We start from the raw sequence: 55744 nt of genomic DNA, 5'->3' as shown, positions 1-55744 counted from the left end.
CGACCCGGGGCACGCTGCTGAACTCACTCGCGTCGGTGTCCTCGGGTTCGAGCGTGTCGGTCGACGTCACCCAGGGCACGCCGCTCAACGGCGAGGCCGACTTCCGGGTGGCCACCACCAGCACCGACGGGGTCAACTACTACTCGCGGGAGGCCACCACCAGCAGCAGGCGGCCCATGCTGACCATCGTGTGCACCCAGGTGCAGGTACCCGACAGCACGCCGCCCTCGGCACCGGCCAACCTGCGCTCGACGAGCACCGCCAGCGGCGAGGTGGACCTCGCCTGGGACGCCAGCACCGACAACGTCGCGGTCAGCGAGTACCACCTTTACCGCGACGGTGCCCAGATCGGCATCGTGCCGGCCGGCTCGCTGACCTACCAGGACACCACGGTGGCTGCCAGCACCAGCTACAGCTACACGGTCCGGGCCTTCGACACGGCCGGGAACCCTTCTGCCGCCAGCACTCCGCTGACGGTGACGACGCCTGCGGTGGGCACGCCGCCGGCACCGCCGGCGAACCTGGCCGCCACGCCGAGCGGCTCGTCGGTGGCGTTGAGCTGGACGGCCAGTCCCGACCCGAGCGTGACCGGCTACAACGTCTACCGGGCGCCGCACGGCCAGCCGCTGGCACTGCTCGGGTCCTCGGGTAGCGCCAGCTACCTCGACAGCGGCGTGCCGGCTGGCAGCTACGACTACGCCGTCACCGCGGTCGCCACCGGCAGCCCGGAGTCGGCCCGGTCCAACGTCGTGACCGTCACCGTCCAGGGGTCGGGGGTGGCCGCGCCGACCGGCCTGACCGCCACTGCCACCGGCACCACCTCGGTGCATCTGAGCTGGACGGCCAGCACCAGTTCGGGCGTCACCGGCTACAACATCTACCGCGGTCCGCACGCCGGCACCCTGAGCATGATCGGTTCGTCTCCCGGCACCGCGGCGGACGACCTGACCGCGAGCCCCAGCACCGGCTACGACTACGCGGTCACGGCGGTCACCGCATCGGCCGAGTCGCCCCGGTCGGGCATCGCGACCGTCACCACCCCGGGCATCACCGCCGGCCCGGCCAGGCTCACCCAGGTGACCACCGCGGCGACGACCTGGACGGTGGGCATGCCGGCGTTCGCCGCCGGGGACTTCGTGGTGATCTGGGTGGGCAACAACCTCGGCTCGACGGCCGGCACGCCCGCCTCGTCCGGCTGGACCAGCCAGCTGATGGTGAACGAGTCCTCCGGGCTGAAGGGATCCTTCCTGACCCGGCGGATGGCTGCCGGTGACCCCGCCTCGATTCCGGTCACCTTCGCCAACCCCACCCTCGGCGTCGCGGCCGCGGCCGCGTTCAGCGGGGTGAACGTGGCTACTCCCGTCGATGCCAAGGGTGGCCAGGCCGAGGCCTCGACCACCGCGGTGACCTCGCACTCGACTCCCTCGGTGACGACCACTACCGCCAATGACGTGCTGGTGGCCGGGTTCACCACCGACAACGCCGCCACCTGGACCTCGGCGGGCACCGAGCTGGCCGACGCGGTCGCGGGCAGCCTCAGTGCCGCGCTGTACTACTCCGGCCCGGTCGCTGCCGGCGCCCAGGGCGCGACCGGCACCGCGACCCTGGCCAGCGTCAAGGCGGTGTCTGGCCTGCTCGCCCTGCGGCCCTGAGGCCGGCACGGCTACGCCGCTGGCCTGAGCGGCGTGCAGAATGAGCCGGTGTCCGAGCCTGCCGTGCACCCGAGCGGCGCTGCCGTCCGCGCCGGGGTCGAAGCCGACCTGCCGCTGCTGGCCGGCATCGAGGTGGCAGCCGACGCGCAGTACGCCGACGCGGGCCACCCGGAACTCGCCGATGGCTCGAGCATTCCGGAGCCGGTGGCCCGCAAGGCCGTCGAGCAGGGCCGACTGGCGGTCGCGACGGTGGCGGGCCGGCCGGTGGGGTGGGTGTACTGGGGCCGGGTAGGCGGCGAGCTGTCGATCGGGCAGATCTGCGTCAGCCCGGCACACGGCCGGCGGGGGATCGGTACGGCGCTGCTGCGGTACGTGCTGGACCGGGCAGCCGAGGCGGGCGAGCCGGCGGTGGTGCTCAACACCCAGTCCGACGTGGCCTGGAACCGGCCGTGGTACGAGAAGCACGGCTTCGCCGTGGTGCCGGAACCGGACTGGACCGAGGGCATGCGGGTGGTGACGGAGCAGCAGGCCGCCGACGGGCTGGACTGGTCCAGCCGGGTGCACATGCGGCGCCGGCTCGCCGGATGAGCCGGCCGACGGACGGCTGCCCGGACGCCGGCCAGCTGGTGGCCTCCGGCGTGCATCCGGGGCCGGCGGACTACCTGGCCCGGTGTGCCGACTGGCGCGCCCGGGCCCCGCTGGCCGCGATCGAGCACCGGCAGTTCGGGTCCTTCGCCGCGGTGCTCAGCCACTCGCTGGTGGACCAGGTCGCCCGCGATGACCGGCGGTTCAGCCATGGACCGCGCAGCATGCTGCAGGAGCCGGCCGGCCCGCTGCCGGCCGGGGCGCCGCGGTCCCTTATCGACGTGGACGGGGCCGAGCACCGGATGTTGCGGGCGTTGGTCGCCGAGCCGTTCTCGCCGGCCGCGGTCCGCGGGCTGCGTGGACCGGTCGCCGAGCTCGCCCGCTACGCAGTGGCCCGTGCGGTGCGCGCCGGCCGCCCGGTGGACCTGGTCGCCGAGCTCGCCATGCCGTACGCGCTGCGGGGCCTGATGCTCGCGCTGGGCCTGCCGGCCGCCGAGACGGGCTGGATCAACCGGCTCACCACCGAGCCGTTCAGCCGGGACGGCCGGGCCAAGCTCGGCTACCTGGACCGGTTGCTGCAGCAGCTGGCAGGCGCACCGGGTCGGGCGCCGCTGTCCGCGCTGCTGGCCGCCGAGCGCACCGTCGGCCGGGCCCAGCAGGTGATGCTGCTGCTGACACTGCTCACCGCCGGCCACGAGACCACCGGTGCCGCGGCGGCCAGTGGCCTGCGCTGCCTGATGGACCGGCCGGAGCTGCTGACCCGGCTGGCCACGGCGGCCCCGGACGAGGCGGACGGCCTGCTCGCCCGGATCACGGAGGAGATCCTGCGGACCGCCACCCCGATCACCGGCTTCGTGCGGACCGCAGCCGTCGACGCGGAGCTGGCAGGCCTGCCGGTGCCGGCTGGCCAGCGGCTGTGGCTGTGCTTCCCGGCGGCCAACGCCGACGGGGGCGCCTTCCCCGACCCGGACGCCTTCGACCCGGACCGGCCCGCCGTCCGGCACCTCGGCTTCGGTGCCGGCAGCCACCACTGCCTGGGCGCCGGGCTCGCCCGGATGCAGCTCAGCGAACTGGTGCGCGCGGTGGCCGGCGCCGCCGTCCGGCTGGTCCCAGCCGGGCCGCCGCGCTACTACCAGCACCATTTCCTGCGCCGCTACACCGAGCTGCCCGCGCTACTGCGGGCCGGGTAGCGCGGGGATCAGCCGGCCAGTACCCGGATCCGGCCGGAACCGTCCCGGTAGGCGGTCACCGTTCCCGGACCGCCCAGCGGCACCACCTCGCGCAGCAGGGCTGAGGTGGCCGACCGGGCCAGCAGGAAGTCCACCGCGCGGATGGCGCGGGGCAGGTCGAACGGCGCGGCCAGCACCCAGGCCGGTGCAGCCGGCGGCACTGGCAGCAGCGCGCGTTCCTCGGCGCTGGCTGGGCGGGCGATGCCGTCCCGGCCCCGGCTTAGCTGCTCGAAAGCGAACACCCATTGCAGCAAGGGCAGTTCCCGGCCGGCGAGCCAGCCGGTCAGGCCCGTCTCGATCGCGTCGCTGATGGAGCCCGCATGCTCGGCCAGTAGCGGTATCCCGCACGCAACGGCATGCACCAGCTGGTCGCCGGCATGCGCCTGGGCCAGCGCCGTGGTGCGCGGCCAGCCGGTGTGCAGCAGCCGGGCGATGTCGAGGATCCGGCGGCTGCGTTCGGCCAGGAACCGGGCCCGGTTCGCCGGCGGCACCGGTGGCTCGGCGTCGACGTCGTAGAAGGCGGTGAAGAGCTGCCGGTAGCGCTCGACCAGGGTGTCGGTCACGCTTTTGCCTGCTCTTCGCGCGAGCGCTCATCGCTTCGATTCGCTCCGGTCCGCCGGCGCTCGCTGCGATCCTCGCTCATGCCGTCACCGGCGCCGGCTCGGCGACGGCGAGCAGCTCGGCCACCCGGGTCACGCTGGCGGCCACCACCGCCTCGGACGCGCCGTCCTGTTCCAGGCAGGCCGCGACCCCGGGCGGGGCGTACCGCAGCGCCTGCTCCACCCAGTCCAGCTGGCCGGCCGGCAGTGCCGCCGGGTGCTGGTCGATCCAGGTCGGCCGGTCGCCCAGGTCTACCAGCTGGAAGCCGGAGATGTGCAGCTCGCGCACCCGCGGCCAGCCCGGCCAGCCGGCCCGCAGCTCGATCGGGGTGTCGGTATTGAGGTGGTAGCCGATCAGGTGCCCGCTGTCCAGGATGATGCCGCAGTCGGCCGCCTCGGCCACCGCCGCCAGGTACTGCCACATGTCCAGCTCACCCTCGGCGTAGTGCACCGGAGGGTTCTCCACGTGGAACGGCCGGCCGAGCAGTTCGCGGCACCGGACCACGTTGGCGGCCGACCGCTCGGCGCTCTCGGCGGTCAGCAGCGGCGGCAGGTGGTGCAGGCCCAGCGACATCCGCTGCCACACCCAGACGCCGAGATCCTCCTCGTACCAGCGGGCGTCCAGGGCGTCGCCGAGCCGCTTGAGCCCGGCCAGCTGCTCCGGGTCGAGGTCGGTGGACAGATTGATGTCGATGGCGTGCACCACCACCGGCCAGCCGCACTCGGCCAGCAGGCCGGGCAGCTCCTCCGGCACGATGTCGTCATGGCGGATGCCGAGGTTGACGTAGCCGACCCGGGCCAGCACCTCGTCGCCGGCCAGCCGCCCCCGGCACACCCCGGCCACGTTGTCCAGAGTCAGCCCGACCCCAAGGCCGAGACCTCCCGCCGCTGCCGAGGTCATCTCAGGCCACCGGCTCGGGCAACGGGTCGAGCCGCAGCGGCGTGGAATCGGCAAGCGCCAGCACCGCGTCCGCGGCGAAGCTCCGCTCGGCCAGCCACGGCAGTGCCTGCGCGGCCGTGGTCGCTGAGGAGTCCTCGCACAATTGCCGGAGCACCTTGAAGGGCACGTGCCGGAGCAGGAAGATCTGCAGCCGGGCCAGCTGCCGGTCGAGCGGGCCGGTGTCCGGGCCGGCCGCGAACCGGCGCAGCTCGTTGATCCGGCTGCGGATGGCCGGCAGGTGGTTCGCCACGAAATCCCCCACGAACGCCTGGTAGATCCGCTGGATCTGCGGATCGGCGAACAGGCTGCCTGGATCGGGCAGCTCGTCCGGGTCGAATGGCCGGCCGGCCCGGCGCTCGAACTCCGCCCGCACCGGCGTGCCGGGGTAGAGCTCCAACGCGTTGGTGTAGTGGTCGAAGTACTCCTCGTCCAGCAATCGGGCGTCGGCCAGGAAGGCCAGGTTCTCCATCAGCTGCGGCACCGTCTGGTCCGGGTAGAACATGATGTAGTCCAAGCCGAGTTCCAGCCGGTTGCGCTGGACCAGCTCGACCGCCTGCCGGTTGCGCTGGACGGACACCCGTTTGTTCAGGAACCGCAACTGCTCGGGCGAGCCCGACTCGATGCCCATCTCGATCGCCCGCAGGCCGCGTTCCACCAGCCACGGCAGGTCCTCGCCCATGGCGAGCAGGAAGCCCACGGTCGAGGAGGTGCTCCAGGTGACGCCGGGCAGCCGGTCGGCCAGCGCGCCGATCAGCTCACGCACCCGATCGGCCGAGACGAAGAAGTTGGCGTCCATGAAGTACACGTGCTCGAACCCGCTGCGCCGGTGCTCGGCGGCCAACCATTCCACCAGGGTGGCGGTGGGAGCCGCCCGCCAGCCGCCGGGCATCGCGATGATCGCGCAGAAACTGCACTTCTGCGGGCAACTGCGGCTGCTCACCAGCGCCACCGCCCGACGTACCCGGCCCTCCCTGCGGTCGGTGAACACCAGCGGCTGCCCGTCGTGCAGCACCGGGCACCGGAACGGGTCGGTCCAGTCCTGCACCGGCAGCGGCGGGGCGGCCGGGTTGGTCCGGACGCCGCCGCCGGAAAGCCACCCGACTCCCGGATGCTCGCGCGCCGCGGTGAGGTCGCCGGCCAGCACGCCCCGCACGATTGCGAGCATCGGTGTCTCGCCGTCGCCGGATACCGAGAAGTCGAACACCGACCCCCAGCGCTGGACGAAGCCGGGCCAGCTCAAGGTGACGTGCGGGCCGCCGGCCACGAAGACCGCCCCGGGCAGCAGCCGGCGCAGCTCGCGGGCCCAGCCGACCACCTCGTGCACGTGGCTGCTGTAGATCGGGAAGCCGACCACGGCCGGCGCCAACTCGGCCAGGCACGCCCGGGCCCGGGCCCGGCTGGCCGGGCTGGAGCCGAAGTTGAGCACGCTGGCCTCGACCTGCTCGCCGAGCTGGGTCTGCAGGTAACTGGCCACCGTCATGGCCCCGATCGGATGCACCTGCGACGGCGGCCCGCCGAGCGGGCTGGCCACCAGGGCCACTCGCAGCGGGGTGGCGTGCCGGCCTACCGGGTCGGCGGATCCGGGATCGGGCAGCCCGGTACCGGGCACGGCTGGCTCAGCCAACGCGGGCTCGACGGAAGCTTTCGCGGGCGGCGTCGGGGCTGTCCACCGGTACGAACAGGGTCGGGTAACGGGCCAGCACCTCAGCGGCGCGCTCGGTCAGGCAGGTGGCCAGCAGCTGGTTCAGCATGTCGATCTCCAGCCGGTGGGTGCGGACTCCGTCGTCGAGATAGCCGAAACCGAGGTCGGTGACGAACCGGACCTGCGCGCCGAACGCGGCACACTGCGGCACCGCGGCCGGCCGCGGGTCAGCCCGCCGGCCAGCTGTGCTGGCTGCGGAAGACGAGGGAGTAGGGCTTGCCGTCGATGTCGACGTCCTCCAGCCGCCAGATCCCGGCGTCGAAGCGCGCCTTCGGGTCGGCAAGCTCGGCGGGGACGTCGGCCCGGGGTAGCAACCGGACGGAGAACATCGCCCGCAGGTCGATGGGCATCTCCAGCTCGCGGTTGGCGGTGGCCGCCGCCCCCGGACTCGGTGGCTCAGCCTTCAAGGTGCTCCCTCTCGGCGCGTTCCGGCTGGGTGTCCAGCACGCCGATGAAGCGGTCGTCGTTGACACCTTCCCAGGTGCGGCCGAACGCGACCACGAAGTCGTCGTCGCCGACGCTCAGTTCCTGCATGCCCCAGATGCCCTCTTCGAAGCGGCCTCGCTCGGTGGCGAGCTTCTCCGGCAGGTCACCCTTGCGGAACAGGTTGGCACGGAAGTTGATGCTCAGCTCGACCAGCGACTTGTCGTCTTCGTTTGCCTTTGCCATGTGCTCGCCCTTCGCTCGGGGAGGTGTCAGAACCCACTATGGGGTAGGTCACAGAATCTAGTGAGATGATCATGACCGATCAAGCGCATTCGCGCATCCGGGGGTCAGCCGTTCGCGATCGCGCCGCCCCCGACCGGATAGCGCACCCCCTTGCGCACGAAGGCCGATCGGATCGCCTGGCGGGTGGCGTCCGGCACGCCGGACGGAAAGCCGGAGTCGAAGGCGAGTCTCGGCACCAGGACGACGATCGCCCCGGGACGGGGCCAGTGCCGGGAATGCCGGTCGGGGTAGCTGTCGGCGTGCACCGTGGCGAACCACTCGGTGCCGCCGGCGGGAACCCACCAGCCGGCCCGGTCGAGGAACGGGCCGCCGGGCGGCATGCCGGTGCCGAATGCCGCCACCAGTTCGGTCAGCGCGTTCCGCAGCTCGACGGGTCTGGCGCCGGTCAGCTGCGGAAGCTCCACCGCGAGGGCGAGGTCCGCACCGACCGGGCCGGCCACCAGTTGCCGTGGATCCTCTCCGGTGGTCGCGGACCGGTCGGCTTGCCGGATCGCGAACCGCAACGGCCCCACGAACGGGCACGGCACCTGCCGCAGCGCCGCTTCGATGGCGGCCGCCTCCTCGGCCGGTGGCCGGTGCAGTCGCAGCGGGCTGCCGGGCGCCTCAGCCACCGAGCGGGCCGCCGGCAAGGAATTCCTCGATCCAGGCGCTGCGCCGGCCGTCGGCCGACCAGACAAGCGGGAAGAACGACTCGTGCAGCTCGGTGCTGCCGGCCAGCTTGTAGCGCCCGAACAGGTAGCCGGCGCTGCGGTCGGTGCGCAGCCGGGCGCCGGCGCGCACCCAGTGGATGCCGTAGGCCCGGCGCGGCGCGGGCGAGGAGTTGGGTTGCGACCCGTGCCAGATCCGGCCGTCGAAGAACGCGCCGCCACCGGCCGGCACCTCGACCGTCTCGATCCGCAGCGGGTTGCCGTGCTGCCGCGCGATAGCCTGCACGCCGTCCCGGCCGCGGTGCCGGGAGAACAGCGTCGACTGCTCGCCGTGATCCAGCTCGGGCCAGCGGTGCGAGCCGGCCGCGAACTCCAGGCTGCCGTTGCCGGGCTGCATGTCGTCCAGCGCGATCCAGCAGCTTGCCACGTCCGGGTGATCGAGGGAGGTGAAATACTCGAACTCGCGGTGGTACTCCACCGCCTGCGAGCCCGCCGGCTTGAACCACACGGTGTCCACCGCGAGCCGGACGCCGTCCCAGCCGAACACCGCCGCGGCGAGCTCGCCGAGCGCTGCCGACAACGACACCGCCGCGACCAGCCGGTCGCACTTCCAGGCGTTGACCACGTGGCGCGGCGCCCGGGGATCGGTGGTGCCCGGCCGGTAGTACGCCTCGTCCGGGAACACCCCGGTCTCGTACCGGCGATCCAGCACCTCGTCGAGCCGGGTGCGCAGCAGCGCGGCGGTCGCCGCCGGGACGATCCGGTCTGCGACCGCGAAACCGTCCGCCGCCAGCTGGGACCGCAGGTCGCGGGTCACGTCCAGGCCGCCCAGCGAGGGTGCCTGGCTCATGACCGGACCTCGGCCGGACCGGCGGCCGGGACCGGTGTGCGGACCAGGTCGCGGAAGTTGTCGCAGAAGAAGCGCCGCCGGTCGCCGGCCGGGGTGCCCGCCGCTTCGAAGGAGGCGGCAAACCGCCCGACCGGATCGGCGCCGCCCTCGAAGTGCGGGTAGTCGGTGGAGAACATCAACAGCTCCGGGCCGCACTCGCGCGTCAGCTGCCCGACGTCCTCGAAGTAGAACGGGGTGAAGCGGACCGCCCGGCGCACGTACTCGGTCGGCGTCAGCTGCAGTGTCTGCACCACCGGATCGCGGCGGAACAGGTAGGCGGCCTGGTCGAGCTTGCGCAGGAACGCCGGCACCCAGCCGGCGCCCTGCTCCAGCACCCCGCACCGCAACCGCGGGTGCCGTTCGAAGACGCCGTCCAGGATCAGGCAGGCCAGGAACCGCTCGGCGGTCTGGTGGCTGACCGCGAAGTCCTTCACCGGCAGCGACCCGCCATCCTCGCCGGGCGGTCCGTCCCGCCGCCCGTCGCGGTGGAAGCCGGCCGGCAGCAGCGACCCGCCGCCGATGTGCACGATGACCGGCACGCCGGCCGCCGCGAGCGCGGCCCAGACCGGGTCGAAGTCCGGATGGCTGGGGGAGCGGCCGGTGTAGACGTCGCTGGGCAGGTGCACCGCGGCGATGCCGTCCGCCAGGCAACGCTCTAGCTCGGCCAGCATGTCGGTGGCGGTGCTGAAGGTCAGCGCGCCGACCGGCAGCAACCGGTCGTCGGCGGCGGCGAAGCCAGCCATCGCCCGGTTGTGCCCGGTGACGATCGCTCGGGACTGGTCGGAGTCCAGGCCACCGGCCAGCAACCGCGGCATCACGAACGTCGAGAGCACCAGCTGGGCGGCGATGCCCAGCTCGTCGAGCACCTCGCTGCGCTCGCCGGCATCCAGCGCTCCGGGCGCCAGGCCCGACTTCGGCCCGGCCAGCGCGTTGCGCATGATCGCCGCCCGGCTGCCGGCCTCGGCGAACTGCCGGTGCGCGCCGGCGACGTAGGGCGCCAGCGCGGGAACCCAGTCCGGGATCACCGCCTCAACCGCTGAGTGGTGCGCCGGGTCGACGTAGCCGGCCAGCCATTGCCGGGTCGGCATCAGGTGGCTGTCGGCATCGCAGACCGGCCCGATGCCCAGCTGCGCTGCGTGCATGGCACCCCTCGGGTCGGCGTTGATCAGCCATCCTGGCCGCAGGCCCCATCCCGGTCAAGCCGACCAGCCCGAGTTCCGGCTCCGCCGGGGCCTCGTCCTTGCAGCGGCCCGCCGACCAGGGCGCGCGGAGCGAGTCGAGCGAAAACATCGGCGAGGAGAGCGGGCACGCGGTGATGTACCGCAAGGCCGGTGGGATGCTCTGCCCGGCGAGGTGATGCGCAGGTCACCGAAGCGGGCCGCCCGCTGACCCATCAGTCTCGCGGTCGTGTCGATGGCTCGGCCGATACCTGGATTGACCAGCGTATGGCGATCCGATCCGATGCGCGGCAGGGCAGACGCGACAACGCCCCTCGCCACCGTTGTGACGAGGGGCGCCGCCGCGGACGGCGAGACTCAGGCGAGCGGGGCGCCCTGCTCGCTGCCGCCGAGCGGACCGCCGAAGGTGTGCTCCGGCCCGGCCGGCTCCGGGATGGTGAAGTTGCCGGGCACCTTGACACCCGCAACGCCGTTCACCGTCTGGGTGGAGTGCGCGAAGGTGAAGACCGCGAACGCCACCGCGTCGGTGTTGACCTCGAGAGCGTGGTCGTTGTTGTTGGCGTAGGTGTCACACGGCGAGTGGTAGCACGGGTCGAACTGGGCGTCGGCCACGCCGCCCCAGATGGCCGCCTGCTCGGCGGTCTTGTGTACCTCGGCACCGGTGAACAGCCCGCTGGACGGAATCCCGTTGCTGATGAAGGCCAGGTAGTCGCTGCGGCCGCTGAACAGGGTGTCGTCGTAGGGCTCGCCGCGCAGCGTGTAGAACGACTCGAACAGCCGCTCGATAGCTGCCGACCCGGTCGGGATCGGGATGCCGGCCGGCGCCGGGAAGCTCGACTCGTTGGCGTCGTAGACCATGAAGATGTAGTTCGGCGAGCCGATCATGTCGAAGTTGAGGTACAGCGCGATCCGGTCCAGCTCGGCCTGCGACTGGCTGGCGACCCACTGCGTCGAGCCGATCAGGCCGCCTTCCTCGTTGCCCCACCAGGCGAACCGCACGGTGTTCTCGGGGCGGAGCTTGGACATCGCCTGGGCCACCTCGAGCAGCGCCGCCGAGCCACTGCCGTTGTCGTTGATGCCCGGCCCGGCTGGAACCGAGTCCAGGTGGGCGCCGGCCATCACGACGTTGTCGTTGTTGCGGCCGGGCAGCTCGGCGATGACGTTGAAGGAGTTGCGGGTCACGAAGTCGACCACCACCTGGGCCGTGGAGCCCGCCGCGGCCAGTGCCTGGCCCTGCGCGAAGCTGGCGCCGACCACCGGGATGCCGACCACGTTGGTGCCGCCGAGGGTGCCCAGCACCAGGCCGAGGCGGTCGCCGGCACCCACCGTGTCACCCTGGTTGAAGACGATCACGGCCTCCGCGCCGGCAGCCTCGGCATTGAGCGCCTTGACCGAGAAGTTGCAGCCGCCGCGCTGGATCAGCGCGATGTCGTTCGTCCCGGAGAAGTCCAGGCCGGCGAAGTCGGCCGCCTCGCAGGCACTGGTGTTGAGCCGGTCGCCGGTGAGGTTCACGTCCACCGGGATGACGTTGCCGGTGACGTCGCCCTCGCCGGTTCCGGTGAAGCCGCCGGTCTCGTAGGTCGCCTGCACCGGGGTGAGCTGGCGCAGCAGGGTCTCGGTGGCCTGGTAGGAGAACGGCACCTTCGAGGCGTTCCAGCCGGCCGCGTTCAGCACACCGAGGACGTAGTCCAGGCTTGCCGCGTACCCGGGCGTGCCCTCGGCCCGGGTACCGCCGTGGGCGTCGGCGATGGCCTGCAGCGCCGCCTGGTGCTCGCGCACGCCGTCGAGCCGGACGCATTCCAGGATCTTGTCGTAGGTGTTGTTGGTGCGGCTGTCGCATCCCGACTGTGCGGGTGCCGCACCTGCCGGCCCGGTCGCCAGGCCGGCCATGAGGAGCGCGCCGCCGGACAGCAGCGCGAGTGCGCTCCTGCGGACGGATGGACGGTTGAGAACCACATCTTCTCCTTTGCCTGAAGCCAAAGCTTCGAAGGTCTCGAATGGTTGAGGTGGGTTCGACGCTGGAGAAATGACACCAGGGTCACATCAAGTGCACATGAACATACCCGGCTGCGGGTGAGGCGTACAGGGAGAAGAAGAACGCCCGTGAGCGCCTTGATCCACAATGCGTCGGCAGTTGCGACGCGGGGTGGGGATTAATGATCGCGTCGGGTTTCTCCGGCCCCCCGGTCACCTCGTCACGGTTGGGCCTGAACGGGGTCGAAACGGGTGGCGGCGAGCTGCCCGGGGCGATAATGCACCACCCGCTGAGATATCGGCAGGTCTGACGGACGGGGGTGCACGTCGTGGTGCCAGTCCGGCTCAGCCGTGCCCGCCATCGCCGTCCGGTCGTCGGGGCGGCGGTGCTGGCCACGGCGCTGTGCTGCGCCGGCTGCTTCCTGGGCACCGATCGGGTCTTCGGGTCGCAGCGGATCGGCGTGGAGCTTCTCGGTGGGCGGCCGGCGGTGCTGGTCTACTCCTGTCCCGGTCATCCGGTCACCGCGGTGAGCCTCAAGAAGCACAACATCCACGACATGAACGACGTGGTGTTGTGGCAGATCGAACGGACATCCGCCGCCGGTGACGTGGAGTCGGTGGAGGAGATCCTGATCGGCCAGGCGCCGGCCGGGTACCGGACGGTGGTGCCGCTGAGCTCGCCGCTGCCGGCCACGTCGCTGGACGTCGATGTCGACCGGCGCCGGCCGGACGGCGGGGTGACGTTCAAGGCCGCCAACCTGAGGGAGGGCTCGCTGCGGGTCGACGCGTCCTGGTTCTCCCAGCACTCCTCGGTCGGCCGGGATCGATTTCTCAGTGTCAACCGGAAGAACTGCTGACCCGGCGTGCGCGCCGCCTGGTGGTCCGCCGCCGGCCCGCCGCGGCGCCCGGCGTCCGCCGTCGCCGGGCAAACCGGATAGGCCGGCCGCGCCCGCCTCAGGTGGCGAGCAGCGCGCGCCGCTCGGTGAGGAAGTCCTCGACGGCCGCGCGGAACATCCGGTACTCGGCGTCGCCGATCTCCAGGCTGAGCGCGACCATGCCGCGCCGGGCGAGGTAGCAGCCGCGGTCGAGCATGTCGAGGTGGAACAGCTCGCGCAGCTCGTCGGCCGGCCGGATGTCCCGGGCGGCCGAGATCGGTTCGGCCTGGAAGTGCGCGGTGAGCAGGCTGCCCATCCCGGTCCACTGCAGCCGGGTGCCGGCTCTGGCGCTCAAGGCGTTGAGCTCGTGGCGCAGCCGCTCGCCGCGCCGGAACAGGGCCTCGCTGGCCTCGGCGGGAAACAGCCGGCTCAGCCCGGCGTACCCGGCCGTCATGCTGAACACGTTGTTGTTGAAGGTTCCAGGGTGCTGCACGGCGCCCGGGCTGCTCGGGTCGTAGACCGACATCAGCTCCCGACGGCCACCGAACGCGCCGAAGGTCATGCCGCCGCCGAGGTACTTGCCGAGCGTGGTGAGGTCCGGGGTGATGCCCAGCCGGTGCTGCATGCCACCCACCGACATGCGCGAGGTCATCACCTCGTCGAAGATCAGCACGGCGCCGCTGTCGTCCGCGCCGCGGCGGAGCATGCGCAGGAACGCCGGGTCGGCCGGCACGCAGCCGCCGCTGCCCAGCATCGGCTCGACCAGGATCGCGGCCAGGCCGGCGGCGTACTCCTCGATCCACCGTTCGGTGCCGGCCAGGTCGTTGTAGGTGCCGACCACCCAGCGGTGCGGAACGTTGACCGGCTGGCCGCCACCGCCGAAGGACAGCACCGAGCCGTGGTAGGCGCCGTCGAACACCAGCACCGAGCGGCGGTCGGTGTGCAGAAGCGCGGTGGCCAGTGCCATCAGGTTGGCCTCGGTGCCGGAGTTGGTGAACCGGACCAGCTCTACCGACGGGAAGCGGGCGCACAGCAGCTCGGCCAGCGCGGTCTCGTCCAGGCCGCGGGCGCCGAGGTTCCAGCCGCCGTCCAGGGCTGCCTCGACGGCCTGCCGGATCACCGGGTGGTTGTGGCCGTACAGGCCCGCGGTGTACTCGCCGAGCAGGTCGAGGTAGCGATGCCCGTCGAGGTCGGTCATCCAGCAGCCGGCGCCGCCGGTCATGGTGAGCGGGAACGGGGAGAAGTACAGCGTGCTGCGGGTGTTGCCGCCGGGCATGGCGGCGGTGGCCTCGTCGTGCGCCCGGTGGCTGGCCGGGTTGGCCTCGTGGTAGCGCTGCCGCGCCTGCGCCAGCGCCTCAGCGAGGGTGAGGGTTCCGACGTCCATCTGATTCCTTCCCCGGCCGGCCGGGAAGCCGACTCGCGCGACCTTAGCGGAGGGCTCGCCCATGGGGGTCGTACATTGCGCGCCCGCTCCGGGGGTGATCAGACAGCTACTCCTCGTAGTCAAAGGACCCGTAATCGAGCCGATTTCGGTGGGGAATGGTTACGCAAAGCAACTTGTTGGTAATCGCTTGTAAACAAAGGCTTTACCTGCATATGCTTTGTGTTAAGCAAGCTTCCAACCCTTGTCACGGGAGTCACGGATGAACCCGCATCACAGCTCGGCCGTCAGCCCCCGATGGGATGTGCTGAGCGCCGTCGGAGCAACGGTCGCCGCACTCTGCCTGGCCGCCGGAGGCCCCGCGCCGATCGCATCGGGCACTGCCCCCGCCGCTCACTCCTGGCACCTCGCGTCGCTCGATTTCTCGGGCGGCAAGTGGGGCGACCCGACCGCGGACAGCGTCTCGAAGGACAGCTACGGAAAGAACGCCGCCGAGAAGGACCCCGGCTCGCTCTTCACCATCACCAAGGCGACCCAGGCCCGGGCACTGTGGGGGAAGAAGGACAAGCTGGGCCGGCCGGTGACCGGTCAGGGGGTCGGCGTCGCGGTCATCGACTCGGGCATCAGCCAGGTCGCCGGCCTGGACGCGCCGGGCAAGGTGACCTACGGCCCGGACCTGTCCATCGAGGACAACGGCAGCCTGGCCAACCAGGACACCTTCGGGCACGGCACCTTCATGGCCGGCATCATCGCCGGACGCGGCGCCGGCAACCCGTCGAGTGACCTGGCGAGCGCGCCGGCCAACATCCAGCTCGGCGTGGCGCCGGACGCCAAGCTGCTGGCCATGAAGGTCGCGACCACCGACGGCAGCGCCGACGTCAGCCAGGTCATCGCCGCGCTGGACTGGGTCACCCAGCACCCGGTGCTGCCGGACGGCACGCGGGTCCGGGTGATCAACCTCTCCTACGGCACGGACTCGACGCAGGACTACCGCAACGACCCGCTGGCAGCCGCTGCCGAGAACGCCTGGCAGCACGGCATCGTCGTGGTCACCTCCGTCGGCAACGACGGGGCCGTGGGACGGGTTACTACTCCGGCCAGTGACCCGTACCTGCTGGCCGTGGGCGCGGCCGACAGCGGTGACCGTCTGGACGGCTGGGCCCACGACCACACCAAGCCCGCGTCATACTCCAACGTCGGCAGTGCGAGCCGGCACGCGGACGTGCTGGTACCGGGTACCTCACTCGTCTCGTTGCGGAGTGCCGGAAGCTACATCGACGTCACTCACCCCGAGGGCCTGGTCAGCGGTGACGTCAGCGGCCGGCTCTTCCGCGGCAGCGGCACCAGCCAGGCCGCGGCGGTGCTGTCCGGAGCGGTCGCCGACCTCCTGCAGGCGTACCCGAACCTGACGCCGGACCAGGTGAAGTACGTGCTCACCTCGACCGCCGAGACGGTGAAGGACGCGTCGGTGAACGCGGCCGGCGAGGGCACCATCCGCCTCGGTGCGGCGTTCGACGCGGCGAACAAGCTGCTCGGCACGGACGGCACCGCGGCCACCATGCGGGCTGCGGCCGTGCAGGCCTTCCCTCGGTCCACCGGGCAGGGCTCGCTCGACGCGGCTCGTGGCGGGTCGGTGCTGGTGGACGCGGACGGCAACGACCTGACCGGTGAGATCGACGTGCAGGGCAACGCCTGGGACGCGGCCGCCTGGTGGAACGCGGCGTCGACGCTGACCTCGTGGTCCGGTGGCCAGTGGCTGGGCACCACTTGGACCGGCGACGACTGGTCCACCGACACCGGCTTGAGCTCGGCTCGCTGGTCCTCGGCCCGCTGGTCCTCGGCGCGCTGGTCGTCCGCGGACTGGTCCTCGGCGCGGTGGTCGTCCGCGCGGTGGTCGTCAGCCCGGTGGTCGTCGGCGCGTTGGTCGTCGGCCCGCTGGTCGTCGAACGACTGGTAAGTCACCTCAGGGCCGCGTGGAGGCCGGCATGCCGACGTGCCGGCCTCCACGCTTGTCCGGCGTACAAAGCCCTGCTCAATCAAGGTGTTTCTCGCCGCGCTCGTCGATCTCTTTCCATCTCCATGGGAGATCGAACGAGCTCGACCTCGCTTGGCGCAGTCGAGGCATTTAGAGCAGGTGGCTCTTGGCGCGCTCACCGTTCCGGACAGGCCCCATTCAGGTCCAGCGTGGCGCCAAGCAGCCTCGTCCTTCGTTCGGATCAGAATGGGGCGATGGCTGACACGATCACGTTCCGTCTCGATGAGGACACCGCTCGGGCGCTAGAGGTCTTGACCCAGGACGGCATTTCGATCTCCATGGCGGTGCGCTCCGCGTTGATCGACGCCGCCCGGCGCCAGGCCAAGACCTCGTTGCGCGCAGAAGCTGAAGCGCTCGCTGCGGATGAGCAGGACCGAGCTGAGGCGATGCAGGTGCTGCGTGATATGGAGACGCTGCGTGCGTAGCGAGTAGACCGACTATGAGCAGGCTCAGTGAGGTGCTCGCCGCTTTGCGGCTACGACCGCCTCGGGAGATCGAGCAAGCTCGTCTCCGCTCGGCTCAGTCGAGGTAGTCGCGCAGGACCTGGGAGCGGGATGGGTGGCGGAGCTTCGACATGGTCTTGGACTCGATCTGGCGGATCCGCTCGCGGGTGACGCCGTAGACCTGACCGATCTCGTCCAGGGTGCGCGGCTGGCCGTCGGTCAGCCCGAAGCGCAGCTTCACCACGCCGGCCTCCCGCTCGGACAGCGTGTGCAGCACCGACTGCAGCTGGTCCTGCAGCAGCGTGAACGACACCGCGTCGACGGCCACCACGGCCTCGGAGTCCTCGATGAAGTCGCCGAGCTGGCTGTCGCCCTCGTCGCCGATGGTCTGATCGAGCGAAATGGGCTCCCGGGCGTACTGCTGGATCTCCAGCACCTTGTCCGGGGTGATGTCCATCTCCTTGGCGAGCTCCTCCGGGGTGGGCTCGCGGCCCAGGTCCTGCAGCAGCTCGCGCTGGATCCGGCCCAGCTTGTTGATCACCTCGACCATGTGCACCGGGATGCGGATGGTGCGGGCCTGGTCGGCCATCGCCCGGGTGATCGCCTGCCGGATCCACCAGGTGGCGTAGGTGGAGAACTTGTAGCCCTTGGTGTAGTCGAACTTCTCCACCGCCCGGATCAGGCCCAGGTTGCCCTCCTGGATCAGATCCAGGAACGCCATGCCGCGTCCGGTGTAGCGCTTGGCCAGCGACACCACCAGCCGCAGGTTGGCCTCGAGCAGGTGGTTCTTGGCGCGCTCACCGTCCCGGACGATCCAGCTCAGGTCCCGGCGCTGCTGCAGCGGCAGCTTGTCGCCGGCGAGCTCGAGTTGGCGCAACCGCTCGGCGGCGTACAGGCCGGCCTCGATGCGCTTGGCGAGGTCGACCTCCTCCTCGGCGTTGAGCAGCGCGACCTTGCCGATCTGCTTGAGGTAGGCACGTACGGAGTCCGCCGAGGCGGTCATCTCGGCGTCCTTGCGGGCCTGCCGCAGCGCCTCGGACTCCTCCTCGTCCCAGGTGAACTCCGCGGCGTCGGCCTCGGGGGGCTCTGCCGCGTCCTCGGTCTCGGCGTCGGCCTCGACGTCGATCGGGATCTCTTCGAGCTCGAGGTCGGCCGGGATGTCGGCCGGCTCGGCGTCCAGACCCGCCTCGGCGTCGGCCTCGGCCAGCGCGGGGTCGGCCAGCTCCTCGGCGGACTTGCCCGCCGGGGCGGCCTTTGCGGCTGCCTTCTTCGCCGGTGCCTTCTTGGCCGGTGCTTTCTTCGCGGGTGCCTTCTTGGCCGGTGCGGCGACGGTCTTCGTCACTGCGCGGCTCGCCGTTGCAGCAGCGCTGACCTGCGACTGCTCGGAAGATTCGCTGGAAACCACGGACGCCCTTTCATACAGCGGTCACACGTATCTGAGGCGGACCCGTCGGGGACCGCGGTGCGGGAAAGTGGGGTCAGCCAGCCGCAGGGGTTCATCGACGTCAGCGCTGTGACGTCCGATGCCTTCATTGGTGCCATGCCCGCGCGCTCCATTGTAGCCAGAGCGGGCCGATTCAGCGCTCGGCAGCTGCCATCGCCGCGCCCACGATCCCGGCGTTGTTGAGCAGCTGGGCCGGCCGCACCGGCGTCTGCAGCTTCAGCAGCGGCACCCAGCGGTCGGCGTCCTTGCTCACCCCGCCGCCGACGATGAACAGGTCGGGGGAGAACAGCCGCTCGACGTGGGACATGTAGGCCTGCACCCGCTTGGCCCACTGCTTGTACGACATCTTCTGCTTGTCCTTGACCGAGGCGGCCGCCCGCGACTCGGCGTCGTGGCCCTCCAGCTCCAGGTGCCCGAGCTCGGAGTTGGGCACCAGCTTGCCGTTGAGGAAGATGCCGCTGCCGATCCCGGTGCCGAAGGTCAGCAGGATCACCACCCCGGACACCCCCCGGGCGGCGCCGAAGCGGACCTCGGCCAGGCCCGCCGCGTCGGCGTCGTTGAGCACCGTGACGTCCAGGCCGGTGGCCTTGGAGAACACCGCGTCGACGTCGGTGCCGATCCAGGACGGGTCGACGTTGGCCGCCGACCGGGCCACCCCGCTCTTGATCACCGCAGGGAAGGTGGCGCCCACCGGGCCGGTCCAGTTCGCCTTGGTGACCAGCTGCACCACCACCTCGGCCACGTTGTCCGGAGTGGACGGCTTCGGGGTCGGGATCCGCACCCGCTGGGTGCGCAACTGCCCGGTCAGGGTGTCGACGACGGCGCCCTTGATGCCGCTGCCGCCGATGTCGACCCCGAACGCCGCGTCGAGCGAGGCTGGGGGCAGGTCTGACACTGGCGCGGTCATGGTTCCTCCGCTGGCTAGGGTGACTACCTTGAACCATATCGGCAGTCCCGTCCACTGGCGGCAGTCGATATCGGGAGCTTGTGGAGGACGAATCCGGATGAGGCGCGGCACGGCAGGACCGCAGGCCGGATGACCGGCACGGGGACACCGGTCCCGGGGATTTCCGCCGATGCCGAGCCCGCCCAGGGGATTCCCGGCGATGCCGAGCCGGACCCGGGCCAGTTGGCCGACCTCGCGGTGGAGCTCGCCGTCCGGGCCGGGGAGCTCATGGTGCGGCACCGGGCCGCGGGGCTGTCGGTCAGCACCAAGAGCTCGGCCACCGACGTGGTCACTGACGCCGACCAGGCCGTGGAGCAGTTCCTGCGCACCGCGCTGGCCCAGCTGCGCCCGGGCGATTCGATCCTGGGCGAGGAGACCGGTGCCACCGACCCGGCCGGCTCACCGGTGCGCTGGGTGCTCGACCCCATCGACGGCACCGTCAACTACCTGCTCGGCCTGCCGCAGTTCGCGGTCTCGATCGCGGCCCAGGTGGGGGGGCAGACGGTGGCCGGCTGCGTGCACAACCCGGCGTCGGGAGACCTGTTCCGGGCGGCTGCCGGGTCCGGCGCCTTCCTCGGCGACCGGCGGCTGACCGGGCCGCGGTCGGTGCCGCTGGACCAGGCGGTGGTTGCGACCGGCTTCAGCTACGACCCGGAACGCCGGGCCCGCCAGGGCAGCGCCGCGGGCCGGTTGCTGGCCCGGATCGGCAACCTGCGCCGGCTGGGTTCGGCGGCGCTCGACCTGTGCGCGCTGGCCGCCGGCTGGGTGGACATGTACTACGAGGGGCCGCTAGGAGAGTGGGACTTCGCGGCCGGCCTGCTGATCGCCACCGAGGCCGGGGTGGCGACCTCCGGGCTGCGCGGCCGGCCGGCGGGGGTCCAGATGGTGGCCGGGGCACACCCCGAGCACGCCGGGGAGTTCTTCGACGCGCTCACCGAGATCGGGGTGGCCGACATCGGCTGATCGGAAGGATCGGCTGATCCGGTGGGGCAGGCCGCGCCGAGGTCACCGGCTCAGCAGGGGCTTGCCGGCTCAGCAGGGCTTGCTGGCCTTGGCCACGGCCTGCTTGACCGAGGCATCGCTGGCCAACGCCGTGAAGCCCGACCCCAGCACCAGTTCCAGCTTGGCGTCCCGGCGTCCGGCGGCGACCAGCTTGGCGCCCGGCAGGTAGTAGCTCAGCAGCGTCGCGCCGGGCCGGCCGGTGCTGCCGTACCGGATCTCGGCGACCCCGGACAGTGCCGAGGTGGTGCCCGGCGTGCCGACCTTGAACCCGCGGCTCTTGAGCTGGTTGCTGGTCCGGGTGGCCAGCTGGTCCCGGCCGGCGCCGTTGAGGACCGTCACCGTCACCGCGGCGGGCTTGGGCAGCTGGATGGCCTTGCTTCCCGGGCTGCACTGCGCCGACTGGGACGGCGCCGGGTTCTGCGCGTTGTCGGTCGGCTCGGCACGGTGCAACACGCGCCACCAGACGATGCCGGTGAGGATGCTCAGGGCGAGGAGAAAGGCGAGAGCGGGCAGCGGCCGGCGCCTGGTCGCGGTGGACATACTCCGCCATTCACCTCCCGCCGACGGGTCGCCTGTGCGCCGTCAGCCTAGCTGGATCGGTTTCGGGAATGGTGAAGCCTGCCCGGTCGTTGGAGCGCAGGCGGAACACGGTACGGTTCCGCGCCAGCGGTTAGGCGGGCAGCACAGCCCGGTGGTCCAGACAGCCGGATCGCGTGCGCTTGGGATTGGGATCAAGGAGTTGACAGGGTAGTGGCCACCGATTACGACGCCCCCCGTCGGGGGGATGTAGACGAACTGAATGAGGATTCCCTCGAAGAACTGAAGGCACGCCGGGCTGAGGCGCAGTCGGGCTCCATCGACGTCGACGAGGCCGAGCTGGCCGAGTCGCTCGAGCTGCCCGGTGCGGACTTGTCCAGCGTGTCCGGGGAGGAGCTCACCGTCCGGGTGCTCCCCAAGCAGGATGACGAGTTCACCTGTTCCAGCTGCTTCCTGGTGCACCACCGCAGCCGGTTGGCCCGTGAGAAGAACGGCCAGCCGATCTGCCGGGACTGCGCCTGATCGCAGGACGGTCCTCGAACAGCCGGTCGCTCATCCCGAGCGACCGGCTGTGCTTCCGGCTGCCTGCGAAGCGCACCCCCGCCGAGCGGTCCGCGCGCGCCTGGGGGAGGGTGAAGCATGGCCGATGACGAGTTGGCGGACCTGGTGGCCCGGGCCGCCGCGTCCGAGAACGGCGACGGGGACCGGTACAGCCGGCAGAAGGCGCTGGCGGCCCTGATCCCGGTGCTGGCCCGCAGCGCCAAGGCCTCCGGCGTCCGGGCGGTGGCCGCCGGACGGTGGCTGACCGACCTGATTGTGGAGCTGGCGCCGCGGATCGCGGTCCGCGACATCCAGACACTGCGCCGCCAGCACACCGGGCACACCGACATCGAGATCGCCGAGCGGCTGATCCGGCAGGCCACCCGGACGACCGCCGGGATCGGCGCCGCCGCCGGCGGGCTGGCCGCCGTGGAGTTCCTCAGCCCGCCGATGCTGCTGGCCACGCCGGTCCAGCTGGCGGCCGAGATGCTGGCCGTCACCGCCGTCGAGCTGAAGCTGGTCGCCGAGCTGCACGAGCTGCTGGGACGCCCGGCAGCGGGCACCACCTCGGAGCGGGCCAGCGCGTACCTGATGTCGTGGGTGCGCCGCCGGGCGATCTCGCCCGAGCTGACCGGGGCCGGGCTGAGCGCGGTCTTCGGCGCCGCCGCCAAGCGCGAGCTGCGCAGCCAGGTGCTGCGCCGGCTCGGGCGCAGCACCACCAGCCTGGCGCCGTTCCTGGCCGGCGCGGTCGCCGGCGCGGAGGTCAACCGCCGGGCCACCAAGGCCCTGGGCGAGACGCTGCTGGCCGAGCTGCGCGAACTCAGCAAGGACCGCTGGTTCCGCCAGCTCTGACCGGCCAGCTCTGACTGCGGGTAGTTCCGGCCGGGTAGTGCCGCGGCGGGCCTTTTAGAGGCTGCCCACCATCCCGCCGTCGACGACCAGGGTCTGCCCGGTCGTCCAGGCGGCGTCGGCCGAGGCCAGGTAGGCCACCACCGCGCCGATGTCGGCCGGCTCGCCGAGCCGGCCGAGCAGGTAGTTCGCGGCCGCAGCCTCCTCGTCGTCGGCGTAGAGGGCCTCGGCGAACCTGGTCTTCACCACCGCCGGCGCCACCGCGTTGACCCGCACCCGCGGTGCCAGCTCGACCGCCAGCTGCCTGGTCAGGTTGATCAGGGCCGCCTTGGTGACGCCGTAGAAGCCGATGCCGGGGGACGCGCCGAGCCCGGCCACCGAGGCGATGTTGACCACCGCCCCGCCGTGCTCGGCGAGCCAGGCCCGGCAGGCCAGCCTGGTCCAGCCGAGGGCGGCCAGCACGTTGACGTCGAACATCTTGCGGGCCAGGCCCTCCTCCAGCTCCAGCAGCGGGCCGTAGGTGGGGTTGATGCCGGTGTTGTTGACCAGCACGTCCAGCCGGCCGAACGCCGCCAGGGTGGCCTGCACCGCCGCCTCCCGGTGCTGCGGGTCGTCGCTGCCGCCGGCTGCGAAGATCGCCCGCTCCGGTCCGCCCAGTTCGGCCACTGCCTCCTCCAGCGCCGGCTGCTTGCGGGCGGTGATGCAGACCCGGGCGCCCTCGGCCACCAGCCGCCGCGCCACCGCCAGGCCGATGCCCCGGCTGGCGCCGGTGACCAGCGCCACCTGTCCCTCGAACCGACCCAGCGACACCGGCGACTCCTGTTCTGTCTGTCGGGAAGTACGGCTCAGCCGGCCGACGGCGCGGTCGCCGCGGCCAGGGCGGCCAGCAGCCGGTCCGGATGCCGGGTGGACAGCACCCAGTACGGCTCGGGGTAGCGCTCGTCCGACTCGGAGCCGGGGGGCGGCGCGGCCGGCGGGCGCAGCACCAGCTGGACGCCCGGCCCGATCCAGGACCGGATGTAGGTGTAGGCCAGCGGATCCCCGTGCCGGCCGACCAGCCGGCGCAGCTCCAGGGGGGTGAGGTCGATCGCCTGCTCGATGTCGGCCACCGCGACGCTGCGGGCACCGGCCCGCACGGTGCCGGCGGCCACCACGATGCGGCCGGCGGACAGCCGCCGGACGAACAGTAGGCCGCCCGGCAACAGCACCACGAACGGCGCCCAGGCCAGCCAGCCGGGCACGGCCACCGCGAACTCCAGGCTGAGCAGCAGCGCCACCCCCACCGCGCCCAGGTACCACCACCACGGCGTGCGCAGCTGCTCGACGTAACCCGGGGCAGGCTCGGCCGGCCGGGCCTGGGAAGTCGAGGGGGCCATCACCCGACGAGGGTAGCCTTTGGCGCTGTGACGAACGGAGCGCCGAGCCAGGCAGCCGGCGCGGGCCTGCCGGCCCCCGGACTGCTGTCGGCCGACCCGGTCCGGCCACCGGTGCCGGTGCAGGTGCAGCGGCTGCATCCCGACGCGCCGCTGCCGTGCTACGCCCTGGCCGGTGACGCCGGCGCCGATCTGTGCACCATGGTCGACGTCCGGTTGCGGCCGGGCGAGCGGGCGCTGCTGCCGACCGGCCTGGCGGTCGCGCTGCCCGCCGGGTACGCCGGTTTCATCCATCCCCGGTCGGGACTGGCCTGGCGGGTGGGGTTGGGCCTGGTGAACGCACCAGGCACCATCGATTCGGGTTACCGTGGCGAGATCAAGGTCATCGTCGTCAACCACGACCGGGACCGGGTCGTGGAGCTGCGCCGGGGCGACCGGATCGCCCAACTGGTCATCCAGCAGGTCGAGCAGGCCTGCTTCGAGCTGGTGGAACGACTGCCCGACTCGGCCCGCGGGGTGGCCGGGCACGGCTCGACCGGCGGTGCCGGCGCGCTGGAAGCCGGCCACCGGCCGGCCACGGACAACAGAGGAGACGATCAGTAATGGCGCTTCGGCGCAAGGAAAAGCGCACCGAGCAGTCCAAGCTCGACGCCACCCCGCCGTGGGAGACCAAGCGACGGCACGAGAGCGCGCCGACCACCGGTCCCTACGACCTCGCCGACAGCCCGGCCGCCGACCGCGAGCGGCTGGACCTGGGGGCGTTGCGGGTGCCGGTCGACATCGGCCTGGAGATCCGGGTCGAGGTCAGCGAGGACGGCCAGGTGGCCGGCGTGACCCTGCTCGGCCCGACCGGCCAGATGCAGCTCGGCGTGTTCGCCGCCCCGCGCAAGGACGGCATCTGGGACGAGATCCGCGCCGAGATCAAGGCCTCGATCTCCACCCAGGGCGGCACGGTGTCCGAGCAGGACGGCCCGTTCGGCACCGAGCTGGTCGGCCGGCTGCCAGCGCCCGGCGGCCTGACCCCGGTGCGCTTCCTCGGCGTGGACGGCCCGCGCTGGTTCCTGCGCGCCATGCTGGCCGGCGCGCCGGCGATGGAGGAGGAGCAGGCCCAGCCGTTCCTGGACGCCTTCCGCGGCGTGGTGGTGGTACGCGGCAACGACCCGCTGCCGGTGCGCGAGCCGGTTCCGTTGCAGCTGCCCCGGGAGGCTGCCGAACAGCTGGCGGCAGCCGCCGAGGCCGCCGGGCAGCCGGGTCAGCCTGGCCAGCCGCAGGACGGCTAGCTCTCGTGACCTCACCGTCGGAAGAGCTGCGCGACCGCACCCGCCAGCAGATCCTGGACTCGATGGGCGGCTGGTCCGGAACGATCGTGGCGGCCATCCCGCCGGTGGTCTTCGTGATCGTCAACGCCATAGCCGGACTGCGTCCCGCGATCGGGGCCGCGGTGGCCTCGGCGGTGCTGGTCGCCGGCTACCGGCTGGCCCGCCGCCAGCCGGTGCAGCAGGCGGTGACCGGGCTGTTCAGCGTGGCGATCGCCGCGGCCATCGCGGCCCGCACCGGCCAGGCCCGCGGCTACTTCCTGTTCGGCATCGCGGCGGCGTTCGGCTACGCGGCGGTGTTCGCCCTGTCCCTGCTGGTCCGGCGGCCGCTGGTCGGGGTGCTCTGGGAGTACCTGGACCCCTCGCCGCTGCCACCCGAGCAGCGCTGGTACCGGCTGCGTGAACTGCGCCGGGCCTACGACGTCGCGACCGCGGCGGTGCTGGCGATGTTCCTGGCCCGCGGGGTGGTGCAGCTCCGGCTGTTCTCGGAGAACCGCACCGGGCTGCTGGCGGCCGCCCGGATCGCGATGGGGCTGCCGCTCTATCTGGGCGTGGTGGCCGTGGTGTTCTGGGTGGTCCGGCGGGCCCGGCACCGGCTCGGGCTGCGCTCGACGCTGCCGGCCCCTACCGTGCTGGGCGCGCCGGCGGTACCCGAGCAGCCGGCGCCGGACGAGCCGCGGCTAGGCGGCGCAGACGGCTCGCCGGATGGCGGGCTCAGCCTCCGGAAGGGCGACGAATAGCAGCTCGTCGCCGGGCTCCAGCGGCTCGTCCGGAGTCGGCACGATGACCCGGGCGTTGCGGATGATCGCCACCATGGCCGCGTCCATCGGCAGCGGGACGTCGCGCACCGGCACCCCGGCGCACGGCGCGCCGGCCGGCAGGGTGACCTCGATCAGGTTGGCCTGGCCCTCCCGCAGGGTGAACAGCCGCACCACGTCGCCGACCGAGACGGCCTCCTCCACCAGGGCGGCCAGCACCCGGGGCGTGGACACCGCCACGTCCACCCCCCAGGACTCGTTGAACAGCCACTCGTTGGCCGGGTGGTTGATCCGGGCGACCACCCGGCGCACCGAGAACTCGGTCTTGGCCAGCAGCGAGACCACCAGGTTCACCTTGTCGTCGCCGGTGGCCGAGATCACCACCTCGCAGTCCTCCAGGTGGGCGTCCTCCATGCTGGCCAGCTCGCAGGCGTCGGCATGCACCCAGTCCGCGCCCTCGATCCGCTCCGGGCGGACCTTCTTGGCGTCCTTGTCGATCAGCATCACCCGGTGGCCGTTGGCCAGCAGCTCGCGGGCGATCGAACGGCCCACCGCGCCGGCTCCGGCAATGGCGATCTTCATCAGCGGTGCCCTCCTACCGGCCCGGCCGCCGCGGCCGCCCGGATGCCTTCGGTGAGATCGTCGGTGGCCGTCACGTGCAGCTCGTCGCCGGCCTGCACCACGGTGACCGCGGTGGGCAGCTCGCCCTTGCCGAACCGGCTGATCAGCGCCACCCGGCAGCCGGTGGCCTCCTCGAAGCTGGTCAGCTTCCGGCCCACCCAGGCCTCGGCCAGGATCACGTGCAGCATCACCACCTGGCCGGTGGGGTCGCGCCACTCCTCGTCGATGGTGCCGCCCAGCAGGGTCTTGAGCAGCCGGCTGGCCGTCCACGGCACAGTGGCGATGGTCGGGATGCCGAGCCGCTCGTAGACCTCGGCGCGCAGCGGGTCGTAGATCCGGGCCACCACGTGGCCGATGCCGAAGGTCTCCCGGGCCACCCGGGCGGCGATGATGTTGGAGTTGTCGCCGCTGGACACCGCCGCGAAGGCCTCGGCGTTCTCGATGCCGGCCTCGACCAGGGTGTCCCGGTCGAAGCCCACCCCGGCGATGGTCTTGCCCGTGAAGGTGTCGCCGAGCCGGCGGAACGCGGCCGGGTCCTGGTCGATGACGGCAACGCTGTGGTTCAGGCGCTGCAGATGGTGCGCGAGGGTGGAACCGACCCGACCGCACCCCATGACGACGATGTGCACCCCGGGGACGCTACACACTCTGCCGCTCCGACCGCTGCCTTCCGCACGTGGCGAGTGATCGACCGGGCCGGCGCGGTCGCTGCATAGGCTGTCCGGGTGGACCAGCGACGGCGCGAGCAACCGGACGAGCCGGCCGGGCCGGCCGGCGGACGGCCTGACCAGCCGGCTGACGGACGGCCGGACGAGCCGGCCGGCGAGAGCTGGCTGGGCCGCCGGTTCGAGCTGCTGGTGGGCCCCATCGCGCACGGCGGGCACTGCGTGGCGCGGCACGAGGGCCGGGTGGTGTTCCTGCGGCACGCGCTGCCCGGCGAGACGGTGCTGGCCGAGGTGACCGAGGACCGCGGTGGCTCGTTCTGCCGGGCCGACGCGATCGAGATCCGGCACGCCTCGCCGGACCGGGTGGCCAGGCCCTGCCCGTACGCCCACCCCGGCGGCTGCGGCGGCTGCGACTTCCAGCACGTCGCGCTGCCCGCCCAGCGGGCCCTGAAGGCTGCCGTGGTGGCCGAGCAGCTGAGCCGGCTGGCCGGGCTGGACCGGCCGGTGACGGTGCAGCCGCTGGACGAGGCCGACACCGGCCTCGGCTGGCGTCGCCGGGTGCGGTTCGCGGTCGGCCCGGCCGGCGAGCTGGGCCTGCACGCGCACCGTTCGCACACCCTGGTGCCGATCAGCCACTGCTCGATCGGCGCCCCCGGGGTGGGCGATGCCCGCGCACTGCACCGCGACTGGCCCGGCCTGGCCGAGCTCGAGGTGGCCGTCGACGACCGCGGCGAGGTGGTCGAGGTGGCCCATCGACCGGTTCGCCGGCCAGCCCGCCGGCCCAGGGCAGACCGTGGCCGGGGATTCCGTCCGGTGCTGACGGCCGAGCAGGTGTCCGGGCCGCTGCAGCTGCGCTACACCGTCGCCGGGCGGCAGTTCGGGATCCGTCCGGCCGGTTTCTGGCAGACCCACCCGCGGGCGGCCGAGGTGTTCACCGCGACGGTGCTGGCCGCGGCCGCCCCGCAACCGGGGGAGCGGGTGCTCGACCTGTACGCCGGGGCCGGGCTGTTCACCGCGGCGCTGGCCGAAGCGGTGACCGGCACCGGCCGGGTGCTCGGCCTGGAGTCCGACCCGGCCGCGGTCGCCGACGCCGCCGGCAATCTGGCCGGCCTGCCGTGGGCCACGGTGCGGCGCGCCACCGTCGATGAGCGGACGGTCGCCGCGGCCGCTCCGGAGCTGGGCGGCTCGCCCGACATCGTGGTGCTGGACCCGCCGCGCAGCGGCGCCGGCCGGGCGGTGCTGGCCGCGATCCTGGCCGGCGGCCCGCGGGTGGTGGTCTACGTGGCCTGCGATCCGGCGGCGCTGGCCCGCGACGTCCGGTTCGCCCGGGACGCCGGCTGGCGGCTGGCTGACCTGTCGGCCTACGACGCGTTCCCGATGACCCACCACGTGGAGTGCATCGCGGTGCTGCGTCCGGACCACGACCCGGACTACGACCGAGAGCAAGACTCAGAGCAGAACCCTGACCCGGACCACGACCCGGCCGGCGCCGCCGGAACCGGGGCACCCGGCGCACGATCCGGTGTAGACAGACCGGCCGATGGCGGCTCCGAAAACAGCACGGTGCAAGTAGGCTGACGGTTCGTGAGCCCCCTATTGAGCCGGATCTCCTGTCCCGCTGACCTGCGCACCCTCAGCGCGGAGGAGCTTGCCTCGCTGGCCACCGAGATCCGGGACTTCCTGGTCCGCAAGGTCTCCCAGACCGGCGGCCACCTCGGGCCCAACCTGGGCGCGGTGGAGCTCACCCTGGCCCTGCACCGGGTCTTCGACTCGCCGACCGAGCCGATCCTGTTCGACACCGGCCACCAGAGCTACGTGCACAAGATCGTCACCGGCCGGCACGGGCGGTTCGACACCCTGCGGCAGGGCCGGGGGCTGTCCGGCTACCCCAGCCGTACCGAGAGCGAGCACGACTGGATCGAGAACTCGCACGCCTCGACGGCGCTGTCCTACGCCGACGGGGTGGCCAAGGCGCTGGAGGTGCGCGGCGAGCGGCGTCCGGTGGTGGCGGTGGTCGGGGACGGCGCGCTGACCGGCGGGATGTGCTGGGAGGCGCTGAACAACATCGCCGCCGCCGACCGGCCGGTGGTGATCGTGGTCAATGACAACGGCCGGTCCTACTCGCCGACCATCGGCGGGCTGGCCGAGCACCTGGCCGGCCTGCGGCTGCGGCCCGGCTACGAGCGGATGCTCGGCAACGTCAAGGACACCCTGGGACGCACCCCGGTGGTCGGCCCGCCGCTGTACGGCGCGCTGCACGGGATCAAGCGCGGGATGAAGGACATGTTCGCCCCGCAGGGCATGTTCGAAGACCTCGGCCTGAAGTACCAGGGCCCGGTGGACGGCCATGACCTGGCCGCCCTGGAGCACGCCTTCACCCTGGCCCGGCAGTTCGACGGCCCGGTGCTGGTGCACTGCGTGACCCGCAAGGGCTACGGCTACGCTCCGGCCGAGAACCACCTGGCCGACCACATGCATGGCGGCGGCGCCTTCGACCCCGAGACCGGCGAGTTCCTCAGCAAGGGCGGCAAGACCTGGTCAGGGGTGTTCTCCGACGAGATGGTCAGGATCGGCGGCGTCCGCGACGACGTGGTGGCGATCACCGCCGCGATGCTCGACCCGGTCGGCCTCGGCGCGTTCGCGGCCGAGTACCCGGGCCGCTGCTTCGACGTCGGCATCGCCGAGCAGCACGCCCTCACCTCGGCCGCCGGGATGGCCGCGGCCGGCCTGCACCCGGTGATCGCGCTGTACGCCACCTTCCTCAACCGGGCCTTCGACCAGCTGCTGATGGACGTCGCGCTGCACCGGGCCGGCGTCACCCTGGTGCTGGACCGGGCCGGCATCACCGGCGAGGACGGCCCCAGCCACCACGGCATGTGGGACCTGGCGATGCTGGGCATCGTGCCCGGCATCCACCTGGCGGTGCCGCGCGACGAGCCCACGCTGCGCGCCGCGCTCGCCGAGTGCGTGGCCATCTCCGACGCGCCGTCGGTGCTGCGCTACCCCAAGACCCCGCTCGGCGCCGACATCCCGGCGCTGCGCTCGGTGGGCGGCATCGACGTGCTGGCCGAGACCGCCAGCGGCCCGGTGGACGTGCTGCTGGTCTCGGTCGGCGCGATGGCCCCGGACGTGCTGGACGCCGCCGAGCGGATCGGCGAGGCCGGCTACACCGTCCGGGTGATCGACCCGCGCTGGGTCACCCCGGTGCCCGCGGCGCTGGCCGACTTCGCCGCGCAGGCCGGCGTGCTGGTCACCGTCGAGGACGGCGTGGCGGTCAACGGCGCCGGTTCCCGGTTCGCCCAGTACCTCGGCGAGCAGGGCCTGGCGGTGGCCACCCGCGAGATCGGCATCCCGGTCGAGTTCCTCGAGCACGGCAAGGTGGCCGAGGTGCGCGCCGCGATCGGCCTGAGCCCGCAGGGCATTTCCCGGCGGGCCATCGAGTTCGCGGCAGCGGTGCTCGGCCGGGGCGACGACGGCTCCGTCGACGGCGGCGGCGAGGAGTTGTTCTCGGCGGGCCCGGCGCAGGGGAAGGACACCGACCGTCGGGAATGACCGCTACCGCCCAGGTGCGGGGAGTTCGTGAGATCGTTGTGCCAACATTGCGACCTCAACGCCGTCGAGGTCGCCGAGAAGCGGAGACAGCGTGCGCGTACTTGTGGTGGAAGACGAGACCCAGCTGGCCGACGCCGTGGTGCGTGGCCTGCGCCGGGAAGGCATGGCGGTCGACGTCGCCTACGACGGTGACGAAGGCTTCAGCAAGGCGACGACCACCCGCTACGACGTGGTGGTGCTCGACCGCGACCTGCCGGGCAAGAGCGGCGACGAGATCTGCCGCTCGCTGACCGACGAGGGGGTGCTGACCCGCGTCATCATGCTCACCGCCAGCGGCTCGATCGAGGACAAGGTCGAGGGCCTGGCGCTGGGCGCCGACGACTACCTGGCCAAGCCCTTCGCGTTCGCCGAGCTGGTGGCCCGGGTGCGCGCGCTCGGCCGCCGGGCGACCCCGGCCGCGCCGCCGGTGCTGCAGGCCGGCGACCTGGTGCTGGACCCGGCCAAGCGCACCGTGACCCGGTCCGGCCGCAACGTCGACCTGACCCGCAAGGAGTTCGGGGTGCTGGAGACGTTGCTGTCGGCCGCCGGGGTGGTGGTCTCCAGCGAGGAGCTGCTCGACCGGGTCTGGGACGAGCACGCCGACCCGTTCACCACCACCGTCCGGGTCACCATGATGACGCTGCGCCGCAAGCTCGGCGAGCCGCCCATCATCGAGACGGTGGTGGGCTCGGGCTACCGGGTCGACCCCACTCTGGTCACCGCGTCCGCCGACGATGAGAACGGAGGTTCGACCGACCAGTGAGACTGGTGCAGCCGTCGCTGCGAATCCGGATGGCGCTGCTGTACGGCGCTCTGGTGTTGCTCATCGGTGCCGCGCTGCTGGCCACTTCCTACATCCTGCTGGACCGGGCACTCAGCCAGATCGCGCTGCCGCCCAACCCCGGCGACGTGACCATCGTCGACAACGCCACCGGCGCCAAGACCACCTGGAACCCGTCCGACGCCCGCTCGGTGATGCGGACCGACGCCCTGCACTACTTGCTCAACAACGGGCTGCTGTACTTCGGGGTGATCGTGCTGATCGGCTCGATCGGCGGGTACCTGCTGGCCCGGCAGGCGCTGCGCCCGGTGGCCCGGATCACCGCCACCGCCAAGCAGCTGTCGACCAAGACGCTCAGCGAGCGGATCGGCCTGGGCGGCCCGGACGACGAGCTGCGCGAGCTGGCCGACACCTTCGACGACATGCTGGCCCGGCTGGACGCCGCCTTCGGCAGCCAGCGCCGGTTCGTCGCCAACGCCAGCCACGAGCTGCGCACCCCGCTGGCGGTGATCCAGACCGAGCTGGACGTCACTCTGTCCGACCCCAACGCCCCGCCGGACGAGCTGCGCCGGATGGGTGAGGTGGTGCGCGAGGCCACCAACCGGGCGCAGAAGCTGGTGGACGCGCTGCTGGCGCTGGCCCGGCTGCAGGGCCGCGAGGGCCAGAGCCTGGAGTCGAGCGAGGTGGTGACGCTGAACGAGCTGATTCCGACCGCGGTGGCGGCGGCCAAGGCCGAGGCGGTCACCCGCGACATCACTCTCACCGCCGAAGGCGAGCCGGTCCGCACCACCGGCGACCCCCGGCTGCTGGAACGGGTGATCGGCAACCTGGTGGAGAACGCGGTGCGCTACAACGTGCCGGGCGGCTGGGTGCAGATCCGCACCGAGCTGGCTGGCACCGCGCCCAACCGGATGGCCCGGCTGGTGGTGGTCAACAGTGGCGTGCCGGTCCAGCCGGACGAGGTCGAGGGCCTGTTCGACGCCTTCCGCCGGGGTGGCCGGGCCCGTACCGGCCAGCGCGGTGCGGGGCTGGGGCTGTCCATCGTCCGGGCCATCGTGGACGCCCACAATGGTTCGATCACGGCGACCGCCCAGCCGGCCGGCGGCCTGCGGGTGGAGATCTCGTTCCCCGCCTCGGAGGCCGGCGAAGCCTCGCTGGCCTCCTAGCCCGAGTCGGTCCAGCCCGTGTCGAAGGCCCGCCTGCTGCCCCGGTTGCCGCCGTGGACCAACTCGCCCGGCTTCGGGATCGCGGTGCTGCTGGCACTGGCGGTGATCCTGATCGCGCACGGCGAGCCGCAGCCGTCCTCCCGGCCCAGCGGCACCTCGGTCGGGGTGAGCGGCAGCCCGACGGTGCCGGCGGCGGTGCCGGGCCTGCTGGTGATCCGGACCGGGGGAGTGGAGTTCCGCCAGGGCCAGACCGTCCGGCGGGTGCCGCTGCCGCCCGGGGCCCGGCCGCTGTCGGTGGTGACCGGCCGCGGGCTGAGCGTGGTGCTGGCCGCCCTGGACGGCCGGCAGCACGCCTACGCGGTGCAGCGGGACCTGGCCGTGCACGACCTCGGACGGGCCGACGCGGTGATCCCGGCGGCGACCGGGCGGGCCGCGGTGGTGGTGGAGACCGGCCTGACCGAACCCGGCCGGCTGCTGCCGAACGGGCCGGCCGAGTCCGGCCCGACCGCGAGCCCGACCGCCACTGCCACCGGGCCGCCGGAGCTGCGCGATTTCGCCGTGCAGCGCTACGACTCGGCCGGCCAGCGGGTGGGGATCTCGCAGTTCCTGCCGGCCGGCACCCGGATGGCGACCGACACCGCCGTCGGCCTGGTGGTCTGGAAGCCGGTCAACCGGGTCTTCGACAACGGCGTGGCGCTGGAGCCGCTGTCGGCCGCCGCCACCCTGATCCGCCCGAACCGGTCGCTGCGCCAGCTGGGCCCGGTGCATCCGCTGGCCGCCGACGCCAGCCACCTGCTGGTCTGGGACGTCACCGCCCGGCGGTTCGGCCTGATGCCGTTGCGCTATGCCACCTCCACCGCCACCTCCACCGCGACCCCGTCGGCCAGCGTCTCCGACCGCACCGGCCCGGGCAGCCCGCCCTCGCAGACCGCCTCGCCGTCGGCGTCGCCGACCACGGTGGCCGGGGTGCAGTGGTTCTCCCCGACCCGCGGTATCACGGTGGTGACGGGCCCTGCCAGCTTCTCGCCGGACGGGTCGGCGTTCGCCGCATACGCCCAGGTGGGTTCCCGGCGCCGGCTGATGGTGGCGCAGCTGGCGAACGTGGGCACCGACCGGGTCGAGGTGGTGGCGCTGGTCGCCCCGCCGCCGGCCAGCAGTCCGCCGGCACCCAGCAGCACACCCGGCTCGCCGAGCCAGCCAGGACCCTCGGTGACGGTCAGCGGCTCCCGCACGGTGGCCACCGCCAGCCCGTCGGACTCGGCGAGCAGCTCGAGCAGCTCGACCAAGCCGGCACCGGCGCTGCAGCCGGACGGCTTCCCGATCCCGGCGCCGCTCAGCCCGCTGTGGTGGAACGGCCAGGTGGTGGGGCTCGGCCCGGACGCCACCGTGGTCGGCTACCAGCCGGGCAGCGGCAAGGCGTCGCTGCTGGACCTGGGGCCGGAGGACCTGCAGTCCATCGCCGAGCTGCCCTGACCCGGTGACGAGCCCAGCCGCCGGCCGGCGGACCCAGCCGGCCGCTGGCGAGCCCAGCCGCCGGCCGGGGTCCGCCGGGCTCAGCCGGTGGCGATGCTTGCCGTGCCGGGCGGCAGGAACCGCCGGCCCCGGACCCGCTCCGAGATGCCCTGCCGGTCCAGGTACGGGGTGATGCCGCCGAGGTGGAACGGCCAGCCGCTGCCCAGCAGCAGGCACAGGTCGATGTCCTGCGCCTCGGCCACCACGCCGTCGGCCAGCATCAGGTCGATCTCCTGGGCGAGCGCGGTCAGCGCCCGATCCCGGACCTGCTCCTCGGACGAGGGCCGGTCGCCGGGGACGAACAGCGCGGCCACCTCCGGGTCCACCTCGGGGTTGCCGGAGTCCCAGACATAGATGCCGGGCTTGCCGGCCTCGACCAGCCGGCGCAGGTTCTCCGACACCTGGTAGCGGTCCGGGAAGGCCGCGTGCATGGTCTCGGCGACGTGCAGCGCCACCGCGGGTCCCACCAGGGCCAGCAGCACGAACGGCGACATCGGCAGGCCTAGCGGGGCCAGCGCCCGGTCGGCCACCTCGATCGGGGTGCCCTCGTCCACCGCCGCGGTTACCTCGCCCAGGAACCGGGTGAGCAGCCGGTTCACCACGAACGCCGGGGCGTCGGAGACCAGCACCGCCGACTTCTTCAGCGTCTTGGCGACCGCGAACGCGGTGGCCAGCGCCGCGTCGTCGGTCTTGGCGCCGCGCACCACCTCCAGCAGCGGCAGGACCGCGACCGGGTTGAAGAAGTGGAAGCCGACCACCCGTTCCGGATGGGCGAGCTCGGCGGCCATCTCGGTGACCGACAGCGAGGAGGTGTTGGTGGCCAGGATCGCCTCGGGAGAGACGTGCCGCTCCAGTTCGGCGAACACTGCCTTCTTGACTGACAGCTCCTCGAAGACCGCCTCGATCACGAAGTCGGCGTCGGCGAAGGCGTCTTTGGTGAGCGACCCGGTCACCAGCCCCTTGAGCCGGTTGGCCTTGTCCTGGTTGATCCGGCCCTTGGCCAGCAGCGCGTCGATCTCGCCGTGCACGTAGCCCACCCCGCGGGTCAGCCGCTCGGAGTCGAGGTCGGTGAGCACCACCGGCACCTCCAGCCGGCGGGCGAACAGCAGCCCGAGCTGGCCGGCCATCAGCCCGGCGCCGACCACCCCGACCTTGGTCACCGGACGGGCCAGCGACTTGTCCGGGGCGCCGGCCGGCCGCTTGGCCCGCTTGTTGACCAGGTCGAAGGCGTACAGGCCGCTGCGCAGCTCGTCGCTCATGATCAGGTCGGCCAGCGCCTCGTCCTCGGCAGCGGTGCCGGTGGCGAAGTCCGCGGTCCGGGCCAGCTCCAGCAGCTCCAGGGCCCGGTAGGGCGCCGGCGCGCTGCCGTGCACCCGGGCGTCCGCGGCGGCGTGGCCCTTGGCCAGGGCTGCGTCCCAGCCGGCGCCCCGATCGATCTCGGGACGGGTCACGGTCGCCGTCCCGGCCAGCACCCGGCCGGCCCAGCGCAGCGACTCGGCCAGGAAGTCGGCGGAGTCCAGCAGCACGTCAGCGATGCCGTAGTCGGCGGCCTGCTTGGGGTTGAGCATCCGGTTCTGGTTCAGCGCGTTCTCGATGATCACCCGGACGGCCTTGTCGGGCCCGATCAGGTTGGGCAGCAGCCAGGTGCCACCCCAGCCCGGCACCAGTCCCAGGAAGCACTCGGGAAACGCGATGGCCGCGGCCGTGCTGGACAGGGTGCGGTAGTCGCAGTGCAGCGCCAGCTCCAGCCCGCCGCCCAGCACGGCCCCGTTCAGGAAGGCGAAGGTGGGCACGTCCAGGTCGCGCAACCGGGCGAAGACCCGGTGGCCCTCCCGGGCGATCGCCAGCGCCTGGCTGCGCTCGGTGACCAGCCCGATCCCGGAGATGTCGGCACCGACGGCGAACACGAACGGCTTGCCGGTCACCGCGACCGCGCTGACCTTCGGGGTGCGGGCGGTGATCTGGTCCAGCGCGGAGTCCAGCGAGCGCAGCCCGGCCGGGCCGAAGGTGGACGGCCGGGTGTGGTCGAGGCCGTTGTCCAGGGTGATCAGGGCGAACTCGCCCGCCACCCCGGGCACCTCGAGGTAGCGGACCAGAGCCCGGGTGACGACCTCGTTGCCGAATTCCGGCGCGGCTGGCAGCTCGGTGGGGGCGCTCACTGCTGTGCTCCGTTCGCTTCGCTGTGCTGCGGGTCGCCGGTGTAGTGCGGGTTCTCCCAGATCACCGAGGCACCCTGGCCGAACCCGACGCACATCGCGGTCAGGCCGTAGCGCACCTCGGGGTGCTCGGCGAACTGCCGGGCCAGCTGGGTCATCAGCCGGACGCCGGAGGAGGCCAGCGGGTGCCCGAGGGCGATCGCGCCGCCGTACGGATTGACCCGGGGATCGTCGTCGTCGATGCCGTAGTGGTCGAGGAAGGCCAGCACCTGCACGGCGAAGGCCTCGTTCAGCTCGAACAGGCCGATGTCGTCGATGGACAGGCCCGTGCTGGCCAGCGCCCGCTCGGTCGAGGGGATCGGCCCGACGCCCATCAGCTCCGGTTCCACGCCGGCGAAGCCGTACCCGACCAGGGTCATCCTGGTCGGCAGGCCGAGCTCGGCGGCGGTGTCGGCGCTGGCCAGGATGCAGGCGGTCGCCCCGTCGTTGAGGCCGGCGGCGTTGCCGGCGGTGACCCGGCCGTGCGGCCGGAACGGCGTCTTCAGCCCGGCCAGGTCGTCGAGGGTGGTGTTCGGCCGGGGTGGCTCGTCCTTGCTGGCCAGTCCCCAGCCCTGCTCGGCGGACCGGATCGCCACCGGCACCAGGTCCGGCTGAATCTTGCCCTCGGCGTAGGCCTTGGCGACCTTCTCCTGGCTGCGCAGCGCGTAGCGGTCGGCGCGCTCGCGGGTGATGTGCGGGAACCGGTCGTGCAGGTTCTCCGCGGTCGCGCCCATCGACAGCGCGTCCAGGGAGACCAGCTTGTCGGCCAGGAACCGCGGGTTGGGGTCGGCCCCCTCACCCATCGGGTGCCGGCCCATGTGCTCCACGCCGCCGGCGATCGCCACGTCGTAGGCGCCGAAGGCGATGGAGCCGGCGATGGTGGTGACCGCGGTCATCGCACCGGCGCACATCCGGTCGATGGCGTAGCCGGGCACCGACTTGGGCAGTTCGGCCAGCATGCCGGCGACCCGGCCGATGGTCAGGCCCTGGTCGCCGATCTGGGTGCTGGCCGCGATCGCCACCTCGTCGATCCGCTCCGGCGGCAGCTCGGGGTGCCGGCGCAGCAGCTCGCGGATCACCGCCACGATCAGGTCGTCGGCCCGGGTCTCGGCGTACATGCCCTTGCCGGCCTTGCTGAACGGGGTGCGGGCCCCGTCGACGAAGACCACGTCGCGCACCGGCCTCAGGGCGCGGCGCTGCGGAGCGGGAGCGGTGGAAGAGGTCGTCACAACGGGCTCCTGGAAAGACTGCGGAGGCGGGAAGCGGCCGGCCGGGCTGGCGTGCCGGACGGCGTGTTACCGGTCGGTAACTTACTCTACCTCTCGCCCGTCGAACCCGCGTCGGGAGCGTGCTGTGATCTGCCCGACCGTGCCCGGCGGTGACGTCAGTCGGGCGGGGGTGGCTCGGGTGCCTGGGTGCCCAACGCTTCGGTCAGCCGCTCGGCCAGCAGGTCGATCTGCCACGGCCGGGCACCCAGCTCGGCCAGCCGGGCCCGGACGGCAGCCTCGGTCAGCGGGGTCACCGAGCGCCAGGCCAGCCGGCGCAGCACGTCGCCGGCCAGCAGGTTCTGGCTGAGCAACCGGTGCTGGGCGCCGACCTCGGTGACCACCTGCTTGCAGGCCGCCAGCCGCACCGCTGCGGCCGGATCCCGGTCCCGCCAGCGGGCCGGCGACGGCATCGCGTCCGGGTCGGCGCTCAGCTGGGACAGCGGCGGCAACTGGTCCTCAGGGGTTTCCCGGCCCTCGGACAGCGCCTTGAACCAGTAGCCGGCCAGCCGGCGCTGCCGCGGCCCGTTGAAGACGGCGACGTTGCCCAGCTCGGCCTGGCTCTTCGGATTGGCCTTCACCGCGGCCAGGATCGCGGCGTCCGGCAGCGTCCGGCCGGGCGCGACGTCCCGCTCGGCCGCCAGCCGGTCCCGGGCCTGCCACAGCGAGCGGACCATGGCCAGCTGCCGGCGGTTGCGCAGGTTGTGAATGCCGGACGTGCGCCGCCACGGGTCGCCGCGGGGCGCCGGCGGGCCGGCTTGCAAGATCGCCTCGAACTCCTGCTCGGCCCAGGCCAGCTTGCCGGTCCGGGCCAGCTCGCCGACCAGCACCTCGCGCAGCTCGATCAGCAGCTCGACGTCGAGGGCGGCGTAGTTCAGCCAGTCGGCCGGCAGCGGCCGGGTGGACCAGTCCGCGGCGGAGTGGCCCTTCTCCAGCGAGATGCCGAGGTACTGCTCGACCATGGTGCCCAGCGCCACCCGCTCGGAGCCGAGCAGCCGGCCGGCCAGCTCGGTGTCGAACAGCCGGCGCGGCCGCATGCCGAGCTCGGCCAGGCAGGTCAGGTCCTGCGAGGCGGCGTGCAGGATCCACTCCGCACCGGCCAGCGCCTGGTCGACGGAGCTCAGGTCGGGCAGCGCGATCGGGTCGATCAGCACGGTGCCGTAGCCGGCCCGGCGCAGCTGCACCAGGTAGGCCCGCTGGCTGTAGCGGTAACCGGACGCCCGCTCGGCGTCCACCGCCACCGGACCGTGCCCGGCGGCCAGCCCGGCGGCGGCCGCGGCCAGCTCGGCAGGGGTGGTCAGCGGGTCCGGGGTGCCGTCGGCCGGGGCGCGCAGCAGCGGGGCGGCCGGCTGGTCGGGCTGTTCCTCCGACCCGGCGGCTTGTCCCGGCTCGGCGGGCCGGTTCCGGTCGGCGGCACTCACCTCCGGTTCGCCGGCCGGATCCCCGGACGCGGTGCGCTCTGAGGCCATTCAGCGGTCACCGAGAACGGCCACACCCTCCGGAGGCAGGCCGGCAGCGGCGCAGAGCAGATCGACGAAGGCCAGCAGGTGCGGCGCGAGGTCGGCAGAGGTGGCGGTCCAGGAACCGCGCAGTTCCAGCTGGGTGGTGCTGGTCGGGCCGTGCAGGTCGCCGAACCGGGTCGAGGTGGTCTGGGTGACCGTGCCGCCCACCGCGGTGTGCTCGGCGCCGCGGTGCACCAGCGCCTCGGTCAGCCAGCTCCAGCCGACCGCCGGCAGCAGCGGGTCACCGGCCATGTCCGGGGCCAGGTCGGCCTGGGCGTAGCCCACCAGCCGGATCTCGCCGTCCCACGCCTCGCTGCCGTCCGGGTCGTAGAGCACCACCAGCCGGCCGGTGGCCGAGTCGTGGTCGGGGGGCAGGATGTCCACCGCGACGGCGAACGTCCACGGCGCCAGCCGCTGCGGCGGCCGGATCCGTTCCACCCGGGCCTGCGGTCGCACGGTGGTGGCCAGCAGGCTGGTGATCGCGGTGCGAAACGGTTCCGGGGCACTGCTCGGCACCGCGTCGGCATCCACGCTGCTCTCGGCAGCGGGCGGGCCGTCCGCGGAAAAGCCGGAATCGGGCAACATGAGCGTGCGGGTCCCTTCCTGCTACCAGTGTGGCGCATTTGCCAGGTGCGCGGAAAAGAACTTCGCACGGGGGCCTACTGCACCGCGGAAGGCGCGCCGCGTCCAGGCCGCGTGCGACGATGGGCGCGATGACACCCACAGACCTGACGACCACCGGCGGGCCGGCCACCCGTTCCCTGCTGGCCCGGGCGGCGGCCGGTGAGCGGCTGGCCCGTCCGCCCGTCTGGTTCATGCGCCAGGCCGGCCGTTCGCTGCCCGAGTACCGCACGCTGCGGCTCGGCACCTCGATGCTGCAGGCCTGCCGCACCCCGGACCTGGTTACCGAGATCACCCTGCAGCCGGTGCGCCGGCACGGCGTGGACGCGGCGATCTTCTTCTCCGACATCGTGGTGCCGCTGGTCGCGGTGGGCCTGGAGATCGAGATCGTGCCCGGCACCGGACCGGTGGTGGCGCGTCCGGTCCGCACCGCCGCCGACGTGGCCGCGGTGCGCCGGCTGGAGGAGGCCGACGTCGCCGACATCGCGGTCTCGGTGCGCCAGCTGGTTGCCGAGCTGGGCGACATCCCGCTGATCGGGTTCGCCGGTGCCCCGTACACGCTGGCCAGCTACCTGATCGAGGGCGGCCCGTCCAAGGAGCACGCTCGGACGAAGGCCCTGATGTACTCCGAGCCCGCCGTCTGGCACGCGCTGCTGGCCCGGCTGGCCGAGATCTCGGCGGCCTTCCTGCGGGTGCAGCTGGACGCCGGCGCGTCCGCGGTGCAGCTGTTCGACTCCTGGGCCGGCGGGCTGTCGGCGGCCGACTATGCCGAGTACGTGCTGCCGCACTCGCAGGCGGTGTTCGCCGCGCTGGCCGGCTACTCCGTGCCCACCATCCACTTCGGGGTGGGCACCGGCGAGCTGCTCGACCTGATGCGGGGCGCGGGCGCGTCGGTGGTGGGCGTGGACTGGCGGGTGCCCCTCGACGAGGCGGCCCGCCGGATCGGCGGCGCCACCCCGGTGCAGGGCAACCTCGACCCGGCGGTGCTGCTGGCCGACTGGCCGGTGATCGAGCGGTCGGTGCGCCGGGTGGTCGAGGAGGGCCGCCGGGCGCCGGGCCACATCTTCAACCTCGGCCACGGGGTGCTGCCCGACACCGACCCGGACGTGCTGACCCGGGTCGTCGAGCTCGTCCACTCGCTGTAGAAGCGATGCCCAGGGTTGCCGTCGTCGGCGGCGGGATCGCGGGGCTGAGCGCGGCCGACGCCATCGCCCGGGCCCGTCCGGACGTCGAGGTGGTGCTGCTGGAGGGCGCCGGCCGGGTCGGCGGGAAGCTGCGCCGGGTGCAGGTGGCCGGCGCCTGGGTCGACGTGGGCGCCGAGGCGATGCTGGCCCGCCGGCCGGAGGGGGTGGCGGCCGCCACCGAGGCCGGGCTGGAAGTGATCGCGCCGCTGACCACCTCGGCGCTGCTGCACAGCCGGGGCACCAACCACGCCCTGCCGGCCCGGACGGTGGTCGGAGTGCCGTCGGACCTGGCCGCGGTGCGGGCCAGCGGGGTGCTCAGCGCCGCGGCGCTGGCCCGGATCGAGGCCGAGCCCGCCGGCGGGCCGTACCCGCCGGTCACCGAGGACGTCTCGGTCGGCGAGCTGGTCGGCCGGCGGTTCGGCGAGGAGGTGGTGGACCGGCTGGTCGACCCGCTGCTCGGCGGCGTCTACGCCGGCCGGGCCCGGGAGCTGTCGCTGCAGGCGGCGGTGCCGGCCCTGGCCGCCCGGCTGGCCACGGACGGCGGCTCGCTGCTGCGGGCGGCCGCGGCGGTGGCCGGCACGCCGGCGCCCGGACCGGTGTTCGCCAGTGTTCCGGGCGGGCTGGCCCGGCTGGCCGAGCAGCTGGCCGGCAGCGGCCGCTTCGAGGTGCGCACCGGCACGCCGGTCCGCGAGCTTCGTCGGACGCCCACCGGCTTCGAGCTGGCGGTCGGCTCGGTGCCCGACGGCCGGCAGCTGTCCGCCGACGCCGTGGTGGTGGCGGTGCCGGCCGGCAAGGCCGCGGTGCTGCTGCGTGAGCTGGCGCCGGTGGCCGCCGCCGAGCTGGGCTCGATCGAGACCGCCAGCATGGCGATCGTGACGCTGGCCTTCGCCGGGCTGCCTCCGGACGCGCTGCCGGCCGGCAGCGGGATCCTGGTGCCCGCGGTGGAGGGCCTGGCGGTCAAGGGCATCACGTTCTCCTCGCAGAAGTGGCCCGGGGTCGGCGCCGAAGGCGGGGTGACGCTGCTGCGCGCCTCGCTGGGACGGGCCGGCGAGGCCGACGTGCTGCAGCGCGAGGACGCCGAGCTGGTGGCGGTGGTGCGCAAGGAGCTGGCCGGGATCGCGGGCCTGACGGCCGAGCCGGTCGACAGCCACGTCCAGCGCTGGGGCGGCGGGCTGCCGCAGTACGCGGTCGGGCACCGGCAGCGGGTGGCGCGCATCCTGGCCGACGTGCAGCGGGTGCCGGGCCTGGCGGTGTGCGGTGCGAGCTACTCCGGGGTCGGCATCCCGGCCTGCATTGCCTCAGCTCACACGGCAACCGACCGGGTGTTGGCCGCCCTGCCGCCGTCGGGACAATGAGAGCCATGGTCGACGGCAAGCAGGCTCGCGAACTCAATGATGTCATCCGCTACACCGCCTGGTCGGTGTTCTCGGTCAGCCGGCCGCTGGGCACTGACCAGTCCGTGCCGCGGCCGGAGCTGGCCGCCGAGGTGGACGCGCTGTTCGCCGACCTGGCCGGGCAGGACATCACGGTCCGGGGCAGTTACGACGTCTCGGCGCTGCGGGCTGACGCGGACCTGATGATCTGGTGGCACGCCGAGGCCGCCGAGCAGCTGCAGGAAGCCTACTCGCGGTTCCGGCGCACCCGGCTGGGCGGGCACCTGCAGCCGGTCTGGTCGGTGATGGCGCTGCACCGGCCGGCCGAGTTCAACAAGAGCCACATCCCGGCGTTCCTGGCCGAGGAGGAAGCCCGCCGGTTCGTCTGCGTCTACCCGTTCGTCCGGTCCTACGAGTGGTACCTGCTGGAGGACAAGGAACGGCGGGCGCTGCTGGCCGAGCACGGCCGGATGGCCCGGGACTATCCGGACGTGCGGGCCAACACGGTGGCGTCGTTCGCGCTGAATGACTTCGAGTGGATCCTGGCCTTCGAGGCCGACGAATTGCACCGGATCGTGGACCTGATGCGCCACCTGCGCGGCTCGGAGACCCGCCGGCACGTCCGCGAGGAGGTGCCGTTCTACACCGGCACCCGGCGCAGCATGGCCGAGCTGGTCGACGCGCTGCCCTGACCGCTGGCCCAGTCCGGTGACAGGCCTCAGCCGGTGGCGGACTCGGTCTCCGCGTCGGTGAACCGCAGGCTGATCGAGTTGATGCAGTAGCGCAGGTCGGTCGGCGTGGCGTAGCCCTCGCCCTCGAAGACGTGCCCGAGGTGGCTGTGGCAGTTGGCGCACAGCACCTCGACCCGGTGCATGCCGTAGCTGTTGTCGACCCGTTCCACGATTGCCGAACCGGCCAGCGGGGAGAAGAAGCTAGGCCAGCCGCAGTGCGAGTCGAACTTCTCGTTCGACCGGAACAGCTCGGCGCCGCAGGCCCGGCAGGAGTAGATGCCGGTGCGGTGGTTGTCGGTGTACTCGCCGGTGTAGGGCCGTTCGGTGCCGGCCTTGCGGAGCACCGCGTACTCGGCGGGCGTCAACTCGGCACGCCACTGCTCCTCGGTCTTGACGACCTGCGGGGTGGTCTGGTCGGTGGTCATGCGGTCAACTGTACGCAGCGTGACCAGCCGCTGAGGAGGGTCAGAGGCCGGTGAGAATGGCCAGCACGCTGAGCACGATCGGAGCGAGGATCAGCAGCACCAGCACGATCGCCATCGGGCGCGACAGGGCGCCGCGGCGGCTCAGGCCGGCGGCGAACTCACCCATCATGCGGATCTCGCCCTCCGGGGAGTAAGGGCTTACCGGCCGGTCCAGCTTGGGGTCGAGGTAGACGATGTGCCGACCGGTGGCCGATGGGCGCCGCAGTTCGTTGTCCACCCCGACAGCATGCCTTGTTTTCCGCCGCGACGTGCCGCAGCGCCGAAACCGGGCCCGTCCGAAGTCATCCGGTGTCGTCACGGCTGCAGAACCTATCGGCACGCTACGACACTCCCAGGCCGATCATCGTCTAGCGTTCGGGTATGGCATCGCCGTTCACCGAGCTCCAGGTAGGGGAGCGAACGGTCAAGATCACCAATCCGGACCGGGTCTACTTCCCCGCGACCGGAGCCACCAAGCTCGACCTCGCCCACTACTACATCGCGGTCGGCGACGGGATCGTCCGGGCGTTGCGCGAGCGGCCCTGCATGCTGCACCGGTTTCCCGACGGCACCGGCGGCGAGCGGATCTACCAGAAGCGGCTGCCCAAGGGGGCACCGGACTGGGTGGAGACGGTGCAGGTGCGCTTCCCGTCCGGGCGGACCGCCGACGAGCTGTGCGTCACCGAGCTCGCCAGCGTGGTCTGGGCGGTGCAGATGTCGACCGTGGAGTTCCATCCCTGGCACTCCCGCCGGGCCGACACCGAGCGCCCGGACGAGCTGCGCATCGACCTGGACCCGCAGCCCGGCACCGAGTTCGCCGACGCCGTGGAGGTGGCCGGCGTGGTCCGCGAGCTGCTCGGCGAGCTGGGCGCGGTCGGCTGGCCCAAGACCTCCGGTTCGCGGGGCCTGCACATCTACCTGCGCATTCAGCCTGAGCATGGCTTCACCCAGGTCCGCCGGGCCGCGCTGGCCTTCGCCCGGGAGGTGGAGCGGCGGGTTCCGCAGCTGGTCACCACCAAGTGGTGGAAGGAGGAACGCGGCCAGCAGATCTTCATCGACTACAACCAGAACGCCCGGGACCGCACCATCGCCTCGGCGTACTCGATCCGGGCCAGCACCGGGCTGGTGTCGGCGCCGATCACCTGGGACGAGCTGCCCGGGGTCCGGATGGAGGACTACACGATGGCCACCATGCCGGCCCGGTTCGCCGAGCTGGGCGACCTGCACGCCGGCATCGACGAGGCGGTCTTCGACATCTCCGAGCTGCTGGACTGGTCCGAGCGCGACGAGCACGAGCACGGCATGGGCGATGCTCCGTACCCGCCGAACTTCCCGAAGATGGAGGGTGAGCCGCCCCGGGTGCAGCCGTCGAAGAAGGTCGCCGCGCACTGGGACGAGCACGGCGAGCGGCTCAGCTGATCCTGCAGGGGGATGATCACTGCCTGAGGCGGTTCAGCAACTCCCGATCCCGCTCGCGGATCTCCTGGCTGAAGACGTCCGGAGTTCGCTGCGCACAAGCTGACGGACGGCCTCGCGTGCCGCTTCCTCCACGGATACCCCGCGAGCGTGTGCGTACTCGGCGGCGCCTGTGGATAACGAAACCCCGAGCAGGGATGAGACTCGTACGCTGACGAGGCAATTCAGGGCCACAGCGATTCTCCAAAGCAGGGGATCGACGTGCAGCAGCCTTGGTCGCAGACGGAGCGGTAGAGGCTCGACCAGACCTCGCAGGGCAGAGAAGGGTCTCGCATGGCATCGACGGCGTTGGCTGACTGGGAGACCAGAGCCGCAGCCCGCCTCGATCAGTTGCTGGCCATGCACCTGAAGGCGACTGGAGACAAGCCCGGTCGGCGTTGGGGTACGACGCACTTCAACCGCGGCCTGATGGTCATCCTTGTCAGCCAGTTCCAGGCGTACTGCCGTGATCTTCACGACTGCGCTGTGCGGGAGCACGTCAAGGCTGCTGTCCCGGGCCAGAAGCAGTGAGGGGAGCACGTATGAGAACCAAGCTTCGCGCCGGCGAAGTCGTCGACATCGACTGGGGTCTTTCTACGGTCGCCGGCAAGGTGCTGGAGGTGTACGGGCCGCCCCATCGCGTACAGGTGACCGTCGAGCTGAGCCCCGAATTGAGTTCGTACGTGGTGGCCGAGACCACCACGGTCACTGTGTCGAGTGCTTCTGTCCATCAACGACCGATAGGTGCCTGACCCCTCTCGACTTGAGGGCGGAAAGGCATCAGCTGTAGCTGCGCCATCTCTACCGGCGCGCTCACCAAAGCGGTCAACGGGTCAGCAGGACCACCGCGACCACAGCCACGGCCAGCCCCACCCGCTGCAGCGCGCCGGTGTGCTCCTTGAGCAGCAGCACGGCCAGCAGCACCGTGCCGGCCGGGTAGAGCGCGGTGATCACCCCGGACAGCGACAGCAGGCCGTGCCGGCTGGCCAGCAGGAACGCCAGGTTGGCGACGGCGTCCAGCGCGCCGGCCGTGCAGGCCAGCGCCAGCACCGGCCGGGGCACCCGGACGAAGCCCGCCGCGATCGCGGCCAGCGGCACGGCCAGCAGGGTGGCCACCAGCCGGGACAGCACCACCGGCCAGATCCCCGAGTCGTCGTCGGTGTGCGCCAGGCAGATGAAGTAGGCACCGAACCCGACACCGGCCAGCACCGCCAGCGCCACCGGCCGCCAGCCGATCGGCCCGTGCGGGTGATCCTCCGGCTGCCGGGAGATCAGCGTCACCGCCAGCAGCCCGAGCACGATGCCGAACCAGGCCGGCAGGTGCGGCCGCTCGCCCTGCAGCACGCCGCCCAGGATCGGCACCAGCGCCGACATCACCGCGGTGATCGGGGAGATGACGTTCATCGGGGCCTGGCCGAGCGTGGTGTAGAGCAGCGCGACCCCCACCAGGCCGGCCACCCCGGCGGCCGTACTCCAGCCCAGCGTCCGCGCCGAGACCGGGCCGCCGTAGACCGGCAGCAGGACGGCCATCAGCATCGCCCCGAGCGGGTCGCTCAGCAGCACCACGGTGATCGCCGGAACCCGCCGGGACGCCAGGCCGCCGACGAAGTCGCTCACCCCGTACGAGGCGGCCGCGAGCAGCGCGAACAGAACCGCCATCTACCGGCTCGTCAATCCGGGCGGTGCCGGCTCAGCCGCGCGGGCAGCTGGTGCCGGCCGCCGGCGGCTTGGCGGTGAGCAGGTAGCTGTCCACCTTGCTGGTGATGCAGGAGGTCTTGGGGTAGGCGGTGTGGCCCTCGCCGTCCCAGCGCAGCACCACCCCGGAGCCCAGCGCCTTGGCCAGCACGCCGGTCGCGACGAACGGGGTGGCCGGGTCGTGCACGGTGCCCACCACCAGGATCGGTGGCGCGCCGGGTGCCGAGGCGGGCGGCAGCGGGTGCCCCGAGCGGGGCCAGGAGTGGCAGGAGTACAGCGACGCGGCCGCGTTCGGGCCGAAGATCGGGTACTTGGCAATCCACTTCGACGCCACCGAGGCGACCAGCTCGTCGGTGATCTGCAGGCTCGAGTCGTTGCAGTTGACCGCCAGGTTGGCGTCCAGGATGTTGGAGTAGTGCCCGGTCTCCGGATCGCGCTCCAGGTACTCGTCGGCCAGCGTCAGGATCTTGCGGGCGTCACCGTCCCGAGCCGCGACCAGGGCCTGCCCCAGCCCGTCCCACTCCGCCTGGTTGTACAGCGCCGAGGCCACCCCGATGGTCACCAGCCCGCCGGTGGCCTTGCGGGCGTGCGCCCCGGTACCGGCCGGGATGGGAGCCCGGTCGGCCGCCGCGATCAGCGAGCGCACCGCCGAGCGGGGATTGCCCAGCGCCGCGCAGTCCGGCCGGCTGAGGCAGTCGGCGGCGAACTGGTCGAAGGCCTCCTCGAAGGCCTTGGCCTGGCGCTCGTCCACGGTCAGCTCGTCGGTCACCGGGTCGACCGCGCCGTCCAGCACCGCGGCCCGGATGGTGGTGGGGAACTGGTGGGCGTAGGCGGCCCCCAGCCGGGTGCCGTAGGAGAAGCCCAGGTAGTTGAGCTTGGGGTCGCCCAGCGCCTGCCGGATCAGGTCCATGTCGTGCGCGGTCTCTTCGGTGTTGAAGTGCCCGAGCGCGGGGCCGTACTTGGCAACGCAGGAGGCAACCACCGCGTCGGAGAGGGTGCGCGCCTGGGTCCGGCCGGCCGCGGTCCGGACGTCGGGGTTGGCCGCCGCCAACCGGTCCTTCTGCTCGTCGCTGATGCACTGCAGCGGATCGGACAACCCCACCCCGCGCGGGTCGAAGCCGATCAGGTCGAACCGGTCCAGGAGCTGCTGGCTGAGCGCGCCGACCAGGCCGGCCGCCAGGTTCACCCCGGAGCCGCCCGGGCCGCCCGGATTGACCAGCAGCGAGCCGATCCGCTGGCTCTGGGAGTCGCTGCGCGCCCGGACGACGAAGATGTTCACCTTCTCCGCCGTCGGCTGGTCGTAGTCCAGCGGCACCGCGAGCTTGCCGCAGGCGAAGTGCATCTTCTTCGCCCGGGACGAGCTGATCGCCGCCTGGAACTGCCGGCTGCAGTCGGAGAAGGCGATGCTGGCGGCCGGCTCGCTCGCCGACGGGCTGGCCGAGGAGCTGCCGGACGCCGAGCTCGCCGTACCGGTCGGGGCGGTGGTGGCCGGCGGGGTGGCCCGCCTGTCCGAGGTGCAGGCCGCGCTGCCCAGGACGACGGCGGCCGCGAGGAGCGCGGACAGCCGGGTGGACAGGCGTGCGGCAGGCATGCCTTGAGGCTAACCGAGGCGGTTGCCCGAGCGGCTCCCCCAGTCCGGTAACGATGTCGCTCTGTCGGTACGGAATGAAACACTGGGCCGATGCAGCTACCTGTGATGCCGCCGGTCGCGCCGATGCTGGCGAAGTCGGTCCCGACCATCCCGCCCGGGGCCTCCTACGAGCCGAAATGGGACGGGTTCCGGTCGCTGATCTTCCGGGACGGCGACGAGGTCGAGTTCGGCAGCCGCAACGAGCGGCCGATGACCCGCTACTTTCCGGAGCTGGTCGAGGCGGTCAAGGCCGAGTTGCCCGACCGGTGCGTCCTGGACGGCGAGATCGTGGTCGTCACCGGCAACGGCCTGGACTTCGATGCCTTGCAGCAACGCATCCACCCCGCGGTCTCCCGGGTGACCATGCTGTCGGAGACGACGCCGGCCTCGTTCATCGCGTTCGACCTGCTCGCCCTCGGCGACGACGACTACACCGGCCGTCCGTTCGCCGAGCGACGGGCCGCCCTGGAGCGGCTGCTGGCCGGGGTACGGCCCCCCATCCACCTCACCCCGACCACCACCGACATCGAGGTCGCCCAGCGCTGGTTCGTCGAGCTAGAGGGCGCGCACCTGGACGGCGTGATCGCCAAACCGCTCGACGGCGTCTACGAGCCCGACAAGCGCGTCATGTTCAAGATCAAGCACACCCGCACCGCCGACTGCGTGCTGGCCGGGTTCCGCTGGCACAAGACCTCCACCGAGGAACGCCCGCTCGTCGGGTCATTGCTGCTCGGCCTCTACAACGACGAGCACAAACTGCAGCACGTCGGCGTGGTCGGCGCGTTCACCGCCCAGTACCGGGCCGGCCTCGTCGACGAGCTGGCACCCTTGCTGCTGGCCGAGGGCGAGCACCACCCCTGGCAGGACTGGGCCAGTTCCGAGGCCCACCAGGGCCAACGGCTGCCCGGCAACGTCAGCCGGTGGAACGCCACCAAGGACCTTTCCTTCGTCCCGCTACGTCCCGAGCGGGTGCTGGAGGTCAAGTACGAGCACATGGAGGGCAACCGCTTCCGGCACCTCGCCCACCTCCTCCGCTGGCGCTCCGACCGCACCCCGGAGTCCTGCACCTACGAGCAACTCGAACAACCGCTGACGTTCAAGCTCGACGACATCGTCCCAGGGCTCGGCACCGCCACCTGACCGCCGTCGCAGTGCCGACAGGCGGGCGATTGCCGAACGGCAGGCCGGGTCGGCGGCGTCAGCGGTCGAGCAGGTAGCGGCAGAACAGCGCGGAGTCCTCGGTGAGCAGGCCGACCAGCCGCAGCCGCGGCGTCAGCTCATCCGGCCACTCGTCGCCGGCCACGATCCGGGGCGCGCCGGGGCCGGTGAGCAGCGGCGAGACGGTCAGGCACAGCTCGTCGACCGCGCCGCCGGCCACCCCGGCCGCGAACAGCCGCGGGCCGCCCTCGCACAGGATCCGCCGGTAGCCCAGCTCCCGCAGCGCGGCGACCGAAGCCGCGAAGTCCACCCCGCCGTCCGGGTCGGACGGCGCCTGCACCAGCTGCAGCTTCGTCTCGGTGCCGGCCAGGTCGATGATGTCGTTGCGGGCGCCGATCGGCGCCGCCGAGCCGGTGACGACCAGCGTCGGCGCCCGGGTCGCTGCCGAGAACAGCTCGGCGGACAGATCCAGCCGCAGGCTGGACGACATCACCGCGATCGCCGGCACCTCGGCCAGCCCGTACTCCGCCCGGATCGCCCGCCGCCGGGCCGACGGGTTGGCCGGCCGGTAGCCCTCGGCGGCGGCGGTGGCGGCACCCACCAGGATGACGTCGGCCAGGTCGCGCAGCGCGGCGAACACCGCGTTGTCGCCGGGGGTCTGCAGCCCCCGGGACAGCCCCGCCGCCGTCCCGGCGCCGTCCACGCTGCTGACGAAGTTGACCCGGACGCCACCCTCGGCCACCCAGCCCTCGGCGTAGTAGGCGTGCAGGTCGACGGGCCGGCCGCCGTCTGCGGCGGGATCGTCCGGGTCGGCAGGGGTGCCTGGGCCGGCCGGCAGCAGAGCGCGCATGGGGCTATCTCAACACAGCCGGTCCGGGGTGTGCGCTCCGGCAGCACCGGCCGGTGCGGTGGCTAGGGTGGGCAGCCGTGCCCGTTGCCCTGGTGGACCGCTGGCCGCAGCTGCCGGTCGAGACGCTGATCGCCGGGCTGGTGCCACCGCCGCTGTTCGCCGGCGTCAGCTTCGACAGCTACCGCCCGGACCCGGCCGAGCCCAGCCAGGCCGTCGCCCGAGCCGCGGTGGCCCGGTTCGCCGAGCTCGTCCGGCCGGGTGCCTCGCGGGGCCGCCGGGGCTGGTCGCGGCGCCGGCAGCCGGCCGACCGGCCCGCCGGCATCTACCTCGACGGCGGGTTCGGGGTCGGCAAGACCCACCTGCTGGCCGCGCTCTGGCACGCGGTGCCCGGCCCCAAGGCGTACGCGACCTTCCTCGAGCTCACCCAGCTGGTGGGCGCGCTGGGCTTCGCCGAGACGGTGGCGCGGCTCAGCCCGATGACGCTGCTCGCGATCGACGAGTTCGAACTGGACGATCCCGGCGACACCGTGCTGGTCTCCAGCCTGCTGGGCCGGCTGGACTCCGCCGGGGTCCGGCTGGCGGCGACTTCGAACACCCTGCCGGACCGGCTGGGGGAGCAGCGGTTCGCCGCCGAGGACTTCCGCCGCGAGATCCAGGCGCTGGCCGCCCGGTTCACCACCGTCCGGGTGGACGGCCCGGACTACCGGCACCGCGGCCTGCCCGAGCCGCCGGCGCCGCTGGCCGAGGACCGGGTCCGGCAGGCCGCCGGGCATCCCGGTGCCTCGCTGGACTCCTTCCCGGAGCTGCTGGAACACCTGGCGCGGTTGCACCCGTCGCGCTATGGCGCGCTGCTGGACGGGATCAACCGGGTGTGCCTGACCGGGGTGGCGCCGGCCCCGGACGAGCACATGGCGCTGCGGCTGGTGGTGCTGGCCGACCGGCTCTACGACCGGCAGCTGCCGCTGGCCTGCTCGGGCGAGCCGCTGGACCGATTGTTCGGGCCGGAGATGCTGGCCGGCGGCTACCGCACCAAGTACCGCCGGGCGATCTCCCGGCTGGTCGCGCTGGCCCGGCTGGCCTGAGTCGCTCGCCACGCCGGGTCAGCTCCGCAATACCTGGGACTCCTGGTGCCCATGGGTATCCTGTTGCGTTCGGTGCGGTCGTCGTTCGCCGATCCGGGCCGGAAACCTGCGCGGGTGCATCCTCGAAATTGCTCATCACATTCCGGAACGTTTTGCCGATCACCGGAGTTGCTAAGGATTCAGAACCGCACCACGACCCGATCACCCCCACGTACCACCTAAGGATTCTCGATGACGCTGATCGTGCCCTCTCTCTCACCGTCAGCCCATGCCGCCCTGCTGGCCCGGCTGGCCGATCTCCAGGTCCAGCGGGCGCAGACCGCGCTGGAGAGCATCCCGCCCGGAGGCTCCGGTGACGCCGCGGACCATGCGGGCAACGTCGAGGCGCTGATCCGGCTCGGCGAGCTCGACGCCCGGATCGCCGCGCTGCAGGTGCAGCTGCAGGCCCCGGTCACCCAGGCGCCGCCGGCCCAGGCCGCCGAGATCGGCAGCCTGGTGACGCTGCGGTTCCCCGATGACGACGAGGACCAGCAGTTCCTTATCGGACTGGTAGAGCAGGCCGGCCCCGGCGTCGAGGTGATCACCCCGACCAGCCCGCTGGGCGAGGTGCTGCTCGGTGCCCGGCCCGGCGACCAGCTGACCTACCGCGTTGCCAGCGGCGCGACCCTGACGGTCACCCTGGTCGAGATCGCCGGCTGAGGACGGTCCCGGCTCGGGTGCGACCGCCGGGGAGGGCATCACCCGTGCCGGCCGTCGGATCAGTGCTGACGGCCGGAAACCCCGCCGGCCGTCGGATCATGCTGACGGCCGGAAACCCCGCCGGCCGTCGGATCATTGCTGACGGCCGGAAACCCCGCCGGCCGTCAGGGGCGCGCATTAGGGTGACGCCATGACGAAGCGGGCTTCGACGGCCAGGTCGGTACGGGAGGCGCTGCAGGTCGCCGAGGGCCCGTTCACGCTGCTCGGCTACGACCCGGCAGGCACGCCGCTGGCCCCGGGCTCGAAGTCCAAGGCGGCCAAGGACCTGGCCCGGACCGGCAAGGTGCTGGCCGAGCAGCAGGTGATGCTCTACGCCAACGGCACCACCGGCGACCAGCGCCGGGTGCTGCTGGTGTTGCAGGGCACCGACACCTCCGGCAAGGACGGGGTGGTCAGCCATGTGGTCGGCCAGGTCGGGCCGGCCGGGGTGCGCATCACCTCCTTCCGACGGCCGACGGCCGAGGAACGGGCGCACCACTTCCTCTGGCGAGTTCGCCGGGCACTGCCGGCGGCCGGCATCATCGGGGTCTTCAACCGCTCGCACTATGAGGACGTGCTGGTCACCCGGGTGCACGAGAGCATCGACGACGCCGCCTGGGCCGAGCGGATCGCCGACATCAACGCCTTCGAACGGGAGCTGACCGAGTCCGGCACCGTGCTGATCAAGTGCTTCCTGCACATCAGCTACGCCGAGCAGCGCAAGCGGCTGCTGGCCCGGCTGGACGACCCGGCCAAGTACTGGAAGTTCAACCCGGCCGACCTGGACGAGCGGGCCTACTGGGCCGACTACCAGTCCGCCTACGCCGCCGCGATCGCGGCCACCTCCACCGAGTGGGCGCCGTGGCACATCGTGCCCAGCGACGCCAAGTGGTACCGCAACTGGGCGATCAGCCAGCTGCTGTGCGACGGCCTGCTCGGCCTGAAACTGAGCTACCCGCCGGCCGACTTCGACATCGAGGCCGCCCGGGCCAGGCTGCAGCCGCCGTTCTGAGCGGACCGGGTGATGGCCCCGAGCCGACGAGCCGCGGTGGGCTGCCGATGAGCGCCGGCGGGCAGCTCGGTCCTTCCAAGTACGCCCACGCCGAGCGGGAGCGCCGCTGGCTGGTGGCCTCGCCGCCTGCCGGAGCGGGCGAGCCCCTCCAGATCGCCGACCGCTACCTCGACGGCACCAGGCTGCGGCTGCGGCGGATCTCCGACGCCGGGTCAGTCGTGTTCAAGCTGAACCAGAAGGTCCGGGCCGAGCCCGGCGACCCGTTCCTGGTGTGGGTCACCACCCTGTACCTGACGGCCGAGGAGTACCGCCGGCTGGCGGCGCTGCCGGCCGCGGTGCTGGTCAAGAGCCGCCGCCGGATGGACCACCGTGGGACCCGCTTCGCCGTGGACGAGTTCGCCGGCGCGCTGCGCGGGCTGGTGCTGGCCGAGACCGAACTCCCCGAACTCTCCGGCGGCGAGGCCGCCCTGCCCGGCGGGCTGCCGCCCTGGCTGGGCCGCGAGGTCACCTCCGACGAGCGCTACACCGGCGCCGCGCTGGCCCGGCACGGCCTGCCGGCCGGCTGGCATCCCTGCGGCTGAGCCAACCGCACCCGGTTGTCAGAGCCTGCTCGTACCCTGGAGGCATGCGGGTAGCCAGCGACATCATTCCCTCCGGCGGCAAGTTCGAGGTCATCAGCGAGTTCACGCCGTCGGGCGACCAGCCCACCGCGATCGCCGAGCTGGAACGGCGGATCCGGGCCGGCGAGCGGGATGTGGTGCTGCTCGGCGCGACCGGCACCGGCAAGTCCGCGACCACCGCCTGGCTGATCGAGCGGCTGCAGCGGCCGGCCCTGATCATGGCGCCGAACAAGACCCTGGCCGCGCAGCTGGCCAACGAGCTGCGCGAGATGCTGCCCAACAACGCGGTGGAGTACTTCGTCAGCTACTACGACTACTACCAGCCCGAGGCCTACGTCCCGCAGACCGACACCTACATCGAGAAGGACTCGGCCATCAACTCCGAGGTGGAGCGGCTGCGGCACTCGGCGACCATGTCGCTGCTCACCCGCCGCGACGTGGTGGTGGTGGCCACCGTGTCCTGCATCTACGGCCTGGGCACCCCGCAGGAGTACGTCGACCGGGCGGTCCGGCTGCGGGTCGGCCAGCAGGTCGAACGCGAGAAGATCCTGCGTGACCTGGTGGGGGTGCTCTACGCCCGCAACGACCTGGCCTTCACCCGGGGCACCTTCCGGGTGCGCGGCGACACCGTCGAGGTGTTCCCGGTCTATGAGGAGCTCGCGGTCCGGATCGAGATGTTCGGCGACGAGATCGAGCGGCTGTACTACCTGCACCCGTTGACCGGCGAGGTGATCCGTGAGGTGCAGGAGGTGTTCGTCTTCCCGGCCACCCACTACGCGGCCGGCCCGGACAAGATGGAACGCGCCATCGCCGGCATCGAGAAGGAGCTGGAGGAGCGGCTGGCCGAGCTGAAGGGGCAGAACAAGCTGCTGGAGGCGCAGCGGCTGCAGATGCGCACCAGCTACGACATCGAGATGATGCGCCAGGTCGGTTTCTGCTCCGGCATCGAGAACTACTCGATGCACATCGACGGCCGCAAGCCCGGCAGCGCGCCGAACTGCCTGCTGGACTACTTCCCCGAGGACTTCCTGCTGGTCATCGACGAGTCGCACGTGACGGTGCCGCAGACCGGCGGCATGTACGAGGGCGACATGTCGCGCAAGCGCACCCTGGTCGACCACGGCTTCCGGCTGCCGAGCGCGATGGACAACCGGCCGTTGAAGTTCGAGGAGTTCGTCGAGCGGATCGGACAGACGGTGTACCTGTCGGCCACCCCGGGCAACTACGAGCTGGCCAAGACCGGCGGCGAGTTCGTCGAGCAGGTGATCCGGCCGACCGGGCTGGTCGACCCCGAGGTGGTGGTCAAGCCGACCAAGGGCCAGATCGACGACCTGGTGCACGAGATCCGGGTGCGGGCCGAGAAGAACGAGCGGGTGCTGGTCACCACCCTGACCAAGAAGATGGCCGAGGACCTCACCGACTACCTGCTGGAACTCGGCATCCGGGTGCGCTACCTGCACTCCGAGGTCGACACCCTGCGGCGGGTGGAGCTGCTCAGCGAGCTGCGGGTGGGCGAGTTCGACGTGCTGGTGGGCATCAACCTGCTGCGCGAGGGGCTGGACCTGCCCGAGGTGTCGCTGGTGTCCATCCTGGACGCCGACAAGGAGGGCTTCCTCCGCTCGGGCACCTCACTCATCCAGACCATCGGCCGGGCGGCGCGCAACGTCTCCGGCCAGGTGCACATGTACGCCGACACCATCACCCGGTCGATGCAGCTGGCGATCGACGAGACCAACCGGCGCCGGGCGATCCAGGTCGCCTACAACACCGAGCACGGCATCGACCCGCAGCCGCTGCGCAAGCGGATCGCCGACATCACCGACATGCTGGCCCGGGAGGCCGAGGACACCGAGGAGCTGCTGGCCGCCGGGGGGTCGGGCCGGTCCCAGTCGCGCGGCAAGTCCCCGACACCGGGCCGGGCCGGCCGTGGTGCCTCCTCGGTCGGCGTGGTGGGCATCGGAGCGCACGCCGACGGCAAGCTCGACGTGGCCATGCTGCCGCGGGCCGAACTGGCCGACCTCATCCAGAAGCTCAACGAGCAGATGCTCAGCGCTGCCCGGGAACTGCAGTTCGAGGTGGCCGCCCGGCTGCGCGACGAGATCGGCGAACTGAAGAAGGAGCTGCGCGGCATGGACGCGGCGGGCGTCCGGTGAACCCTGCCGTTCGAGTGAGCTCGCGGTTCGGGTGAGTCCGGCGGTTCGGGTGAGTCC

The 55744-nt window shown here is 72.4% G+C and carries 56 protein-coding genes (1 of these 56 cut by a window edge); 29 read left to right on the top strand and 27 right to left on the bottom strand.

All coding sequences use genetic code 11. The features are described 5' to 3' along the window. The 3 genes in view from VLJ82_RS10650 to VLJ82_RS10640 are tightly spaced (at most 48 nt apart) and all read left to right on the top strand, a layout consistent with a single transcriptional unit that may run on beyond the window. On the top strand, positions 1 to 1652 hold the final stretch of the coding sequence (locus VLJ82_RS10650; RefSeq protein WP_408663322.1) for a fibronectin type III domain-containing protein. 1846 nt of this gene lie to the left of the window's left edge; the window shows 1652 of its 3498 coding nt (coding positions 1847-3498); its start codon lies off the left edge, out of view; its stop codon occupies positions 1650 to 1652. Between the two features lie 48 nt (positions 1653 to 1700). Continuing rightward, positions 1701 to 2240 (top strand): GNAT family N-acetyltransferase, encoded by a 540-nt coding sequence (locus VLJ82_RS10645; RefSeq protein WP_408663321.1) that lies wholly within the window; start codon positions 1701 to 1703, stop codon positions 2238 to 2240. Beyond that, positions 2237 to 3427 carry a cytochrome P450 gene (locus tag VLJ82_RS10640; protein ID WP_408663320.1) on the top strand — a complete coding sequence of 397 codons (1191 nt, stop codon included), beginning with the start codon at positions 2237 to 2239 and terminating at the stop codon, positions 3425 to 3427. The genes VLJ82_RS10645 and VLJ82_RS10640 overlap by 4 nt, the downstream gene beginning before the upstream one ends. An 8-nt stretch (positions 3428 to 3435) precedes the next feature. Here VLJ82_RS10640 and VLJ82_RS10635 read toward each other — a convergent pair whose 3' ends face one another. From VLJ82_RS10635 to VLJ82_RS10590, 10 genes are all read right to left on the bottom strand, one after another. After that, positions 3436 to 4029: a hypothetical protein gene (locus VLJ82_RS10635; protein ID WP_408663319.1), complete on the bottom strand. Its 594-nt coding sequence runs from the start codon at positions 4027 to 4029 to the stop codon at positions 3436 to 3438. Positions 4030 to 4105: 76 nt separating this feature from the next. Then, complete coding sequence (locus VLJ82_RS10630; RefSeq protein WP_408663318.1) at positions 4106 to 4966, bottom strand: DUF692 family multinuclear iron-containing protein; 861 nt, start codon at positions 4964 to 4966, stop codon at positions 4106 to 4108. A 1-nt stretch (position 4967) separates the two neighbouring features. Then, positions 4968 to 6629, bottom strand: a complete 1662-nt coding sequence (locus tag VLJ82_RS10625) for a B12-binding domain-containing radical SAM protein (protein ID WP_408663317.1) — start codon at positions 6627 to 6629, stop codon at positions 4968 to 4970. Beyond that, the gene (locus VLJ82_RS10620; RefSeq protein ID WP_408663316.1) at positions 6622 to 6858 is read right to left on the bottom strand and encodes a hypothetical protein; all 237 of its coding nucleotides are present in this window, start codon (positions 6856 to 6858) and stop codon (positions 6622 to 6624) included. The genes VLJ82_RS10625 and VLJ82_RS10620 overlap by 8 nt, the downstream gene beginning before the upstream one ends. A 16-nt stretch (positions 6859 to 6874) precedes the next feature. Further along, the gene (locus tag VLJ82_RS10615; protein WP_408663315.1) at positions 6875 to 7114 is read right to left on the bottom strand and encodes a hypothetical protein; all 240 of its coding nucleotides are present in this window, start codon (positions 7112 to 7114) and stop codon (positions 6875 to 6877) included. Further along, positions 7104 to 7376 carry a hypothetical protein gene (locus VLJ82_RS10610; RefSeq protein ID WP_408663314.1) on the bottom strand — a complete coding sequence of 91 codons (273 nt, stop codon included), beginning with the start codon at positions 7374 to 7376 and terminating at the stop codon, positions 7104 to 7106. The genes VLJ82_RS10615 and VLJ82_RS10610 overlap by 11 nt, the downstream gene beginning before the upstream one ends. A gap of 104 nt (positions 7377 to 7480) precedes the next feature. Beyond that, entirely contained in the window at positions 7481 to 8047 is a 567-nt protein-coding gene (locus tag VLJ82_RS10605; protein ID WP_408663313.1) for a hypothetical protein, read from the bottom strand. Next, on the bottom strand, positions 8040 to 8933 hold the full coding sequence (locus tag VLJ82_RS10600) for a phytanoyl-CoA dioxygenase family protein (RefSeq protein WP_408663312.1): 894 nt from the start codon (positions 8931 to 8933) through the stop codon (positions 8040 to 8042). The genes VLJ82_RS10605 and VLJ82_RS10600 overlap by 8 nt, the downstream gene beginning before the upstream one ends. Next, positions 8930 to 10114: an amidohydrolase family protein gene (locus tag VLJ82_RS10595; RefSeq protein ID WP_408663311.1), complete on the bottom strand. Its 1185-nt coding sequence runs from the start codon at positions 10112 to 10114 to the stop codon at positions 8930 to 8932. The genes VLJ82_RS10600 and VLJ82_RS10595 overlap by 4 nt, the downstream gene beginning before the upstream one ends. A 393-nt stretch (positions 10115 to 10507) precedes the next feature. Beyond that, complete coding sequence (locus VLJ82_RS10590; protein ID WP_408663310.1) at positions 10508 to 12106, bottom strand: M20/M25/M40 family metallo-hydrolase; 1599 nt, start codon at positions 12104 to 12106, stop codon at positions 10508 to 10510. Between the two features lie 347 nt (positions 12107 to 12453). On the opposite strand from VLJ82_RS10590, the gene VLJ82_RS10585 reads away from it, so the two are divergent. Continuing rightward, positions 12454 to 12981, top strand: a complete 528-nt coding sequence (locus VLJ82_RS10585; protein WP_408663309.1) for a hypothetical protein — start codon at positions 12454 to 12456, stop codon at positions 12979 to 12981. 97 nt (positions 12982 to 13078) lie between these two features. On the opposite strand, the gene VLJ82_RS10580 is transcribed toward VLJ82_RS10585, so the two are convergent. Next, positions 13079 to 14383 carry an aspartate aminotransferase family protein gene (locus VLJ82_RS10580; RefSeq protein WP_408663308.1) on the bottom strand — a complete coding sequence of 435 codons (1305 nt, stop codon included), beginning with the start codon at positions 14381 to 14383 and terminating at the stop codon, positions 13079 to 13081. Positions 14384 to 14642: 259 nt separating this feature from the next. Here VLJ82_RS10580 and VLJ82_RS10575 point away from each other — a divergent pair, with 259 nt between their 5' ends. Together VLJ82_RS10575 and VLJ82_RS10570 are read left to right on the top strand one after the other, a co-directional pair. Beyond that, positions 14643 to 16337, top strand: coding sequence for a S8 family serine peptidase (locus VLJ82_RS10575; protein ID WP_408663307.1), 1695 nt, complete (start codon positions 14643 to 14645; stop codon positions 16335 to 16337). A gap of 272 nt (positions 16338 to 16609) precedes the next feature. Then, positions 16610 to 16840, top strand: a complete 231-nt coding sequence (locus tag VLJ82_RS10570; protein ID WP_408663306.1) for a hypothetical protein — start codon at positions 16610 to 16612, stop codon at positions 16838 to 16840. Positions 16841 to 16934: 94 nt separating this feature from the next. Here VLJ82_RS10570 and VLJ82_RS10565 read toward each other — a convergent pair whose 3' ends face one another. Together VLJ82_RS10565 and ppgK are read right to left on the bottom strand one after the other, a co-directional pair. Then, positions 16935 to 18263, bottom strand: coding sequence for an RNA polymerase sigma factor (locus VLJ82_RS10565; protein ID WP_408663305.1), 1329 nt, complete (start codon positions 18261 to 18263; stop codon positions 16935 to 16937). A 172-nt stretch (positions 18264 to 18435) separates the two neighbouring features. After that, positions 18436 to 19209, bottom strand: coding sequence for a polyphosphate--glucose phosphotransferase (ppgK, locus tag VLJ82_RS10560; RefSeq protein ID WP_408663304.1), 774 nt, complete (start codon positions 19207 to 19209; stop codon positions 18436 to 18438). Between the two features lie 129 nt (positions 19210 to 19338). On the opposite strand from ppgK, the gene VLJ82_RS10555 reads away from it, so the two are divergent. Then, positions 19339 to 20211: an inositol monophosphatase family protein gene (locus VLJ82_RS10555; RefSeq protein ID WP_408663303.1), complete on the top strand. Its 873-nt coding sequence runs from the start codon at positions 19339 to 19341 to the stop codon at positions 20209 to 20211. 69 nt (positions 20212 to 20280) lie between these two features. Here VLJ82_RS10555 and VLJ82_RS10550 read toward each other — a convergent pair whose 3' ends face one another. Then, positions 20281 to 20790 (bottom strand): LytR C-terminal domain-containing protein, encoded by a 510-nt coding sequence (locus tag VLJ82_RS10550; RefSeq protein WP_408663302.1) that lies wholly within the window; start codon positions 20788 to 20790, stop codon positions 20281 to 20283. 210 nt (positions 20791 to 21000) lie between these two features. On the opposite strand from VLJ82_RS10550, the gene VLJ82_RS10545 reads away from it, so the two are divergent. Then, positions 21001 to 21309 carry a DUF4193 domain-containing protein gene (locus VLJ82_RS10545; RefSeq protein ID WP_408663301.1) on the top strand — a complete coding sequence of 103 codons (309 nt, stop codon included), beginning with the start codon at positions 21001 to 21003 and terminating at the stop codon, positions 21307 to 21309. Positions 21310 to 21426: 117 nt separating this feature from the next. Next, positions 21427 to 22179: a hypothetical protein gene (locus VLJ82_RS10540; protein ID WP_408663300.1), complete on the top strand. Its 753-nt coding sequence runs from the start codon at positions 21427 to 21429 to the stop codon at positions 22177 to 22179. 54 nt (positions 22180 to 22233) lie between these two features. Here the strand turns inward: VLJ82_RS10540 and VLJ82_RS10535 are convergent, their stop codons facing one another. Further along, positions 22234 to 22980, bottom strand: a complete 747-nt coding sequence (locus VLJ82_RS10535; protein WP_408663344.1) for an SDR family oxidoreductase — start codon at positions 22978 to 22980, stop codon at positions 22234 to 22236. A 41-nt stretch (positions 22981 to 23021) separates the two neighbouring features. Then, on the bottom strand, positions 23022 to 23552 hold the full coding sequence (locus tag VLJ82_RS10530) for a DUF3093 domain-containing protein (RefSeq protein WP_408663299.1): 531 nt from the start codon (positions 23550 to 23552) through the stop codon (positions 23022 to 23024). A gap of 81 nt (positions 23553 to 23633) precedes the next feature. On the opposite strand from VLJ82_RS10530, the gene dut reads away from it, so the two are divergent. From dut to VLJ82_RS10515, 3 genes are read left to right on the top strand one after another with little or no spacing between them, the layout of a single operon-like run. Next, positions 23634 to 24152, top strand: a complete 519-nt coding sequence (gene dut, locus VLJ82_RS10525) for a dUTP diphosphatase (RefSeq protein ID WP_408663343.1) — start codon at positions 23634 to 23636, stop codon at positions 24150 to 24152. Next, positions 24152 to 24829: a DUF3710 domain-containing protein gene (locus tag VLJ82_RS10520; RefSeq protein ID WP_408663298.1), complete on the top strand. Its 678-nt coding sequence runs from the start codon at positions 24152 to 24154 to the stop codon at positions 24827 to 24829. The genes dut and VLJ82_RS10520 overlap by 1 nt, the downstream gene beginning before the upstream one ends. A 5-nt stretch (positions 24830 to 24834) precedes the next feature. Further along, positions 24835 to 25605, top strand: coding sequence for a DUF3159 domain-containing protein (locus VLJ82_RS10515; protein ID WP_408663297.1), 771 nt, complete (start codon positions 24835 to 24837; stop codon positions 25603 to 25605). Here the strand turns inward: VLJ82_RS10515 and VLJ82_RS10510 are convergent. Further along, positions 25546 to 26205, bottom strand: a complete 660-nt coding sequence (locus VLJ82_RS10510) for a potassium channel family protein (RefSeq protein WP_408663296.1) — start codon at positions 26203 to 26205, stop codon at positions 25546 to 25548. The genes VLJ82_RS10515 and VLJ82_RS10510 overlap by 60 nt on opposite strands. Then, a complete protein-coding gene (locus tag VLJ82_RS10505; protein WP_408663295.1) occupies positions 26205 to 26873 on the bottom strand; it encodes a potassium channel family protein in 669 nt (222 codons plus the stop codon). Before VLJ82_RS10505 ends, VLJ82_RS10510 begins: the two co-directional genes overlap by 1 nt. A 96-nt stretch (positions 26874 to 26969) precedes the next feature. Here VLJ82_RS10505 and VLJ82_RS10500 point away from each other — a divergent pair, with 96 nt between their 5' ends. From VLJ82_RS10500 to VLJ82_RS10480, 5 genes are all read left to right on the top strand, one after another. Beyond that, complete coding sequence (locus VLJ82_RS10500; protein WP_408663294.1) at positions 26970 to 28487, top strand: class I SAM-dependent RNA methyltransferase; 1518 nt, start codon at positions 26970 to 26972, stop codon at positions 28485 to 28487. A gap of 6 nt (positions 28488 to 28493) precedes the next feature. Then, entirely contained in the window at positions 28494 to 30461 is a 1968-nt protein-coding gene (dxs, locus tag VLJ82_RS10495) for a 1-deoxy-D-xylulose-5-phosphate synthase (protein WP_408663293.1), read from the top strand. Between the two features lie 91 nt (positions 30462 to 30552). Next, the gene (locus VLJ82_RS10490) at positions 30553 to 31263 is read left to right on the top strand and encodes a response regulator transcription factor (RefSeq protein WP_408663292.1); all 711 of its coding nucleotides are present in this window, start codon (positions 30553 to 30555) and stop codon (positions 31261 to 31263) included. Then, positions 31260 to 32447 (top strand): sensor histidine kinase, encoded by a 1188-nt coding sequence (locus tag VLJ82_RS10485; protein ID WP_408663291.1) that lies wholly within the window; start codon positions 31260 to 31262, stop codon positions 32445 to 32447. The genes VLJ82_RS10490 and VLJ82_RS10485 overlap by 4 nt, the downstream gene beginning before the upstream one ends. Positions 32448 to 32465: 18 nt before the next feature. Next, positions 32466 to 33920 (top strand): hypothetical protein, encoded by a 1455-nt coding sequence (locus tag VLJ82_RS10480; protein ID WP_408663290.1) that lies wholly within the window; start codon positions 32466 to 32468, stop codon positions 33918 to 33920. A gap of 80 nt (positions 33921 to 34000) precedes the next feature. On the opposite strand, the gene VLJ82_RS10475 is transcribed toward VLJ82_RS10480, so the two are convergent. From VLJ82_RS10475 to VLJ82_RS10460, 4 genes are all read right to left on the bottom strand, one after another. Further along, positions 34001 to 36118: a 3-hydroxyacyl-CoA dehydrogenase NAD-binding domain-containing protein gene (locus tag VLJ82_RS10475; protein WP_408663289.1), complete on the bottom strand. Its 2118-nt coding sequence runs from the start codon at positions 36116 to 36118 to the stop codon at positions 34001 to 34003. Continuing rightward, positions 36115 to 37383, bottom strand: coding sequence for a thiolase family protein (locus VLJ82_RS10470; protein WP_408663288.1), 1269 nt, complete (start codon positions 37381 to 37383; stop codon positions 36115 to 36117). Before VLJ82_RS10470 ends, VLJ82_RS10475 begins: the two co-directional genes overlap by 4 nt. A 155-nt stretch (positions 37384 to 37538) precedes the next feature. Next, complete coding sequence (locus tag VLJ82_RS10465; RefSeq protein WP_408663287.1) at positions 37539 to 38888, bottom strand: ribonuclease D; 1350 nt, start codon at positions 38886 to 38888, stop codon at positions 37539 to 37541. Then, positions 38889 to 39506, bottom strand: coding sequence for a DUF3000 domain-containing protein (locus VLJ82_RS10460; protein WP_408663286.1), 618 nt, complete (start codon positions 39504 to 39506; stop codon positions 38889 to 38891). A 119-nt stretch (positions 39507 to 39625) separates the two neighbouring features. Here VLJ82_RS10460 and hemE point away from each other — a divergent pair, with 119 nt between their 5' ends. The 3 genes from hemE to hemQ are packed head-to-tail and all read left to right on the top strand — an operon-like array spanning position 39626 to position 42791. Beyond that, complete coding sequence (hemE, locus tag VLJ82_RS10455; RefSeq protein WP_408663285.1) at positions 39626 to 40687, top strand: uroporphyrinogen decarboxylase; 1062 nt, start codon at positions 39626 to 39628, stop codon at positions 40685 to 40687. A gap of 5 nt (positions 40688 to 40692) precedes the next feature. After that, on the top strand, positions 40693 to 42081 hold the full coding sequence (hemG, locus tag VLJ82_RS10450) for a protoporphyrinogen oxidase (RefSeq protein WP_408663284.1): 1389 nt from the start codon (positions 40693 to 40695) through the stop codon (positions 42079 to 42081). A 5-nt stretch (positions 42082 to 42086) separates the two neighbouring features. After that, entirely contained in the window at positions 42087 to 42791 is a 705-nt protein-coding gene (hemQ, locus tag VLJ82_RS10445; protein WP_408663283.1) for a hydrogen peroxide-dependent heme synthase, read from the top strand. A 26-nt stretch (positions 42792 to 42817) separates the two neighbouring features. Here hemQ and msrB read toward each other — a convergent pair whose 3' ends face one another. Both msrB and VLJ82_RS10435 read right to left on the bottom strand, forming a co-directional pair. Next, positions 42818 to 43255 (bottom strand): peptide-methionine (R)-S-oxide reductase MsrB, encoded by a 438-nt coding sequence (gene msrB / locus VLJ82_RS10440; RefSeq protein WP_408663282.1) that lies wholly within the window; start codon positions 43253 to 43255, stop codon positions 42818 to 42820. Positions 43256 to 43295: 40 nt separating this feature from the next. Beyond that, positions 43296 to 43532, bottom strand: a complete 237-nt coding sequence (locus tag VLJ82_RS10435) for a hypothetical protein (protein ID WP_408663281.1) — start codon at positions 43530 to 43532, stop codon at positions 43296 to 43298. Positions 43533 to 43675: 143 nt separating this feature from the next. Between VLJ82_RS10435 and ligD the strand changes: the two genes are divergently transcribed. The 3 genes from ligD to VLJ82_RS10420 all read left to right on the top strand — a co-directional run bounded on the left by ligD (position 43676) and on the right by VLJ82_RS10420 (position 45501). Further along, a complete protein-coding gene (gene ligD / locus VLJ82_RS10430) occupies positions 43676 to 44713 on the top strand; it encodes a non-homologous end-joining DNA ligase (RefSeq protein ID WP_408663280.1) in 1038 nt (345 codons plus the stop codon). Positions 44714 to 45043: 330 nt separating this feature from the next. Beyond that, the gene (locus VLJ82_RS10425) at positions 45044 to 45280 is read left to right on the top strand and encodes a hypothetical protein (protein ID WP_408663279.1); all 237 of its coding nucleotides are present in this window, start codon (positions 45044 to 45046) and stop codon (positions 45278 to 45280) included. Positions 45281 to 45291: 11 nt separating this feature from the next. Beyond that, positions 45292 to 45501, top strand: coding sequence for a hypothetical protein (locus VLJ82_RS10420; protein WP_408663278.1), 210 nt, complete (start codon positions 45292 to 45294; stop codon positions 45499 to 45501). A 73-nt stretch (positions 45502 to 45574) separates the two neighbouring features. Here the strand turns inward: VLJ82_RS10420 and VLJ82_RS10415 are convergent, their stop codons facing one another. Beyond that, complete coding sequence (locus VLJ82_RS10415; protein ID WP_408663277.1) at positions 45575 to 46408, bottom strand: EamA family transporter; 834 nt, start codon at positions 46406 to 46408, stop codon at positions 45575 to 45577. Between the two features lie 31 nt (positions 46409 to 46439). Continuing rightward, complete coding sequence (locus VLJ82_RS10410) at positions 46440 to 48035, bottom strand: alpha/beta hydrolase (protein ID WP_408663276.1); 1596 nt, start codon at positions 48033 to 48035, stop codon at positions 46440 to 46442. Between the two features lie 90 nt (positions 48036 to 48125). Here VLJ82_RS10410 and VLJ82_RS10405 point away from each other — a divergent pair, with 90 nt between their 5' ends. Then, positions 48126 to 49214 (top strand): ATP-dependent DNA ligase, encoded by a 1089-nt coding sequence (locus VLJ82_RS10405; protein WP_408663275.1) that lies wholly within the window; start codon positions 48126 to 48128, stop codon positions 49212 to 49214. A 58-nt stretch (positions 49215 to 49272) separates the two neighbouring features. Here VLJ82_RS10405 and VLJ82_RS10400 read toward each other — a convergent pair whose 3' ends face one another. Further along, on the bottom strand, positions 49273 to 50082 hold the full coding sequence (locus tag VLJ82_RS10400; protein WP_408663274.1) for a dihydrofolate reductase family protein: 810 nt from the start codon (positions 50080 to 50082) through the stop codon (positions 49273 to 49275). Positions 50083 to 50159: 77 nt separating this feature from the next. Here VLJ82_RS10400 and zapE point away from each other — a divergent pair, with 77 nt between their 5' ends. The 5 genes from zapE to uvrB all read left to right on the top strand — a co-directional run bounded on the left by zapE (position 50160) and on the right by uvrB (position 55687). After that, positions 50160 to 51164 carry a cell division protein ZapE gene (zapE, locus tag VLJ82_RS10395; RefSeq protein ID WP_408663273.1) on the top strand — a complete coding sequence of 335 codons (1005 nt, stop codon included), beginning with the start codon at positions 50160 to 50162 and terminating at the stop codon, positions 51162 to 51164. Between the two features lie 231 nt (positions 51165 to 51395). After that, a complete protein-coding gene (locus tag VLJ82_RS10390; protein WP_408663272.1) occupies positions 51396 to 51863 on the top strand; it encodes a GreA/GreB family elongation factor in 468 nt (155 codons plus the stop codon). A 190-nt stretch (positions 51864 to 52053) separates the two neighbouring features. Continuing rightward, on the top strand, positions 52054 to 52914 hold the full coding sequence (locus VLJ82_RS10385; protein WP_408663271.1) for a PPK2 family polyphosphate kinase: 861 nt from the start codon (positions 52054 to 52056) through the stop codon (positions 52912 to 52914). Between the two features lie 47 nt (positions 52915 to 52961). Next, positions 52962 to 53495 (top strand): hypothetical protein, encoded by a 534-nt coding sequence (locus tag VLJ82_RS10380; protein WP_408663270.1) that lies wholly within the window; start codon positions 52962 to 52964, stop codon positions 53493 to 53495. Positions 53496 to 53539: 44 nt separating this feature from the next. Continuing rightward, on the top strand, positions 53540 to 55687 hold the full coding sequence (gene uvrB, locus VLJ82_RS10375) for an excinuclease ABC subunit UvrB (protein WP_408663269.1): 2148 nt from the start codon (positions 53540 to 53542) through the stop codon (positions 55685 to 55687). The last annotated feature ends 57 nt before the right edge of the window (positions 55688 to 55744 follow it).

The organism is Jatrophihabitans sp. (genome assembly GCF_035474675.1).
Classification (GTDB): domain Bacteria; phylum Actinomycetota; class Actinomycetes; order Mycobacteriales; family Jatrophihabitantaceae; genus Jatrophihabitans_A.
The sequence above is the reverse complement of the archived record's forward strand: the minus strand, read 5'-3'. Positions and strand labels throughout refer to the sequence as shown.

Bases quoted from the DNA above. Each gene is read 5' to 3' on its own strand.
- VLJ82_RS10640 (WP_408663320.1), top strand. From the start codon at position 2,237: ATGAGCCGGCCGACGGACGGCTGCCCGGACGCCGGCCAGCTGGTGGCC.
- VLJ82_RS10630 (WP_408663318.1), bottom strand. From the start codon at position 4,966: ATGACCTCGGCAGCGGCGGGAGGTCTCGGCCTTGGGGTCGGGCTGACT.
- VLJ82_RS10610 (WP_408663314.1), bottom strand. From the start codon at position 7,376: ATGGCAAAGGCAAACGAAGACGACAAGTCGCTGGTCGAGCTGAGCATC.
- VLJ82_RS10600 (WP_408663312.1), bottom strand. From the start codon at position 8,933: ATGAGCCAGGCACCCTCGCTGGGCGGCCTGGACGTGACCCGCGACCTG.
- VLJ82_RS10595 (WP_408663311.1), bottom strand. From the start codon at position 10,114: ATGCACGCAGCGCAGCTGGGCATCGGGCCGGTCTGCGATGCCGACAGC.
- VLJ82_RS10580 (WP_408663308.1), bottom strand. From the start codon at position 14,383: ATGGACGTCGGAACCCTCACCCTCGCTGAGGCGCTGGCGCAGGCGCGG.
- VLJ82_RS10575 (WP_408663307.1), top strand. From the start codon at position 14,643: ATGAACCCGCATCACAGCTCGGCCGTCAGCCCCCGATGGGATGTGCTG.
- VLJ82_RS10570 (WP_408663306.1), top strand. From the start codon at position 16,610: ATGGCTGACACGATCACGTTCCGTCTCGATGAGGACACCGCTCGGGCG.
- ppgK (WP_408663304.1), bottom strand. From the start codon at position 19,209: ATGACCGCGCCAGTGTCAGACCTGCCCCCAGCCTCGCTCGACGCGGCG.
- VLJ82_RS10555 (WP_408663303.1), top strand. From the start codon at position 19,339: ATGACCGGCACGGGGACACCGGTCCCGGGGATTTCCGCCGATGCCGAG.
- VLJ82_RS10550 (WP_408663302.1), bottom strand. From the start codon at position 20,790: ATGTCCACCGCGACCAGGCGCCGGCCGCTGCCCGCTCTCGCCTTTCTC.
- VLJ82_RS10540 (WP_408663300.1), top strand. From the start codon at position 21,427: ATGGCCGATGACGAGTTGGCGGACCTGGTGGCCCGGGCCGCCGCGTCC.
- VLJ82_RS10530 (WP_408663299.1), bottom strand. From the start codon at position 23,552: ATGGCCCCCTCGACTTCCCAGGCCCGGCCGGCCGAGCCTGCCCCGGGT.
- VLJ82_RS10520 (WP_408663298.1), top strand. From the start codon at position 24,152: ATGGCGCTTCGGCGCAAGGAAAAGCGCACCGAGCAGTCCAAGCTCGAC.
- VLJ82_RS10510 (WP_408663296.1), bottom strand. From the start codon at position 26,205: ATGAAGATCGCCATTGCCGGAGCCGGCGCGGTGGGCCGTTCGATCGCC.
- VLJ82_RS10465 (WP_408663287.1), bottom strand. From the start codon at position 38,888: ATGGCCTCAGAGCGCACCGCGTCCGGGGATCCGGCCGGCGAACCGGAG.
- VLJ82_RS10460 (WP_408663286.1), bottom strand. From the start codon at position 39,506: ATGTTGCCCGATTCCGGCTTTTCCGCGGACGGCCCGCCCGCTGCCGAG.
- hemE (WP_408663285.1), top strand. From the start codon at position 39,626: ATGGGCGCGATGACACCCACAGACCTGACGACCACCGGCGGGCCGGCC.
- hemG (WP_408663284.1), top strand. From the start codon at position 40,693: ATGCCCAGGGTTGCCGTCGTCGGCGGCGGGATCGCGGGGCTGAGCGCG.
- hemQ (WP_408663283.1), top strand. From the start codon at position 42,087: ATGGTCGACGGCAAGCAGGCTCGCGAACTCAATGATGTCATCCGCTAC.
- msrB (WP_408663282.1), bottom strand. From the start codon at position 43,255: ATGACCACCGACCAGACCACCCCGCAGGTCGTCAAGACCGAGGAGCAG.
- ligD (WP_408663280.1), top strand. From the start codon at position 43,676: ATGGCATCGCCGTTCACCGAGCTCCAGGTAGGGGAGCGAACGGTCAAG.
- VLJ82_RS10425 (WP_408663279.1), top strand. From the start codon at position 45,044: ATGGCATCGACGGCGTTGGCTGACTGGGAGACCAGAGCCGCAGCCCGC.
- VLJ82_RS10420 (WP_408663278.1), top strand. From the start codon at position 45,292: ATGAGAACCAAGCTTCGCGCCGGCGAAGTCGTCGACATCGACTGGGGT.
- VLJ82_RS10415 (WP_408663277.1), bottom strand. From the start codon at position 46,408: ATGGCGGTTCTGTTCGCGCTGCTCGCGGCCGCCTCGTACGGGGTGAGC.
- VLJ82_RS10410 (WP_408663276.1), bottom strand. From the start codon at position 48,035: ATGCCTGCCGCACGCCTGTCCACCCGGCTGTCCGCGCTCCTCGCGGCC.
- VLJ82_RS10405 (WP_408663275.1), top strand. From the start codon at position 48,126: ATGCAGCTACCTGTGATGCCGCCGGTCGCGCCGATGCTGGCGAAGTCG.
- VLJ82_RS10400 (WP_408663274.1), bottom strand. From the start codon at position 50,082: ATGCGCGCTCTGCTGCCGGCCGGCCCAGGCACCCCTGCCGACCCGGAC.
- VLJ82_RS10390 (WP_408663272.1), top strand. From the start codon at position 51,396: ATGACGCTGATCGTGCCCTCTCTCTCACCGTCAGCCCATGCCGCCCTG.
- VLJ82_RS10385 (WP_408663271.1), top strand. From the start codon at position 52,054: ATGACGAAGCGGGCTTCGACGGCCAGGTCGGTACGGGAGGCGCTGCAG.
- VLJ82_RS10380 (WP_408663270.1), top strand. From the start codon at position 52,962: ATGAGCGCCGGCGGGCAGCTCGGTCCTTCCAAGTACGCCCACGCCGAG.
- uvrB (WP_408663269.1), top strand. From the start codon at position 53,540: ATGCGGGTAGCCAGCGACATCATTCCCTCCGGCGGCAAGTTCGAGGTC.